This is a genomic window from Stutzerimonas azotifigens DSM 17556 (genome assembly GCF_000425625.1).
GTDB lineage: Bacteria > Pseudomonadota > Gammaproteobacteria > Pseudomonadales > Pseudomonadaceae > Stutzerimonas > Stutzerimonas azotifigens.
Map to the genome: position 1 here is coordinate 1 of NZ_AUDU01000062.1, position 57,062 is coordinate 57,062.

Consider the following 57,062-nt stretch of genomic DNA (forward strand, 5'->3'; position numbering starts at 1 on the left):
TATCAAAATTCGTTAATGGCCAGGTGCTTCGACAGGCCCATAAGATGAAACCTGCCGATGCACCCCGGTCCGGCAACGCCGGACCACAGAACGACCGACAAGAACAACAACGGTGAACCGCCATGAACATCCGCCCGACCCGTGGGTTCATCCCCCGCCCTGCCATCGCTCCGCCGGTGAAACCACCGCGCCCGCATGCGCCCTGCGCGCCCGTGCGCACCCGCCCAGCCGAACCCACCTGACTGCCGCGCCCTGCACGGTCGCCGTGTAGCGCAGCATTCCCGGCTCCGGCCCCGGTCCTCACCCGATACGGCAGACAATCATGAAAAAACTCGTCAACCCCGCCTCGTTCGTCGCGCTCTGCTGGGCGGCCTTCCAGATCTACATGGTCTACGGCGCCCCGCTGGACCTGATCGTCGCGGTGCCGATCCACATCATGTTCGGCGTCGTGCTGACCTTCATCACCCACCCGCTGCGCAAGGACGACGTCGGCCGCTTCACCGTCGCGCGCCTGTCGGACTACCTGCTCGCCGCGGTGGCGGTGGCCATCGCCCTGCACTACCTGCGCAGCGGCGAGATGCTGAGCATGCGCATCGCCATGGTCGACCCGCTCACCACCCTGGACATGGTGGTGGGCGTGGCCACCGTCGTGCTGGTGATCGAGGCCGTGCGCCGCGCGCTGGGCATGGGCCTGACGGTGGTGATCCTGGTGTTCCTGGTCTACCAGTTCATCGGCCCGCAGCTGCGCGACATCCCGATGCTGGGCATCATCGGCCACGACGGCGAGCCGAGCCGGTTGTTCTTCGAGACCTTCCTCGACATGCAGACGATGCAGAACGAGGGCGTGTTCGGCATCCCCAGCATCGTGTCCTACAACCAGGTCTTCTACTTCCTGCTGTTCGGCGCCTTCCTCCAGCTGTTCGGCGGTGGCCAGCTGTTCATGGACCTCTCGGTGCTGCTGGTGGGCCGTTTCCGCGGCGGCATGGCCAAGGTCTCGATCGTCTCCTCCACGCTGTTCGGCGCGGTGAGCGGCAGCGCCACGGCCAACGCCGCGGTGATGGGCATGTTCACCATCCCGGCGATGAAGAAGTCCGGCATGAGCGCCGAGGAAGCCGCGGCGGTGGAGGCGACCTCCTCAACCGGCGGGCAGATCATGCCGCCGGTGATGGGCGCGGCGGCCTTCCTGATCGCGCAATTCATGGGCATCCCCTATGCCGAGGTGGCGATCGCCGCGCTGATCCCGGCGCTGCTGTTCTACATCGCGCTGTACTTCGTGGTCGACCTGCTGGCGCGCCGCCGCGGCCTGGCCGGGCTGACGCGCGCGGAGATCACCACCGGCTGGGCCAGCGTGCTCAAGCGCCTGTACCTGCTGATCCCGGTGTTCGTGCTGGTCTACCAGATCATGGCCGGCCGCGCGCTGAGCTCGGCGACCCTCGAGGCGATCTGGATCACCCTGGTGTTCGGCCTCTGTACCCGCGCCTGGGAAGGCTTCCGCGCCGAAGGCGGCAACGGCGTGCTGAAGGCCGCCGGTTCGGTGGTCAGCGACTCGCTGCAGGCGCTGGATTCCGGCGCCCGCGGCGCCATCGCCGTGGCCATTCCCTGCGCCGGCGCCGGCATCGTGGTCGGCATCGCCTCGGTCACCAACCTCGGCCTGACCTTCGGCAGCTTCGTCACCGCGCTGTCCGGCGGCATGCTGATCCCGGCGCTGCTGCTGGTGATGTTCATGGTCATCGTGATGGGCATGGGCATGCCGACCACCGCGGCCTACATCATGGGCGCCATCCTGGCCATCCCGGCGCTGGACAAGCTGGGCGTGCCGGCCCTCTCGGCGCACTTCTTCGTGCTCTATTTCGCGGCCCTGTCGATGGTCACCCCGCCGGTGGCGCTGGCCGCCTTCGTCGCCGGCGGCATCGCCAAGGCCAACGTGTGGAAAACCGGCTGGGTGGCGTTCCGCTACAGCCTGGCCGGCTTCCTCGTCGCCTTCGCCTTCGTCTTCAGCCCCGCGCTGCTGCTGCAGGGCGACTGGCAGGCAATCGTCCCGGCGGTGGTCACCGCGGTGATCGGTTGCTACGCCCTGGCCGGCTGCGTGGTGGGCTACCTGCGCGCCCGCAACACGCTGCTCGAATCGGCGCTGCTGTTCGTCGCCGCGGCGCTGCTGATCGCGCCGGTGCTCAAGGCCTCGCTGGGCGGCCTGGTGCTGCTCTGCGCGATCTGGGCCTGGCAGGTTCGCAAGGCCAGGACCACGCAGGCCGACTGCGTGCTGGGGAGGTCGGGCGCCTGACGGCCCTGCCCTTCCAAACTCAACCAAGGAGAACAACAAGATGATCAAAGCACTGAAGAAACACGCGGCGGTTGCGCTGCTGGGGGCCATCGGACTGTGCGGCAGCGCGCTCGCCGCCGAGCCGGTGAATGTCAAGTTCGCCGCCGGGCCGACCGGCACCACCTGGTACGCCTACGCCGGCGCCCTGCGCGGCGAGATGCTCGAGCGCCTGCCGGCCGGCTCCACGGTGGACATCCAGGGCACGCCCATGGCCATCGCCAACACCCAGCTGCTCGCCGCCCGGCGTGCCGACATCGGCCTGATCTTCCCGCCGGTGGCCGCCTGGGCGCAGCAGCCGTTCGGCCCGTTCAAGCGCAAGATCGAAAACGTCCGCGGCCTGGTCGGCGGCCTCGACCAGTACTACCAGCGCATCACCGTGCAGAACGACAGCCCCATCCAGTCGCTCGCCGACATCCGCGAGAAGAAGATGGCGGTGCGCATCGGCACCGGCCCGCAGGGCAGCCTCAACGAATACATCGCCAAGCTGATCCTCGAGGCCAATGGCCTGAGCTACGAGGCAATCGAATCCTTCGGCGGCAGCATCAGCAAGTCCAGCCTGAGCATCCTGCAGGACCAGTTCGGCGACCGGCAGATCGACATGATCATCGGCATCACCACCGCCGGCCACCCGAACACCGCGCAGCTGTCGATCACCCCCGGGCAGCGCTTCCTCGACCTCAGCGACGAGGCCATCGCCTACCTCGAGAAGTTCGGCTTCGTCCGCGCCACCATGCCCGCCGGCATGTTCGAGAAGCAGGCCGAGCCGGTCCAGGGCGTCGGCTTCGCCACCTCGCTGTACGCCAACGACCAGCTTCCCGAAGAAGAAGCCTACGCCATCACCAAGGCGGTCATGGAAGGCCGCGAGGCGCTGCAGCGCTCGTTCGGCTCGATGAAGGGCTGGACCGCCGAGGGCTCGGTCGAACCGGCCAATCTCGCCGCTCCGCTGCACCCGGGCGCCGAGAAGTACTACCGTGAAGCAGGACTGATCAAGTAATGCCCCCTTGCTGCGCGGACCATGCCCAGCCTGGTCCGCGCGGCTTTTTTCCGGATTAGCGAGGAACAGATGACAGCCGACAATCGACCCGATGGCGGCCAGGCCATCGTCGAACTGCTCAGGCGCAACGGCGTGGACCGCGTTTTCACGGTGCCCGGCGAAAGCTTCCTGCCGGTGCTCGACGCGCTGCACGACGCCCCCGACATCGCCCTGGTGGTGTGCCGCCAGGAAGGCGGGGCGTCGATGATGGCCGAGGCCTACGCCAAGACCACCGGGCGCCCCGGCGTCTGTTTCGTCACCCGCGGCCCCGGCAGCGCCAACGCGCTGGCCGGGCTGCACGTGGCGGCGCAGGATTCCACGCCGCTGCTGGTGTTCGTCGGCCAGGTGCCTCGCGCCCTGCGCGAGCGCGAGGCCTGGCAGGAAGTCAACGTCGGTGCGCTGTTCGGCTCGGTGGCCAAGTGGGCCAGCGACATCCAGGACGCCTCACGCCTGCCCGAATACCTCTCCCGCGCCTTCACCACCGCCCGCTCCGGACGCCAGGGCCCGGTGGTGCTCGGGCTGCCGGAGGACCTGCTGTACGAGCGCGTCGAGCCGGTGGAACTGGGCCCGGCGGCGATCAACCAGGGCTACCCGGCCCCTGCCGCGCTGGAACGCCTGCAGCAACTGCTGGCCGAAGCCCGGCGGCCGCTGGCGATCTTCGGCGGCTCCGGCTGGAGCCCTGAGTCCCGGCAGAAGCTGCAGGCCTTCGCCGAAGCCCAGGGGCTGCCGGTGGCTACGTCCTTCCGCCGACAGGACCGTTTCGACAACGGCCATCCGAACTATGCCGGCGATGCCGGCCTGGGCATGAACCCCGGGCTCGCCGCGATGATCCAGGACGCCGACCTGCTGATCGCGGTCGGCACCCGCCTGGGCGACATCACCACCCGCCATTACGAACTGGTCGAGGCGCCGCAGCCGCGCCAGCGGCTGGTGCACATCCACCCGGACCCGCAGGAGCCCGGCCGCGTGCACCTGCCGGACCTGGCCCTGTGCGCCTCGGTGGCGAACTTCGCGGAGGCCGCCGCCGGGCTGCCGCCGCCATCGAACCTCTCCGGAGAGCGCCAGGAATGGCTGGCGCGGGCCCGTGAGACCCGCCAGGCCTGGCAGCAGCCAACCGAACTGCCGGGCCCGCTGCAGCTCGGCGAGATCGTCGCCTGGCTCGGCCAGCGCCTGCCGGCCGATGCGGTGATCAGCAACGGCGCCGGCAACTACACGCTCTGGGTCCACCGTTTCTACCCGTACCGCGGCTGGGGCAGCCAGCTGGCGCCGACCTCCGGCTCGATGGGCTACGGCCTGCCCGCGGCGATCGCCGCCAAGCTCGCCCAGCCCGCGCGGCCGGCGGTGTGCTTCGCCGGCGACGGCTGCTTCCAGATGACCTGCCAGGAACTGGCCACCGCCGTGCAGTACGGCGCCAACGTCATCGTGGTGGTGGTCAACAACGGCTCCTACGGCTCGATCCGCATGCACCAGGACAAGCACTACCCTGGCCGCCGCTACGGCACCGACCTGGTCAACCCGGACATGGTCGCCCTGGCCCGCGCCTACGGCGCCGGCGCCGCGCGGGTCGAGCGCACCGAGCAGTTCGCCGAAGCCTTCGAGCAGGCCTTGGCGGCCGACCGCCCGTTCCTCATCGAAGTGCTGATCGACCCGGCGATCCTGCGGCCTTGAGCCGTGGCGGTTGGCTGACGAAGCGCCGCCGGCCCACCTACGGCTTGGCTCCACGCTGGGCCAGCCTCCTGGGCCGGGGGGTGAGGGCTGGCGTGCAGGGCTTTCCCTCATCCGGCCCTGCGGGCCACCTTCTCCCGGGGGGAGAAGGGAAAAGTCCGGCGTCGGCATGATCCTGTGAGGAGTCTCGACCGCGAACGGTCAGGTGTGGAACCGAGCCCACGCCGGGCCAACCTCCTTCTTGCTCCGGGAGAGGACCGGGGTGAGGGCTTGTGTGCAGGGCTTCCCTCATCCGGCCCTGCGGGCCACCATCTCCCGGAGGGAGAAGGGAAAGTCCGGCGAGCGGCATGATCCTGTGGGGTCTCGACCGCGAACAGCCCCACGCCGGTATCAGGTCCGTTCGCGACCAAGGTCGCTCCTACGCGCCAAGCCATGCGGGTACCGCGAGCCGGAGCCCTCACCCATCCGTTGCCGCGGCGCCGGCCGGGGCCCAAGGGGGCACGTGGGTGGGCGTCATGCATGAGTTGCGGCCACCTCTACCGCAGGTGCACCGTGCGCACCTCCATGCACACGATTCCACCCTACCACGCTGCCCTCTCAATGCATCACCGACCCGCCATCGACCACCACCGTCTCGCCGGTCATGAAGGCGCTGTCGTCGGAGGCGAGGAACAGCAGCGGGCCGATCAGGTCGTCCGGCATCTGGTCGCGCTTGATCGCCCGGCTGGCGATCACCGGCGCGGTCAGGCGCTCGCGCATCTCGGCATTGGCCACCACCCCTTCGCTGAGCACCAGCCCCGGCGCCAGGGTGTTCACCGCGATGCCGTGGTCGCCCAGCTCGCGCGCCAGGGCACGGGTCAGCGCCAGCACCGCGCCCTTGGAGGTGACGTAGTGCAGCAGGCCCGGGGTGCCCTTGAACGGCGTCCCCGAGGAGATGTTGATGATTCGCCCGTAGCCCTGCGCCTTCATGTAGGGCACCACCGCCCGGGCGCAGACGAAGGGGCCGCGCACGTTGACCGCCATCACCCGGTCCCACTCGCCGAGGTCGATCTCCTCGAACCCCTTCATCTTCAGCGAGGCATAGATAGCGGCGTTGTTCACCAGCACGTCGATCCGCCCGAAGCGCTCCATGGTCGCCGCGGCCATGGTCGCCGCCGAGGTTTCGTCGGACACATCGGCCTTCAGCGCCAGGGCTTCGCTGCCCATGCCGCGCAGCTCGTCGACCAGCGCCGAGCCGTCCAGCACGTCGGCGACCACCACCCGCGCGCCCTCCGCCGCCATCGCCCGGGCGTAGGTGGCGCCGATCCCCTGGGCCGCGCCGGTGATGATCACCACCTTGTCTTTCATCCGATTCATAGAGGGTCTCCATTTCGAACCCGGCCGCAAACGGCCGGGAGTAGGCGTTGCGACCTTGCGCAGGTCAGGAAATGAACGCGATCACCAGCCATGGCTGCCAGGCGATCAGCACCATCACCAGCAGGGTGATGAACAGGAACGGCAGCAGCGGCCGCATGATGTCGCCCGGCCGGCAGCCGGTGACGCGGGAGGCGACGTAGAGCGCCGCGCCCACCGGCGGGGTGAGCAGGCCGAGCGTGAGGTTGATGCACATGATCACGCCCAGGTGGTAGGGGTTGATGCCGTAGACCGTCTGCGCCACCGGCAGCACGATGGGCACCAGCAGGATCAGCGCGGCGATGCCGTCGAGAACCATGCCGACCACCAGCAGCAGTGCGATCAGCAGCAACAGGTAGACGAAGGGGTCGGCGGTCATGCCCTGCATCAGCGCGCCGAGCTGCTGCGGAATCTGCTCGTAGACGATCACCCAGCCGAACACCGCGGCCGCGGCCACCAGCGCCAGCACCACGCCGCTGTTGATGCCCACCCGCAGCAGCATGTCGCCCATCCGCTCGAACTTCATCTCGCCGTGGGCGAAGCGCCCCACCAGCACCGCCATGGCCGCGCCCACCGCGGCGGCCTCGGTCGGGGTGGCGATGCCGCCGACGATGCTGCCGATCATCACCGCCGGCACGCTCAGCGACGGCAGGCTGCCGACCACATTGCGCAGCATCTGCGCGCGACTCAGGCGCTCGTTCGGCGGGTACTGGTAGAAGAACCCGAGCAGCGCGATGACCAGGATGAAGCCGCCGGTCATCAGCAGCCCTGGGACGATCCCGGCGATGAACAGGTCGCCGATGGAGATCTGCGCCAGCACGCCGAAGATCACGAACAGCATCGACGGCGGGATCACCGGCGCCAACAGCGCGCCGGCCGCGGTGGTGGCGGTGGCGAAGTTGCGGTCGTAGCCCTTCTGCTGCATCTCCGGGACCATCACCTGCGCCATCACCGCCACCTGGGCGTTGGCCGAGCCGACGATCGAGGCCAGCATCATGTTGGCGAGGATGTTGATGTAGGCCAGCCCGCCGCGGACCGAGCCGAGGAACACCGAGGCGAAGGCCACCAGGCGGCGGGTGATGCCGCCCTCGTTCATCAGCTCGCCGACCAGCATGAACAGCGGGATGGCCAGCAGCCCGTAGTTGTCCAGGCCGCCGAAGAACTGCTGCGGATAGGAGAGGAACAGCACGCCGTTGCCGCTGGCCTGGATGTAGACCATGGCGCTGACCGCCAGCACCAGCGCGATCGGCACGCCGATGAACAGCATGACCGCGAAGAGTCCGATGACCATGGGTTACTCCCCCGAACCGGCGGTGGCCTGCGCCGCATCGGCGGACAGCGTGCGCGGCGGCGCCCGCAGGCTGTCCAGCAGATTGGCCAGGGCGTGGATGCTGCTGGTCAGCGCCACCAGCGGCAGGATCAGCCAGAACCAGAACTTGGCGACGCCGAGCGTCGCGGTCGGCTCCTGGTAGACGTAGTTGAACGACCCGGCGGCGAAGGCCTCGACGTCGAAGCCGCTGCGCCACAGCGCCAGCGGGTCGAACCAAAGCCAGCAGAGCACCAACAGCGCCACGGCAAAGCCGAGCACCACCAGGTCGGCGGCGCACCTGAGCGCCTTGCGCGCGCCCTCCGGCACCAGGTCGGTGAGCAGGGTCACGGCCACCGCCTCGCGGGTCTGCAGGGTCACCGACAGGCCCAGCATCGCCAGCCAGACCATGGTCAGCACCGCCAGCTCGTCGAGCCAGAAGATCGGCATCTTCAGCGCCCGGCCGGCGACGTTGACCAGGATCATCAGCGGCAGGACCACCACCAGCGCGCGCAGGACGGCCCGTTCGCCGCGGCCGATGGCATCACTCAACGCCCGAATCATATGCAGGTCCCCGAAGTGAACGGATCTGGGCCCCGCCGGCCTGGCGCCGGCGGGCGCACCTCACGGCTGCAGCGCCGCCGCTTCGCGGCGCAGCTCGGCGAGCACCGGGGCCTTCTTCAGCCAGGCGTCCTCCCACTGCTGCAGCTTGTCGCCGAAGAACTCGGGGCCCACCGGCGTCACCTTGACCCCGGCCTGCTCAATGCTCGCCTGGGTCTCGGCCTCGGCCTTCTCGTAGTGGGCGGTGAGGCTGTCGAGGTGCTTGCGGCTCAGCTCGCGAATCAGCGCGCGGTCCTCCTCGCCCAGCTGGGCCCAGACCCGCCCGGACATCAGGCCGATCACCGGGAACATCATGTGGTTGCTCTGCAGCACGGTCTTGGCGCGCTCGTACAGGCGCAACTTCCAGATCAGCTCAAGATCGGCGTCGACGCCGTCGACCTGGCCGTTGGCCAGCGCGTCGTACACGTCGGTGACCGGCATCGGCGTGGAGGCGGCGCCGAGCAGGCGGTAGAAGTCCTGCACCGGCGGGAAGGGGGTAATGCGGATCTTGCGGCCGTTGATGGCCTCCACCGAGTCGGTGGGAAAGGCATTGAGCATCAGGCGCATGCCGGCCACGCCGTAGCCGAGCCCGACCACCCCGGCCTTGGCCGGCAGCTGTTCGAGCAGCCCCTGGGCCGCCGGGCCGTTGAGCAGCTGGCCGGCCTGCACCACATCACGCACCAGGTAGGGGGCGAACAGCGCGCCGAAATCCGGCACCCGGTTGGCCACCTCGGCGGTGGTCATGAAGGCCATGTCCAGCGCGCCGGTCTGCAGCTGCTGCAGCATGCGCGCCTCGCTGCCGAGCTGGCCGGCGGGGAAGACCACGACGCCATACTTGCCGCCGGAGCGCTCCTTCAGCTCCTCGCCCATGGCCTGCGCCGCCTGCGACCAGGCGTGCGTGCCGGGGACGATCAGCCCCAGCCGCAGGTCCTTAGCCGAGGCCGCGGCGCCGAACAGCAGGGCGGCGGCGGAGGCCAGCGTGCACAGCAGTCTTGTGGTTTTCTTCATGGCTCACCTTTTGTTTGTTGTTTTATCGAGCGGACGGCCGGGAACCGGGCCGCCGTTGCGGCATCCGGCGACGATCGATCCCCACGCCAGGCAGACGGGCGGTCAACGGATCGGGTCGGGAAAAACGCGGATGAAAGGTTGCGAGCATGCGCAGGCGACGCCCATGGGGGAGGACCTCTTGTTGTTCTTCTGTGCTGGCCCGGCAGCGGCTCTGGGATGCGCCCCGGGCTGTCTGATGCGTGCTCACGAACCTAGCGCAGGCGGGACGCCCCGGCCATTAGGGAATAATGATGCCGAGGATCAGGGATCGTTATGGCGCAGCGCCGGGCTGCAGGCCACGATGCCGTGCCGGCGCAGGCATCGCCGGCACTGATGGCGCGCATCAGAAAACCTTAATAGGCAGCCTTTCGCGACGCTTCTAGCATGGCCAAAACAATAATCACCAGAGAGTATTCGCCATGCTGTCCCAGCATTCGCCCTCGGCCGATTCCGCGTCCCCCGCCCTGCCGCTCGGCGCCAGCCTGCGCGGCTGGCTCGACCACCTGCAGCAAACCCAGCGGCTGAGCATCGTGCGCCCGGGGACCGACCTGCGCTTCGGCGTCGCGGCCATCGCCAACCGCCTCGACGGCCACAGCGCGTCCCTCTTCCTGAAACCGGGCGGCCACGACATCCCGGTGATCTCCGGCCTGCTCTCGGACCGCCAGTGGATGGCCGAGGCCATGGGCGTCGAGCCGAGCCAGGTGCTGGCGCGCTTCGAGCAGGCCAGCCTGAACCCGCTGCCCTGGCAGGAAACCGCCGACGCGCCCTGCCAGCAGGTGGTGCACCGCGACGTCGACCTGCTCGCCCAGCTGCCCATTCCCACGCACAACGAGCACGACAGCGGCCCCTACATCACCGCCGGCCTGCTGATCACCCGCAACCCGCGCACCGGCGTGCAGAACGTCTCCATCCACCGCCTGCAGGTCAGCGGCCGCAACCGCCTCGGCGCGCTGCTGCTGCCGCGCCACGCGCTGGCCTTCTTCCAGGAGACCGAGCGCGAGAACGAGGACCTGGAAGTCGCCGTGGTGATCGGTTGCGACCCGCTGACGCTGATGGCCTCGCAGGCCATCGTGCCGATCGACCACGACGAGCTGGAGATCGCCGGCGCGCTGCACGGCCAGCCGCTCAAGGTGGCGCAGTGCGTGACCAACCGCATCCGCGTGCCGGCTGATGCCGAAATCGTGGTCGAGGGCCGCCTGCTGGCGGGTGCGCGCGAGGAGGAAGGGCCGTTCGGCGAATTCCCGCAGTACTACGGCGAGCGCGCCGAACGCCACGTGATCGAGGTGGACGCGGTCACCCACCGCCAGGCGCCGCTGTTCCACACCATCGTCGGTGGCGGTCTCGAGCACCTGCTGCTCGGCGGCATCCCGCGCGAGGCGACCATGCTCGCGCACCTGCGCCGCAGCTTCCCCAGCGTACGCGACGTGCACCTGGCCCGCGGCGGCGTGTGCCGCTACCACCTGTACGTGCAGATCGACAAGCGCTCCGAGGGCGAGGCGAAGAACGTCATCCTCGGCGCGCTCGGCGGCCACTACGACATCAAGCATGTGGTGGTGGTGGACACCGACGTCGACATCCACAACCCCACCGAAGTGGAGTGGGCGGTGGCCACCCGTTTCCAGGCCGACCGCGACCTGGTGCTGGTCCACGAGTCCCAGGGCTCCAAGCTCGATCCTTCCACCCGCGACGGGGTCGGCTCGAAGATGGGCTTCGACGCCACGGTGCCGCTGGCGGCGCCGCCGATGCGCTTCAAGCGCATCCGCGTGCCGGGCGAGACCGAGATCGACCTGGCCGCGGTCAGCCAGCCGGCCGGCGCCGACTGGCAGCAACTGTTCGGCCAGCCGCACAACGGCTGACCGGCGGCGTGCGCGCGGTGTATCGGCACCGCGCGCACGCGAACGGGTACCGACCGGCACCCGTCTTCTCTCGACGCCCAGACGTCCAGGCGGTCCCCGAGCTGGCCGGCCCACAAGGCGCCAGACCGGTCCGCCACCCGCTCAGGTCAAGAAAGGCAAAGGGCACGGCGCCCTCGCCCATGGCTGAAAAACAAGCACAAGCAGCTTTGCCGGACAGGAGAATCAGATGCAGCAGGCACGACATTTCATCGACGGGCAGTGGTGCGACGACGGTCAGTGGGCCGACAGCCTCGACCCCGCCAATGGCGAACTCATCGGCCGCTTCGCCGACGGCGGCGAAGCCCAGGCCCGCGCCGCGGTGGAGGCCGCCGCGCGCGCCTTCGAGAACCCGCAGTGGTCGCAGAATCCGCGCCTGCGCCAGCAACTGATGCTGGACTGGGCGGCCGCGCTGAAGACCCGCCAGGAGGAACTGGCGAGCCTGCTCACCCGCGAGAACGGCAAGGCGCTGGCGCAGTCGCGCGGCGAGATCGGTGGCGCCATCTCGGAAATCCTCTATTACGCCGGCCTCGCGCGGCACAACCCCGGCCATGTGCTGGAGGTCGCGCCCGGCGAGTTCTCGACCATGTTGCGCGAACCGGCCGGCGTGGCCGCGCTGATCATTCCCTGGAACGCCCCGGCGGTGCTGCTGGTGCGCGCGCTGGCGCCGGCGCTGGCCGCCGGCTGCACCTGCGTGGTCAAGCCGGCGCCGCAGACCGCGCTGTTCAACGCCGCCTTCCTCGCCCCACTGCTGGAGCTGCCGGGCCTGGCGCCGGGCGTCGTCAACCTGTTCGCCGAGACCGGCCACGCCGGCGCCGCCTACCTGGTCGCCACGCCGAAGGTCGACGTGCTCAGCTTCACCGGCTCCACTGCCACCGGCACGCGGATCATGCAGGACGCCGCGCCGACCATGAAGAAGCTGTCGCTGGAGCTCGGCGGCAAGTCCTGCTGCCTGGTGCTGGAGGATGCCGACGTCGCCGCGGTGGCGCCGAAGCTGGCCGCCGCCGCGACCATCATTTCCGGCCAGCAGTGCACCGCCGCCCGGCGCGTGCTGGTGCACGCCAGCCGCGCGGCGGAAATGAAGCAGGCGCTGGCTGCCGCACTCGGCGAAGTGCGATTGGGTCACGGGCTGGAGGCCGCCACGCAGATGGGCCCGCTGATCGACCAACAGTCCCGCGACCGGGTCGAGCAGCGCATCCGCGAGGCGCTGGACAGCTGCGACGAGGTGCTGCTGGCCGGCGGCCGGCCGGGCGGCGCGCTGGAGCGGGGCGCCTTCCTCGCACCGACGCTGATCGCCCACCGCGACAGCGGCGCCTTCTTCTGCCAGGAGGAGATCTTCGGCCCGCTGCTGGTGCTGGAAACCTTCGAGGACGATGCCGAAGCGGTGCGCCGCGCCAACCACACCGAGTTCGGCCTCTCGGCCAGCGTCTGGACCCGCGACGGCGCCCGCGCGCTGCGTCTGGCGCGGGCCCTGCGCAACGGCACGGTGTGGATCAACGACCACAACAAGCTGTTCGCCGAGGCGGAAACCGGCGGCTACCGCAAGAGCGGGCTGGGCCGCCTGCACGGCTACGACGCGCTGCTGGATTTTACAGAGCTCAAGCACGTCTACCAGAATGTCGGTTCCTTATAGGGCGGCATCGACGAGGTCGGGATGGAACTGCGCCAGCTGAAGTACTTCACCTGTCTGTACGAGGAAGGGTCGGTGACCAAGGCGGCGCAGCGGCTGAACATCGTCCAGCCGGCCCTGTCGATGCAGATCGCCAAGCTGGAAGAGGAACTCGGCCAGCCGCTGTTCGAGCGCACGCCCAAGGGCATGACGCCGACCGAGGCCGGGGTGCAGGCCTACCGGCTGTTCATGCCGATCCTCGGCGAGCTGCTGGAGGCACGGCAGACGCTGATCGACCGCAGCGGCGAGATCGGCGGGCGGATCAACGCCGGGCTGATCGCCTCGGCAGCCAACCAGGCGCTGGCCAGCACCCTGGCCTACTTCGTCGAGCATCACCCGGACGTCGAGCTGCAGGTCAGCTACGGCTACAGCCAGGACCTGATCGACCGCGTGCTGTCCGGCGCGCTGGACTTCGCGGTCATCAACCAGAGCTTCCAGCAGGAACACCTGCACCGCATGGACATCCTCGACGAGGAACTGCTGGTGGCCACTGGCGCCACCACCCGCCTGCGCATCCCGACGCCGGTGCCGCTGGCCGCGCTGGGCGAACTCAAGCTGGTGCTGCCCTCGCGCCGCCATGGCCTGCGCATGGTCATCGACCAGGCGCTGGCCGCCCAGGGCCTGGAGCTGGCGCCGCACCTGGAGCTCGACGACCTCACGGTGATCGAGAGCTTCCTGCGCCGCAGCGACTGGATCAGCGTGCTGCCGGCCACCGTGCTGCAGCGCGGCCTCGAGGAAGGCGCGCTGCGCGCCTATCCGCTGGCCGCCCCGGGCATCACCCGGCGCATGGTCTGCGTACACGACAGCCGCCGCCCGCTGACCCCGGCGGCGACCCTGTTCATCGACATCATCAGCAAGACACTGGGCACCGCGCTCAACGCCATCCACTTCTACAAGGAAGGCGCCCTCCAGGATGCAGACCATGAACTCAGCTAGTCCCCGCCCGCAGCGGCTCGTCATCGGCATTTCCGGCGCGTCCGGCGCGATCTACGGGGTGCGCCTGCTGGAGCTGCTGCGCGACACGCCGATCGAGACCCACCTGGTGGTGTCCAAGTCGGCGCTGATCACGCTGGCCCACGAGACCGGGCTGTCCTGGTCGCAGCTCAAGCCGATGGCCACCGTGTGCTATTCCAACCAGGACGTCGGCGCGGCCATCGCCAGCGGCTCGTTCAAGACCATGGGCATGATCGTCGCGCCCTGCTCGGTGCGCTCGATGTCGGAGATCGCCAGCGGCGTGACCTCGACCCTGCTGACCCGTGCCGCCGACGTGATTCTCAAGGAGCGCCGGCGCCTGGTGCTGATGGTGCGCGAGACGCCGCTGCACCGGAACCACCTGCGCACCATGACCGAACTGGCCGAACTCGGTGCCATCATCGCTCCGCCGGTGCCGGCCTTCTACGCCAGGCCGGCGTCGCTGGCGGAGATGGTCGACCATACCCTCGGCCGCGTGCTCGACCTGTTCGACATCGAGCTCGGCGTGGTCAGGCGCTGGCGCGAGACGCCGGAAGACCTGCCAACCCTCGACGAGGTCGAGGCGACGACCCGCGAGCGCTGACCCTCATGCAACCGCCCCCCGCCCACCCTCCGTGGCCGCGCCGCCCCTCAGCGGGGCAGCGTCGCCAGGAATTCCGCGATCAGCGCCAGCACGCGCGGGCGCGCCTGGTTCTGCGGGAAGTGCCGGCAGTGCTCGAGCAGCACCGTGCGGCAGGGCCCGGTGACCTCGCGGGCAATAGTCTCGAGCTGCGCCGGGGTGGCGAACTCGTCCTCCTGGCCCTGGATCGCCAGCAGCGGCACCTGGATGCGCGGCAGTTCGGGGTACAGGTTCCAGGCGGCGAAGGCCGGATTCAGCCAGGTCTCGCTCCAGCCGCGGAAGGCGCCGTCGAGGTTGTCGCCGTGGTAGGCATGCAGGCGTTCGCGCAGGTCGCCGCGGGCGTAGGCCCTGACCGTGCGGCGCACGCCCTCGACGCTGACCGGCTCGACGTCGACGTGCGGCGCCAGCACCACCACGCCGCGCACGCGCGGGTCCTGCCGGGCCGCATAGGCGAGCGCGATGGAGGCGCCGTCGCTGTGGCCGACCAGCACCACCTGCCCGAGCCCCAGGCCATCGAGCACCCGGGCGAGCTCGTCCGGGCCGTCCACGCCGAGGTAGTCCAGCGAGCGCGGCAGCGGCACCGGGCTGGAGCGGCCGTAGCCCTGCCGGCTGTAGGCCAGCACCGGCGCGGCGCAGGCCTCGGCCAGCTGCGCCGGGAAATCCTTCCACAGCTCGAGGCTGCCGAGCCCCTCGTGCAACAGGACGAGCGTCGGGCCGGTCGAATGCATCTGGCGCAGAAGCCGATATTCGAGCCTGGCGGCATCGGTCTCGAGGTAATGTCGGTGCGTCATGAAGTACGGGCCCGTCTGACTGGGGGCTCGAAGGTTAACCGATTTGCGCGGCGCCGCCGGCGACCGCATCCGTCACGGGGATTCTGACATGCGCCAACTCGACCTTCAGGTGGTGGAAACCGCCTTGCAGTGGGTCCGCGAAGGCCACGCCGTCTGGCTGTGCACCGTGCTCTCGACCTACGGCTCGGCGCCGCGCGCGCCCGGCGCGATGCTGGTGGCGCGCGCCGACGGCCGCTACGTCGGCTCGCTCTCCGGCGGCTGCGTCGAGGAGGCCTTCCTCGACAGCCTGGCGCGCGGCGAGCTGCGCGCGCCGACCCAGATCGTCCGCTACGGCGAGAGCGACGACGAGCGCCAGCGCTTGCGCCTGCCGTGTGGCGGCATCCTCCAGGTGCTGGTCGAGTACCGCGCGCCCGACGCGGCCTGGGCCGAGCACCTGCAGGGCCTGTACGACGCCCTGCTCGGCCAGCGCCGGCGGGTGCGCGAACTGGACCTGAGTTCCGGCGCCTTCGCCCTGGCCGCCGACGACCGCGGCGGCGCGGTGGCCCAGATGGAGAACGAGCACGTGCGCCTGCGCATCGGCCCGGCGCTGCGGTTGATCCTCGCCGGGCTGTCGCCGGTGGCCGAATACTGCGCCAGCTTCGCCCGCGCCATCGGCTGCGAGGTGATCGCCTGCGACCCGCGCGAGGAGATGCGCCAGCGCCCGCTCGAAGGCGTGCGCCTGCACCCGGTGCTGCCGTCGGAATTCATCGCCGCCGGCAACTGCCACGCGGCCACCGCGGTGGTCGCCCTCACCCACGACCCGCGCATCGACGACCTGGCGCTGATGGAGGCGGTGCGCACGCCGGCCTTCTACATCGGCGCCATGGGCTCGCGGCAGACCTCGGCGCGGCGGGCCGAACGCCTGGCGCGGGTCGGCGGCCTGTCGGCCGAGCAGATCGCCCGCATCCACATGCCCATCGGCCTCGACCTCGGCAGCAAGACGCCCGCCGAGATCGCCCTGTCGGTGGTCGCCGACGTGCTGCGCGTCTACCACGGCAAGGCCCGCGATGAACTCTGAAACGAAGGTGGTGGGCCTGATGCTGGCCGCCGGACGCGCCAGCCGCTTCGGCGCCGACAAGCGCCGCGCGCGCCTGGCCGACGGCCGCACGCTGCTGGAGGCGAGCCTTGAAAATGCCGCGGCCGTCTTCGACGACCTGTTGCTGGTACTGCGCGACGGCGACCGGATCGACGACCTGCGCCTGCCGCCGCAGGTCCGGGTGCTGCACACGCCGCTGGCCGAGCGCGGCCTCGGCGCCAGCCTGGCGGCCGGCGTCGCGGCGCTCTCCACGCACCCGGCGGAGGCCTTGGCGGTGCTGCTCGGCGACATGCCCTGGGTCCGCCCCGACACCTGCGCCCGGCTGATCGCCGAGGCCGACGCCGCACGCATCGTGCAACCGTGCCATGATGGCCGCCCCGGGCACCCGGTGCTGTTCGGCCGCGCCTTCTGGCCGGCCCTGTGCGAACTCGACGGCGACGAGGGCGCGCGCGGTCTGATTCGCAGCTATACCGATTGCTACCGACCGGTAGTGGTCGACGATCCGGGCATCCTGCTGGACGTCGACCGCCCCGCCGACCTCGACGGGCGCCCGGCGCCCGCCGTTCCTTCCACCCACCGACCCGCAAGGAGCTAGCGATGTCCACGGCACAACGCGTCTTTCACGGCAAATTCGGGCGGGTCGCCCTGCTCGACATGGACCGACCCCTGGTCACCCACTCGCACCATGAGTGCCACGTGCTGGTGAAGGCCTCCGGGGCGGACACCTTCTTCAACGTCAACGGCCGCCAGGTGCCGCTGACCGATCGCTGCGCGGTGCTGGTCAACGCCTGGCAGCCGCACTACTACGACTTCCAGCCCGGCGCCGAGCAGACCCAGATCCTCGCGCTCTACATCGAGCCGGCCTGGCTGGCCGAGGCGCAGCAGTCGCTGGCGCTGAGCGCGCACCCGGGGTTCTTCTCGCAGCCGTGCATCGAGCTCAACAGCAAGAACCGGGCGATGGCCGACCAGCTGATCGCCGAGGCCTGCAGCGTCGGCCTGGTGCCACGCGAACGCATCGAGTTCCTGCTGTTCGACTTCCTCATCGAGCTGATCGAGGACTACTCGCAGTGGAAGCAGCTGCGCCGCCTCGGCGCGCAGGTCCGCCAGGGCTTCCGCGACGCCCGCATCCGCCGCGCCTGCGACTACCTGCAGAATCACCTCGACGACCCGGACTGCCTCACCAATGCCGCGCAGGCCGCCGGCCTGTCGCGCGCGCACTTCTTCACCCTGTTTCGCCAGGACACCGGCATGACGCCGACACTCATGGTCAACGACGCGCGCATGCGCCGCGCCTTCCTCTGGCTGGAACGCGAACGAAGCGGCACGCTCGGCCAGCTCGCCGAGAACCTCGGTTTCTCCGAGCAGGGCCACTTCACCCGCTTCTTCCGTCAGCACATCGGCGCCTCGCCGAGCCAGTACCGCCGGGTGGTCGACAGCTACACTGCCTGAGCCGGTTGCGGCTTTGCTGCGTTCGGCCCAATTCCAGGCGCCCCGGGTATGCCGTAATGCTGTTCACCTAGGCAAGCTCGCCCCGAGGTCGGGCCTCCCACAAAAGCGACGTTGTCCACCGAACCCCGTGGGAGGCGCGCCTTCGCGGCGAGTTCAGGCTTGCACCCGCAAAAAGCCAAAGGGTTCCTGGGCCGTCCTCAGCAAAGTGAACGACTTTACGGCATATGCCGTAGGGTTAGGTTGAGGCGCCTGGCGGCGAAACCCAACGCCGGCGGCGGCAGGCCGGCTGGCTACCGGCTAGCGTCCGGCTTCCGCCGGACGGTTGCATTTCGCTAAGCAACCGGCGATTCCACATGGTCGTACCGGAAGCGACGCCTTGCGCGCCGCGCCTATCTGCACGGCCGGACGAACTCCGACGGTTTCATAAACGGACCGGTGTATCGGAAAAAGGTCGGCAAGCCGTTGCAAGCTTGGCAGACTGAGAGGGTCGCACCCCGGCACGGGTGCTGGCGTCAGTCCTTTTCCTACAGAGTGCCCCATGCCCACGACGTACAACCTCGCCCTGGTCTGCCTTTCGGTTCTGATCGCCATCACCGCCTCGTTCACCGCGCTGGACCTCGCCAGTCGCGCGCGGGCCTCGGTGGGCTGGGTCCGGCACGCCTGGCTCGGCACCGCGGCGCTGTGCATGGGTGGCGGCATCTGGTCGATGCACTTCGTCGGCATGCTGGCGTTCGGCATGCCTGGCATGGAGATCAACTACGACCTGGCGCTGACGCTCTGGTCGCTGGTGGTGCCGATCGTGGTGACCGCCGTTGCCTTCTTCGCCGTCAGCACCCAGGGGCTCAACCCGCGGACGCTCGCCGTCGGCGGGCTGTTCATGGGCCTGGGCATCGGCGCCATGCACTACATCGGCATGGCCGCCATGACAATGAACGCCGAGCTCTCCTACGACCCGCTGTGGGTCGCCTTCTCCTTCGTCATCGCGCTGGTGGCGGCGACCGTGGCGCTCTGGCTCTCCGGCCAGGGCCGTCGCCTGTCGCTGCAGTCGGTGGCCGCCGTGGTGCTCGGCTTCGCGGTGTCCGGCATGCACTACGCGGCCATGGCCGGCGCCCGCTTCACCCCGCTGGATGACGCCATGCTGGCGCCGCCGGGCAACGGCCTGGACCTGCTCACCCTGGCGCTGGCGGTGGCCGGCTCGACCTTCCTGGTGCTGTTCCTCGGCCTGACCGCCTCGATGTACGACCGCCGCCTGGCGATCATCGGCGAACGCGAGGCCGCCGCGCTGCGGCAGAGCGAGGAACGCTTCCGCGCGCTCTACAGCAAGACCCCGCTGCCGCTGCATTCGCTCGATCAGGACGGGCATCTGGAATATGTCAGCGACGCCTGGCTGGAGCTGCTCGGCTACGGCCGCGACGAGGTGATCGGCCGGCCGCTGGTAAACTTCATGACCGAGACCTCCGCGCGCCAGCTGCTCACCCAGGACTGGCCACACCTGATGCAGGCCGGCGAGCTGCACGAAGCCGAGTACCGCCTGGTGACCAAGGCCGGCGAGTTCGTCGACGTGCTGGCCTCGGCGCGCCTGGAGCAGAGCGCGCGCGGCCGCTTCGTGCTCGGCGGCCTGGCCAACGTCACCGAGCGGCGCCGCGCCGAGGCGGCGCTGCGGCAGGCGCAGAAGATGGAGGCCATCGGCAAACTCACCGGCGGCATCGCCCACGATTTCAACAACCTGCTGGCGGTGATCGTCGGCAACCTGGAGCTGATGCGCAAACGCCTGTCGGCACCCGAGCCGCGCATCGCCTCGCTGATCGAGAATGCGCTGCAGGGCGCCCAGCGCGGCGCCAGCCTCACCCAGCGCATGCTGGCCTTCGCCCGCAAGCAGGAGCTGCGCCCCGAGTCAGTGTCGCTGCCGGACGTGGTGATGAACATGAGCCAGCTGCTGCAGCGCTCGGTCGGCTCGCACATCCACATCGAAACGCGCTTCCCGCTCGGGCTGCCGCCGGCCTACGTGGACGCCAACCAGCTCGAGCTGGTGCTCATCAACCTGGTGGTCAACGCCCGCGACGCCATGCCCAACGGCGGCACCATCTGCGTCAAGGGCGAGATGCGCTCGGCCAGCCAGGGTCGCGGGCAGCCGACCCGCGACTACGTAGCGCTGGTCGTGCACGACGACGGCTGCGGCATGAGCCCGGAAACACTGGCGCGCGCCACCGAGCCCTTCTTCACCACCAAGGGGACCGGCAAGGGCACTGGCCTCGGCCTGTCCATGGCCCAGGGCCTGGCCGAGCAGTCCGGCGGCCGCCTGACCCTGGAGAGCAGCCTCGGGCAGGGCACCACCATCGAACTGTGGCTGCCGCTTGGCACCCCCGAGCCGGCCGCCGAGGAACCGCCGAAGGCAGCCACCGAGCCGGGCGAAACGGCATCGGCCCAGGGCAGCGCAGCGCTGCGGATCCTGCTGGTGGACGACGACCCGCTGGTGCTCGACAACACCGTCGCGCTGCTCGAGGACGTCGGCCACCAGGTCACCTCGGCGGCCGACGGCCAGGCCGCGCTGGCCGCGCTGCACGCCGGCAACGAGTTCGACATCCTGGTGACCGACCAGATGATGCCCGGCCTGACCGGCACCCAGCTGGCCGACATCGTCGCCAAGGAGCGCCCCGAACTGCCGGTGCTGCTGGTCAGCGGCTTCGCCGAGTTGCCCGAGGGCAGCGGCCGGCTGCAGATCCTCGCCAAGCCCTTCACCCAGGCCTCGCTGATGCAGGCGATCGCCGAGGCCGTCGGCCGTCCCGGCGCTGGGGTGGTGGTGGCGCTGCGCCCGCGGCGCTGAGTCGCACGGCCTACCGTTGCGCGGATAGCCGCGGTATCGTGGCCCGATTGTGGAACGCCGGCGGGCAATCAGCGGTCCCCACACGCATGAGAAGGTGATCCTGCCGCCCCCGGCGCCCTGAATGGGCCTCGCCGAATTCCAAGCATTCGCCACGACCGGGCAACCGGATCCTCCTTCTCACACACGCGAGACAGGTGTTCATGGCCAAGCAGGCGAAAACCAGAACCACCCCTCACCGGGCGATTCCCGCCGGGCTGATCGCGCCGGCCGGCGCCGCCGTGGCTGCGCTGATCGCGATCGGCGCCCTGGCCAACCGCTGGCGTGGCGAAACGCCGGTCGCTGGCGTCGGGCCGCCGGTCATGGTGCCGCTGGTGGCCATCGGCATCCTGCTGGCGGCGGCGGCCCTGCTGCTGGTCCGTCCGCCGCGTGGCGCCGGCGCCCGCCGCCTGGGCTGCCTGGCCGCGGCGGGGGCCATGGCGGCGGGCATCTTCACCCTCGGCGAATACCTCGCCGGCTGGGGCGACATACTGGAGAACGACCACTGGCTGCGCATGCGGCCCGGCCCGGCCAGCGGCCTGGGCCTGCTGCTCGCCGGCGCCGCGCTGATCGCACTCGGCAGCCGCTGCGAATGGGCGCGACGCTGGGCCGGCGCCGGCGCCGCGGCCACCCTGGTGGTCGCCTTCGCCGGCCTGGTCGGCCACGCCTACGGCGCCAGCGTGCTCTACGGGCTCAACCACTGGGGCGGTACCGCCGTGTCGACCGGCATCGCGCTCAGCGCGCTGGCGCTGGGCCTGCTGTTCGTCGACCCCACGCGCGGCAGCGCCGGGCTGTTCGTCAGCGACAGCGCCTCCGGGTACCTGATGCGCCGGCTGATACCGGCCGCCTTCGCCGCGCCGCTGCTGCTCGGCTGGCTGCTGCTGGCGGCGCTGGGGGCCGAGCGCATCGACCTCGAGTTCGGCACGGCGCTGCTGGTCGTCTCGCTGATCGTCCTGCTGGTCTGGCTGATCATCCACCAGGCCAGCGTGCTGCATTCCACCGAGGCCGAGCGCGAGCGGCTGCTGACCAGCGAACGGCAGGCCCGCGAACGGCTCGCCGACGTCCTGGAAAGCATTCACGACGCCTTCGCCGCGGTGGACCGGGACTGGCGCTTCACCTACGTCAACCGCGAGGCCGAGCGTCTGCTGCGGCGATCGCGCGGCGAGCTGCTCGGGCGCAACCTGTGGCAGGAGTTTCCCGATGCGGTCGGCGCGGTGTTCGACCGCGAGTACCACCGCGCCATGGAGACGAAGCAGGCGGTGCAGTTCGAGGAGTACTACGCGCCGCTGCAGACCTGGGTCGACGTGCGCGCCTTCCCGACCGCCGACGGCCTGTCCATTTACCTGCGCGACGTCACCGCGCGCAAGCTGACGGAGGAGCAGATCCGCGAAAGCGAGGCGCTCAACCGCCTGCTGGTGGAGATGATCCCGCAGCACATCTGGGCCACCGACCCGGACGGCTACCACACCTACTTCAGCCGCCGCTGGTACGAATACACCGGCACCCGGCTGCAGCAGACGCAGGGGCAAGGGTGGCTGGAATACCTGCATCCCGACGACAGGAAGCGCACCGCGACGCGCTGGCAACATTCGCTGCGAACCGGCGAGCCCTACGCCATCGAGTACCGCTTCTGCGGCCTCGACGGGCAATACCGTTGGTTCCTCGGGCAGGCCATGGCGCAGCGCAACGATGATGGCGAGATCATCCGCTGGATCGGCACGCTGACCGACATTTCCGAGCGCAAGGCGCTGGAAGAGGAGCGCGAGCGGCTGCTGGCGCGCGAGCAGGAGGCGCGCGCCGAGGCCGAGCGCCGGCGTACCGAGCTGGAACGCGTGACCGAGAGCCGCGCCCGGCTCATGCGCGGCTTCAGCCACGACATGCGCAACCCGCTGAGCGCCGCCGACGGCCACGCCTGGCTGCTGGAAAGCGGGCGCATCGGCGCGCTCACGCCGCGGCAGGCCGACAGCGTGCAGGGCATCCGCCGGGCGATCCGCACCGCCGTGCGCCTGATCGACGACCTGCTGGAGCTGGCCCGGGCCGAATCCGGGCAGTTGAACATCCGCTGCGAGATGACCGACGTCAGCCAGGCCGCGGAAGAGGTGGTGCAGGACTTCCACGCGCAGGCCACCTCCGCCGGCCTCGCCCTGCAGGTGACGGCTCCGCCCGGCCTGCTGGCCGACACCGACCCGGCGCGGCTGCGCCAGATCCTCGCCAACCTGCTGTCCAACAGCGTCAAGTACGCACCGAACAGCCAGGTGACGGTGGATGCGCAGCGGGTGCAGACCGGCGGCCCGCGGCCCGGCGCGTGGATCGCCGTCAGCGTCAGCGATACCGGGCCGGGCATCCCGGCGGACAAGCAGGAGCTGATCTTCCAGGAATACACCCGGCTGGAGCCGGAGGCGCAGCACGGCGCCGGCATCGGCCTGGCCATCAGCCGGCGGATCGCCCAGCTGCTGGGCGGCGACCTCACCGTCGAAAGCGAGGTCGGCCAGGGTTCCCGCTTCACCCTCTGGCTGCCGCCGCCGGCCGAGGAACGGGCGCTGGCCACGCGCTAGCCGCCCCCGCGCGGTCGGCCCGGCGGCGATCGGCTACAATCCCCGGCTTTTCCGCCCCAAGCAAAGGAACCGCCCATGTCCGCCCTGCCACCCTGCCCGCAATGCAGCTCCGAGTACACCTACCAGGACGGGGCCCTGCTGGTCTGCCCGGAATGCGCCCACGAATGGTCCGCTGGCGAGACCGCCGAGAGCGCCGAGACCGACAAGGTCATCCGCGATTCGGTGGGCAACCCCCTGCAGGACGGCGACACCGTCACGGTGATCAAGGACCTCAAGGTCAAGGGCTCCTCGCTGGTGGTGAAGGTCGGCACCAAGGTCAAGAACATCCGCCTGGTCGACGGCGACCATGACATCGACTGCAAGATCGACGGCATCGGCGCGATGAAGCTCAAGTCGGAGTTCGTCAAGAAGGCCTGAGCGCATGCCGCAGGCCGTCATCCCGCAGCTGCGGATCACCGGTGCCGGCGCAGCCTGCGCCTTCTACATCGGGCAGCTGGGTTTTGCGCAACCGCCTCAGATTCGCCTCGAGTCATTGCGCGCTCCGGCCTCGCCTGCCGGATTTCGCAGAAGCTGTGAACGGCGTTGAGCATCGCCCGCTGGCCGTGGTCTGCCTTAGACCGCAACCCACCAGGAGCACCCGCATGAGCAAAGTCTACACCGTCGCCGTTCTGGCCGGCAGCCTGCGCAAGGCGTCGATCAACCGCAAACTGGCCCTCGCCCTGGCCGATCTCGCGCCCGAATCGCTGAAGCTCGAGATCGTCGAGATCGGCGACCTGCCGCTCTACGACGAGGACATCGACGGCCCCTCGGCGCCGAGCCAGTACGTGCGCTTCCGCGACCAGCTCAAGGCCGCCGACGCGCTGCTGTTCGTCAGCCCCGAGTACAACCGCTCGATCCCCGCGCCGCTGAAGAACGCCATCGACGTCGGCTCGCGCCCCTATGGCCAGAGCGCCTTCAGCGGCAAGCCCGGCGCGGTGATCACCGCCTCCCCCGGCGCCATGGGCGGCTTCGGCTCCAACCACCACATCCGCCAGTGCATGGTGTTCCTCGACGTGCCGCTGATGCAGCAGCCGGAAGCCTACCTCGGCGGCGCCGCCACCCTGTTCGACGAACAGGGCAAGCCCAGCGAAGGCGTACGCCCGTTTCTGCAGAAATTCATCGACACCTACGCCGGCTGGGTCGAGCGGCACGCGGGCGGGCGCTGACCGTCCGGCCTCTGGAAACGCGGGTGGCGCACAGCCCCTCACCCCAGCCCTCTCCCGGTGGGAGAGGGGGATGGCTCTGCGCCGACATCGCATCGGTGCTGGCCCGGTCGCAGGCAGAGCCTGCTTCTACAGGTGATGCCGGGGTGGCAGGCAACGCCGTGCCTTTCCCTTCTCCCCTGGGGGGAGAGCTCTGTGCTGGCATCCGGCATGGCGCTGGGCGGTCGCAGGCAGAGCCTGCTCCTACAGGTGCTCGCCGAAGCGGCAGGCAACGCCGTGCCTTTCCCTTCTCCCCTGGGGGGAGAGCTCTGTGCTGGCATCCGGCATGGCGCTGGGCGGTCGCAGGCAGAGCCTGCTCCTACAGGTGCTCGCCGAAGCGGCAGGCAACGCCCCGCGCCTTTCCCTTCTCCCCTCGGGAGAAGGTGGCCCGCAGGGCTGGATGAGGGAATGCCATTCGCGGCCGAGGCCGCTCCCACTGAGCACCGTCTTCCTGCGCGCACCTTGTGGGAGCGGTCTCGACCACGAACGATCGCCGCGAGGGCGCGACTCCCACAGGCGCAGCCCTGGGGTCTAAGTCCCCGCTCGGCGCTTTTCAATCCATCGGTCGATGGCACAGGCGCGGCCGCTTGCCTTAACTCCGGATTCCACCACCTGGAAGGGAGCCGCAGGCATGTACGACAAGCTCACCACCGCACTGGCGCTGGCCTGTATCTGCCAGGGCGCCATCGCCGCCGAGAACAGCGCCGGGCAGGTCCAGACCGGCGAGAACCACATCTCCGAGATTTACCAGACCGGCACGGGGCTGTCGGCGAACTCGGGCCAGAGCGGAACCGGCCACTACGTGCAGGTCTACCAGACCGGCATTGACAGCGACGCCGCGATCACCCAGACGGGGCAGGACAACTGGGCCAGGGTCTATCAGGCGAGCAGCTGGGGCAATAGCCACACCAATGTCGAACAGGACGGCACCGGAAATCTGGCGAGCATCGATCAACGGGGCGACGTGCTATGGGTGGACGCCTCGCAATTGGGCGAGGCCAATACCCTGTACGTTCAGCAGTCCGGCTATCTCAATTCCCTGCATGCGGTCCAGGAGGGCGACGGCAACTTCGCCGACGTCACCCAGCTCTGGGCCAGCACCGCGTTGGTGTTGCAGCGCGGCACCGACAACTTCGCGCTCATCCATCAGCTCTCGCCGAGCGGCACCCTGTCAGGCCTGTCGGTGACTCAGGACGGCGTCGACAACCAGGCAACGATCAACCAGGGCGGCGACGACATGGGCGCTTCCATTTACCTGGACCAGATCGGTGTCAGCAACAACGCGCTTATCGAGCAGGGTGGACACAGCTTAATAACCTTCGCGCAAGTCGGGAATTCCAACCATGTGGACATAGGCCAGTCCGGCATCAGCATGGGCATAGGGGGAACGACGAAGGGGAATCTCAACGAAGTGACCGTGACCCAGGAAGGCTGGGACTCCGGGATCAGCATCGACCAGACCGGCGACGGCAACATCATCACGGCCACACAGAACGGCGGATTCGGCGCGCCGCTCAGCGCAGAGATCAACCAGTCCGGCAACCTGAACGAGGCGGCTCTTCTACAGGTATCGGCCCCTATGTCTGGAGGCCAGATGGCCTCCCTCCTCCAGTCAGGCACAGGCAACCTCGCCACGGTCACCCAGCAGTAGCCGCACGGGGCCCGGCGCGGTCAATCGCAGGCAGAGCCTGCTCCTACAGGTGCTCGCCGAAATCGCAGGCAACGCCGTGCCTTTCCCTTCTCCCCGCGGGAGAAGGTGGCCCGCAGGGCCGGATGAGGGAATGCCATTCGCGGCCGAGGGCGCTCCCACAAGAGCGCCTCGTGGGGTCTCGACCGCGAACGCCCCCTAGTCAAGCCCGGGCAAGTCGAACGACAGCTGCCCGGCCGCCGCATGGCGCCTTTCGCAGTCGAGCAGCCAGCGTTTGCGCTCGATTCCGCCGCCATAGCCGGTGAGCGAGCCATCGGCGCCGAGTACGCGGTGGCACGGCACGATGATGCCGATGGGGTTGTGGCCATTGGCGAGGCCAACCGCGCGTGACGCGCCCTGCCGGCCGATGCGCGCGGCCAGGGCACCATAGGACTCGGTCGCGCCGTAGGGGATGTCGCACAGCGCCTGCCAGACGGCCTGCTGGAACGGGGTGCCCCGCGGTGACAGCCGCACATCGAAGCGGCGCCGCTCGCCGGCGAAGTAGGCCTCCAGCTGTGCCCGCACCGGCGCGAACAGCCGGTCGTCGCGCCGGCAGCCAGCGGGCAGCGGCGGGCGGTATTTCTGATCGTGCATGTAGAGCCCGGTCAGGGCGGTGCCGTCGCCCAGCAGAAGCAGGTTGCCGACCGGCGAATTCATCTCGCTGTAGTACATGGCCCCCGCCCCCTTTGGCTCAACCTCAGCTCACCGACAGCTCGCGCGCCGGGCCGCTCACCCGCTCGCGGGCGACCCTGATCTCGCGGACCGGGGGCAGGCCGAACAGGCGGCCGTATTCGCGGGTGAACTGGGAGACGCTCTCGTAGCCCACTTCGAAGGCCGCGCGGCTGGCGCTCACGCCTTCGGACAGCATCAGCCGCCGCGCCTCGATCAGGCGCAGCCGTTTCTGGAACTGCAGCGGCGACAGCGAGGTCGCCGCCCGGAAGTGCTGGTGGAAAGCCGACGGACTCATGCCCACCACCGCCGCCAGGCGCTCGACCGGCAGCGGCCGGGCGAATTCGGCACGCAGCACGGCGACCGCGCGGGCCACCCGTTGCGCCTGAGCGTCCGGCCAGCCGAGCCGCCGCAGGGCGGCACCGTGCCGCCCGGCCAGCAGCCAGTAGTGCAGCTCGCGCATCAGTTGCGCCCGCAGCACCGGAATCGATGCCGGACGGTCGAGCATGCGCAGCAGGCGCAGCGCCGCATCCGCCACCTCGGCGTCGGTGGGTTCCACCCGCACCGGCGAGCCGTCGGCGTCGGATTGCGCGCTCATCTCCATCGCCAGGTCGGCGATCAGCGCCTGGTCCAGTTCCAGTACCAGCGACAGATAGGGCGCGCCGAGGCTGGCGCGGGTGATCTGGCTGACGATGGGCACGTCGGCGCTGATCAGCAGGGAGTCGCCGGCGCCAAAGGTGAACACCTGCGCGCCCATGGCGACCTGCTTGCTGCCCTGCAGTACCAGGCAAACGAGCGGCCGGGAAATCGTGTGCAGCAGGCCGCTGGGGGCGGTCGCGCGCACCACCGCGAGGCCGGGCAGGGGCGTGCGCGCCAGGCCTTCCTGATCGGCACAGGTGTCTGCATGGCGTCGGGCGGCGTCGAGGAGTGTGGTCATGGGGCAAGCCTAGGCGGGTGCGCGTGACGTTGCACGTACTTCTGGAGGATCAGGCAAAGGTCTTCGAGGTTCCGGCAACCCGGTCCTGCACTCCGGCGGCACCATGAAGCCGTCACCCACTCGCAGAGGAACAGCAGCATGACCAAGATCACCCTCGTCACCGGCGGCAGCCGCGGCCTCGGCCGCAACACCGCGCTCAGCATTGCGCGTCATGGCGGCGACGTCGTGCTCACCTACCATAGCCGCCGCGAGGAAGCCGAGGCGGTGGTCGCCGAGATCGCCACGCTGGGTCGCAAGGCCGTCGCCCTCAGGCTGGACACCGGCGACGTCGCCGCCTTCGCGCCCTTCGCCGAGGCGTTGCGCGGCGCACTGCGCCAGCACTGGCAGCGCGAGACCTTCGACCACCTGGTGAACAACGCCGGCCATGGCGAATACGCCGCGCTCGAACAGACGAGCGAAGCGCAGTTCGACGGGCTGGTCAACGTGCATTTCAAGGGCGTGTTCTTCCTCACCCAGACCTTGCTGCCGCTGCTCGCCGACGGCGGCCGGATCGTCAACCTGTCGTCCGGGCTGACCCACATTTGCGCACCCGGCTACTCGGTATACGCCGCGGTCAAGGGCGCGGTCGAGGTGCTGACCCGCTACATGGCCAGGGAGCTCGGCGAGCGCGGCATCGCCGTCAACACGGTCGCGCCCGGTGCCATCGAGACCGACTTCGGCGGTGGCGTGGTGCGCGACGACCCGGCGCTGAACAGGCAGTTCGCGCAGATGACCGCACTTGGCCGGGTCGGCGTGCCGGACGACATCGGGCCGATGATCGCCAGCCTGCTGTCCGAGGCCAATCGCTGGGTCAACGCCCAGCGCATCGAGGTGTCCGGCGGCCAGGGCCTCTGAGTGGCGGGTGGCGGCGCCGGTCAGGTTTTCGCGCCGGCCAGCGCCGCCACCCGCAGCGGCCGCAGCAGGTCGCGCTTCTTGCTGCGGTGCCCGCGCATGCGCCGCAGCACGTCGTCCAGGGTCGTCAGCGCCTTGAGGATGTACGGCCCCTTGTTCAGCATCACGCACTCGGCGCGCACGCCCATCGCCGCATCGGTGATCTCCGAGCGCGAGGGCGCGCCCTTCTTGGCCAGGCTCTCGAGCACCTGGGTGGCCCAGATCACCGGCACGTGTGCCGCCTCGCACAGGCACAGCATCTCTTCCTGGACCTCGGCCAAGCGCTCGAAGCCGCTCTCCACCGCCAGGTCGCCACGCGCGATCATCACCCCGAAGCGCGCCAGGCGCATGCCGGCCAGCAGCATGGCGGGCAGGTTCTCGAAGCCGGCGCGGGTCTCGATCTTCAGCACCACGCCCAGATGGTCGGCCCTGAGGTTCGCCAGGTGATCGAGCAGGACGACCACATCCTCGGCGCGGTTGGCGAAGGACATCTCGACGATGTCGGCATGCTCGGCGGCGAAGGCCAGCGTTTCCAGGTCCTCCTCGGTAGGCGCGCGCACCGGCAGGTCGCTGTCGGGGAAGTTGATGCCCTTGTCGCGAGCGAGCCTGGCGCAGCCGCTGGCGTGCGCGACCTGGGTGATACGCAGGGTCAGCGCCTCGGTGGAGGCCGCCTCCACCCGGGCGCCGATCTTGCCGTCATCGAACCACACCGGATCGCCCTCGGCGACGGCCGCCAACACCTGCGGCGGCGTGCAGCCGATGCGCGCGGCTTCGCCTTCGGACGGCGGCTCGACCGCACGGGTGTCGGCGGTCAGCACCAGCGTGTCGCCGACGCGGAGCCGCAGGTGCTGCTCGCGCGGGGGCAGCTCGCCGACGCGCAGGCGGCCGAGCGTCTTGCCCGCCCGCAGGTGCCTGAGCCGCAGGCCGCTGATGAAATAGGCGGTCTTGCACAGCTCCACCAGGCAGCCGCCCGGCTCCGCGGCGACCACCGTCATGCTCCGCTTCGAGCACCGCGCATCGCGGAATTTCAAGGTATCGCCGGGGCGGAACTTCACCGCCTCGTCGCCGGCGATGGGCAACCGCGCGTCGGCGCCGGCATCCTCTGCATCCGCCGCCTCCCAGGCCAGGCGCACCCGCGCCGGGCTGGCCACCTGCCCGTAGGCATCGCGCCGGGGCCGCACCTTGCACACGCCCGGCGCGGTGGCGATGGGACCGGTGCGCAGCTTGGGCCCGGCGAGGTCGAGGGTGACCTTGCAGGCACGCCCCACGCGTTTTTCCGCCGCGCGCACGTGCTCGATCATCGCGCGCCAGCTGGCCGGCTCGTCGTGCGCGCAGTTGATGCGCGCGCAATCCATGCCTTGCCGCACCAGCGCCTCGATCAGCCGGCCGTCGCGCGCCGCCTCGGAAGGCAGCGTCACCATGATCCGCACCGGCCGCTCGGACTGGGGCTGCCCGAACAGCGCCCGGGTGTGCGCCTCCAGCAGCCGCTCGCCCTCGCTCAAGCCCAGCGCCGGCATGACGGGGGTCTCGGCATCCGGGTGCTCGAGCCGCCGCAGGATGCCGATCACCGCCGTCACCGCGGCGAGCGTCGCCGCCTCCGAGCGCCCGAGCGACGACAGCCCCAGCTGCGCCAGTTGCGCCTGCAGGTCGCGCACCTCGTGGCGACGCAGACAGAGGTACTGCAGCAGGTTCTCGGCGCTCTGCCGGTAGGTCGGATCGAGCGGCATCCTCTCCAGCGGCGCCAGACAGGCGGTGCTGGTCATTTCCTCACGCAGCCGTTCGAGCGGCGCAAGCAGCTGTTCGGAACGCGAGCCCGCGGATGAACGGACCGGTGTCTGTTTCGGCATCGGGAATCTCCGGAGCATGCGGCCCTGGGCCGCCTACGGCTATCGACAGACTCGCCGCGCGAAGGGGCAGTTTCATGACAGGCGATGGACGGCTGCCGGAGAAAAGGCAGCCGGGACTCAGCGAGGCAACGATCGCCTGGGAGGAGAGACGCTCGCCCCATTCCCGATTACCCTGCCAGGCGCAGGCCATGATCGGTCGCTCTGCCGCGACAGCCGGATCTGCGCCGGCCCGCTGGCTGGCACAAAGGTCCGCAAGGCACGACACCACAGCGAATAAGAGAGGTCACCATGACAAACGAAACGTTCGACAAGGGTTTCGCCAACCGCAAGGCCGTGCTCGGCGCCGAGCACGTCGAACGATCCTGGGCGGCCGCGGATGAGTTCAACAGACCCATGCAGGAACTGGTCACCCAGTATTGCTGGGGAGAGATCTGGGGCGACGAGACGCTGCCGTTCAAGACCCGCAGCATGCTCAACCTCGCCATGCTCACCGCCATGAGCCAGCACCATGAACTGGGCGTTCACGTGAAGGGCGCGCTGACCAACGGGGTGACCAAGGAAGAGATACGCGCCGTGCTCATGCAGGCGGCGATCTACTGCGGCGTGCCGCTCGCGCTGGCCGGGTTCCGCGTCGCCAGCGAGGCGATCAAGGCCTGGGAAGCCGAGCGGGCCTGAGGCCTCGAACGGCCAGCCCCACACCTGAGGAAGTGCCCATGCACACGTCCGTCTCGCGTGTCCTGGGCCGCGCGCCGGGAAACGCGGCTATCCCGGCAATGACGGAGCGGCCGTCTAGTCTTGGGTGCTGACCTCGCCCGGGCGGTCCTTGAAGGTGAACAGGCGGTACAGATAGACGACGCCGATGACCGCCAGCACGATCTTCGAGCCGGGGTCGAGGTAGTCGGCGACGCGGTGATACTCGGCGTGCAGCAGGTAACCGAGCAGAGCCAGCAGGAAGGTCCACACCAGCGAACCCAGCACCGTATAGAACACGAAGGCGCCCAGGCGCATGCGCGCGATCCCGGCAGGCACGGAAATGAGGGTGCGTATGGCGGGCACCAGCCGGCCGAAGAACACCGCCTTGCGGCCGTGCGCCTGGAACCAGAGGCACGCCTCGCTGACGTCGTCCGGGGCCAGCGTCAACCAGCGCCCGAAGCGTTGCGCTAGGCGGCGCATGCGCTGTTCACCGAGCAGCGCGCCGGCGAAATACCAAGGCAGCGCACCCAGGAAAGAGCCCAGCGTGCCAGCGAGCACCACGCCGACGAGGTTGAGCTCGCCGCGCGCGGCGAGAAACCCGGCCAGCGGCATGATGACTTCCGAGGGGATGGGCGGAAACAGGTTCTCGGCGAACATCAGCAGCACGATGCCGATGTAGCCGCCCTGCTCTATCAGGCCGGTAAGCGATTCGAACACGGAAATAGTCCTGGCAAGGATTGATCGGATTTGGCGGGCACGGATCAGCTTGGTCCGCCAGGGTGCCCGGAAGGTTCACGAGGGGTGGCATGCGCCTCCGTTTCACCTGGCGATGACGCGTTGACGATCGGCCGATTGCGCGTCTTGTAGAGGGAAACGACCACCCCGCCCAGCAGCAGGGCGAGCGTGACGGTCAGCGACACCGCTGGCGGAATCTTGCCGATGATGCCGACAAGGAAGATCTTGCCGCCGATGAACACGAGCACCAGCGCCAGCGCGTATTTCAGGTAGGCGAAGCGGTGCAGCAGTGCGGCCAGCGCGAAGTAGAGCGCGCGCAGCCCTAGCACGGCGAAGATGTTGGAGGTGTAGACGATGAAGGGGTCCTGGGTGATGGCGAAGATGGCGGGCACGCTGTCCACCGCGAAGACCAGGTCCGCGCACTCGATCAGTATCAGCGCCAGGACGAGCGGCGTGCCCCAGAGGACGCGGCGCCCGCTGGCGTCGGCGAGGCGCACGAAGAACCGGTTGCCATGCAGCTGGTCGGTGATGCGCAGGTGACCGCGCACGAAGCGAATGAAGCGGTTGCTCGCCAGGTCGGGCTGCTCGTCAAGGCGGGAGAACAGCATCTTCAGCCCGGTCAGCAGCAGGAAGGCGCCGAAGACGTAGAGTATCCAGTCGAACTCGTGGACCAGCGCCGCCCCGATACCGATCAGCAGCGCCCTGAGGACGATGACCCCGAGGATGCCCCAGAACAGCACGCGATGCTGGTAACGCCGGGGCACACCGAGAAAGCCGAAGATGAGCGCGATGACGAAGACGTTGTCCATCGACAGCGACTTCTCCACGAGAAACCCCGTGAGGTACATGAGACTGGCGTCGCCGCCCTTCTGGACCCACACCCAGATGGCGAACAGCAGCGCGATGGTGATGTAGCCGGCGGACAGCAACAGGCTTTCCTTGACGTCGATCTCCCGTTCGCGACGGTGCAGGACGCCAAGATCGAAAGCCAGCAGGACGGCGACGATCGCCAGAAAGGAAAACCACAGCCAGGCGGCGGTGCCGAGGAAATCGGCGAACAGAACGTGGGCCATGCGAGCCCCTCCTACAGTCGAATTGATCAACTGTGACTCCGACATGGCGGTTCACCACCGTCAGAGGGGCCCGGCGTCACGCCAGACAAGCTATTGCACTGCGGGCGGCGTCTCAACAGCCGCTTATTACAGATTATTGCCGAGAGGCCGGCGTCTGGCGGCGCAGCTCAAGGGTGCGGGTCCCGCTGGCTCCCGGTCTGGAGGTCTGCGCCAAGGGCCATGCCGCCGCCACCGCCGGCTCCGCCCCCTCCCCCGCCTTTGCCTGTACCTTGTCTCGCCTCGTCCTTTCCGCCCTTTGCGCGCGACGAGGAGGCGGGGCGGACCGGGCCCTGTTTCGGGATCGAAACCTGGGTGGGTATCGGGTCCAGGTCGAGCACGCTGCGGATGAAGTCACGCAGGTGGATGACCAGTTCGGCGGTATGTATCGGGCGTCCGGCGGCCAGTTCGGACGCGGCCCTGGCCGCCAGCCGTACCTGTTCCTCGGTGCCCAGCAGGATGATGTCCGACAAGGCGGCTTCGACGGAGTCGCGCACCCGCCGAGATCGATCGCCGCCGGTCCATTCGCTGCCCGGCTCGGCCACTATCGCCGGGTCCAGCATGACATCGGCATTGACCATCACCGTTTCGGTAACCGTCGCGTCATCCTTCCTGCGGCGAAGATCGCGCAGGTGTGTGGGATCCACCTCGAGGTTGCCGGTAAAGGAGCCGCCCAGCGTCTTGTAGGCCGCTATGAGCGTGCGCAGACGCTCGTTGATCTGGCGGTTTTCGCGCTCGCGTCGCTGTTGCACCGTCTGCATGACGAGCAAGCGGATACCCACCCCGATCACCGTGATCACGGCCAGCCCCAACAGCGTTGTCAGCAGTCCCTCCCAGGAACTGAAATCCAGATTGCGCATCTGCAGGCTCCAACGCGGCCGGGACAGGCTTGCGGCCTGCTACCGGACCGCCCGTCCAAGGGATTCCTGTACGCGAGCAGGCACCGGCCTGTCGCGGAAGGCTGGCCGCCGGCGACCAGCCCGCGCGTATCCAGCGCGCTGCCGCCATGGCACGCGCAGGGCGGCACCTGCCTCAGCGCAATGGCGAAGGCGGCGACTGGCGCTCTATGCCCATGGTAGTGGTGTCGGGCAGCTCGACCTCGGCGCGCTCGAAGTCCGGGCTGTGCACCTCCGAATCCAGCGGCATGTGGCTGTAGCGCTGGTCCAGCGCAGCCTGCCGCGACGGTTGTGGGTGGCTTTCGCTGAGGATGCGCTTGGCCTCGCAGCGGCCGGTCATGCCGCGCACCAGCGCCATGCCGCCGAGCGCCAGCTGCAGCATGCCGCCCAGCCCGCCGCGGCGCAGGCCGCGGCCGAGCAGCATCAGGCCGCCGGCCACCGAGGCGGTGCGCTCCCAGCCGTGGACGTTCTGCGGTGTGGTCTTGTCGAACAGTCGGTTCATGAAAGGTCTCCGCTGGGGTGATCCAAGCAGATGACTGCCGCCACGGACAGCCGTTCCGGGCCGGCCGGCGACCGCTCATCGGCTGCCGCCGGGCAAGCCGAACAGCCGGCAGGTGTTCGGCTCTCAATCTTGGGCCCGGGTAGTCATCGGTCCGAGCGCCTGGCTGTGGCTTCTCGCCACCCGATCACAACAACAAGAAGGAAAGGCCATCATGAACTGCCGTGACCCCCGCTCACGCGGCGCCGCGTTCGTGCGCCCGTGGTTGCTCGTTCCGCTCGCCCTGGCCGTCGCCGAGCCAGCCCTCGCCGCATCCTGCGCAAGCCTCGCCGGCCTGTCGATTCCGGCAGACGCCATCGGCCTGCCCACCCGCGGCGCCCGCGTCACCGCGGCCGTCCCGATGCCGGCCGGCGGCACCGCGCCGCAGACCTACGGCGCCTACTGCGAGCTGTCGGCGGACATTCTGCCGGTCGATACCGCCGCGCCGCCCATCCGCATGCGCCTGGCGCTGCCCGAGGACTGGAACCGCCGGGCGTTGATGCTCGGCGGGGGCGGCTACAACGGCACCATTCCCAACGTGGCCGGCAATATCCCGGCCGGCCCGGTGGATCGGCCGGTGCCGCTCGGGCGCGGCTATGCGGTGTTCGGCAGCGATTCGGGGCACACCGCCAACCCGCTGAGCCCCGGCGACTTCGCCTGGAACGAGGAGGCGCTGGCCAACTACGCCCACGATGCGCTGAAGAAGACCCGCGACACCGCCATGTTCCTGATCGAACGGCGTTACGGCCGCGCCCCGGAGCGCAGCTACTTCGCCGGCGGCTCCACCGGCGGGCGCGAGGCCTTCGCCGTGGTGCAGAAGTGGCCGACCGACTTCCAGGGCGCGATCGCCCTCTACCCGGCCTACAACGCCGCCGCGCTGGACCTGCAGATCGGCCGCATCACCCGCGCGCTGGCCCGGCCGGATGCCTATCCGAGCCTCACGCAGCGCGCCGCCCTGCTGGAAGCGGCGATGCAGGCCTGCGACGGCCTGGACGGCGTGCAGGACCGCATCATCAGCCACCAGGCCGCCTGCAACGCACGCTTCGATCCGGCCAGGGCCACCCTCAACGGCCGCCCGCTGCGCTGCCCGGGCGGCGCCAACAGCGGCAGCGACTGCCTGTCCGATGCGCAGATCGAGTCCTTCCGGGTGCTCGACACGCCGATCCGCTTCAACTTCCGGATGGCCAGCGGCGAGCGCGGCTATCCGGGCTTCAACACCTGGGGCACCGACTGGGGCCGGCCGGGCGAGGGCGTGCAGGCGCTGGTCAACCGCCTGGGCCTGAACACCCTGCAGCCGACCTACCCGATGCCGGTGCACGGCACCGGCTTCGCCGAGGGCGCGCCCTACCATTCGGGCTTCTGGGACGAGTGGGTGCGCCACTTCGTGACACGCAACCCGACCTTCAACTCGCTGACGCTGGACCCGGCCAACCCTGGGCCCTGGGCCGCGCGGATCAGCGAGCTGTCGCTGCGGCAGGACGTGGTCGAAACCGACCTGAGCGCCTTCGCCCGCAACGGCGGCAAGCTGCTGCTGGCGCACGGTACCTCCGACCAGCTGGTGAGCACCCGCGCCTCCGCCGACTACTACGAGCGGCTGCAGCGCGACATGGGCCGCGGGCGCACCTGGCAGTTCGTCCGCTATTACGAGATCCCCGGCTACGCGCACGCGGCGAGCACCGTGTTCAACGCCGCCTGGGACTCGCTCGGCGCGCTGGAGGCCTGGGTCGAACAGGGCCGCCCGCCGCGCCGCCAGGTGGTCACCGACACCTTCGCCGTCCCCGGCCGCACCCGCCCGCTGTGCGACTACCCGGCCTGGCCGAAGTACCGCGGCAAGGGCGACGTGAACGCGGCGGAGAGCTTCGTCTGCGTCAAGGCCGGCGTGGGCGGGCGCTGATCACCCGACCTGTAGGAGCGGGCGACTGGCTTGTAGGGTGGGCTTCAGCCCACCCTCGACCACGCCGTGGGTGGCCGCTTTGCCCTGTGGACTGAAGCGGAGCGCCGCCCCGCCCACCCGACGATTGCCGAGTTCCCCCATTCGCGAGTCCGGGTCGCTTGGCCCGCAGTCGCCGCGAGGGCGCGGCCTCCCACAGGATTCGGTAGGTGCCACCCGCTTTTTATGGCCACGAACAAGCCCCCCCAAAACGCCGAGCCGGCGCGCGACCAGATTGCCTGCCTCGGCCACAACGGGCGTCACAGACATGCGCCGGCAGCGAACACAATCGTCAAACGGTGCTCTATCTTGTGCGACGAGGCGCCAGCATCCTGGCGCCCATGACAGGACGAAAGCGATGAGCGAAGACATCGGAAAACTCGTTTTGCGGGTCGGCACCGGCGTGCTGATTCTGCTGCACGGCATCTTCAAGCTGCAGAACGGCGTCGACGGGGTGGCTGGCATGCTCACGGCCCATGGGCTGCCGTCGGTGCTGGCCTATGGGGTCTACCTCGGCGAGGTGGTGGCGCCGGTGCTGGTGATCATCGGCCTGTACACCCGCATCGCCGCCGTGGTCATGGCCGGCAACATGGTGGTGGCCTTCGCCCTGGCGCACATGGCGCAGCTTTTCTCGATCGGGCCGATGGGGGGCTGGGCGCTGGAGCTGCAGGGCATGTACCTGTTCGCCTCGATCGCCATCGCGCTGCTCGGCGCCGGCCGGCTCAGCGTCGGCGGCACCGCCGGGCGTTACAACTGACGCCGGCGCGCGTCTGACCGCCCGGCATGCGCCGGGCCATCCGCTCCCCCAAGGACCGACCATGGCCGCAAAGCCCAACCCTTCCACGCAACAGAAGCACCTCGCGGTACTGATCGACGCGGACAACGCGCCCGCGGCGATCGTCGACGGGCTCTTCGAAGAAATCGCCAAGTACGGCATCGCCAGCGTCAAGCGCATCTATGGCGACTGGACCAAGCCGAACCTCGGCGGCTGGAAGAAGGTCCTGCTGGACTATTCGATCCAGCCCATGCAGCAGTTCGCCTACACCAGCGGCAAGAACGCGACCGACAGCGCGCTGATCATCGACGCGATGGACCTGCTCTACACGGGGCGCTTCGATGGCTTCTGCCTGGTCTCCAGCGACAGCGACTTCACCCGCCTGGCCAGCCGCCTGCGCGAGGCCGGCCTGGAGGTGATCGGCTTCGGCGAACAGAAGACCCCCGAACCCTTCAGGCGGGCGTGCGACCGCTTCGTCTACACCGAGATCCTGCGCGCGGACGCCGAGCCGGCCGAGGCTGAAGCGGCGCAGGCGCCTGCGGAGACACCGGCACCGACCGCACCAGCCAGGCCGGAGGCGGCCTCGCCAGCGAAACCGGTGAGGCCGCAGAAGGCACCCGTCGCCTTCCTCGCCAAGGTGATCGACGACATCTCCGACGAGGACGGCTGGAGCCAGCTGGGCACGCTCGGTCAGAGCATCAGCAAGCTGCGCTCGGACTTCGATGCCCGCCTGTACGGCTACAAGAAGCTCAGTGACCTGATCCGCGCCCACGCCGGCCAGTTCGAACTGGAGGAACGCGGCGCCACGGCATCGGGTGGCAAGTCGCTCTACGTGCGCAACCGCCGAGGCGCCCGGTAGAGAAAGGCTTCGTGGTCAAGACCGCTCCCACGGCGGGCAGCGCTTTTCCCTTCTCCCCCCGGGAGAAGGTGGCCCACAGGGCCGGATGAGGGAAGCCTGGCCAGCTCTTCCCGCCAGCCCCGGTGCGCATGGCCCTTTCTGCGAGCCGGGCGATTTCCTGTGGGAGACCCGACCTCGGGGTGAATGCTTCTGCCCTGTCGCCGCGAGGGCGCGCCTCCCACAGGAGCAGGAGGCGCCGTGCAGGCTTTTCTCCCCCCGGGAGAAGGTGGCCCGCAGGCCGGATGAGGGAAGCCTGGCCAGGTTCTTCCCGCCAGCCCCGGTGCGCATGGCGCCTTCTGCGAGCCGGGCGATTTCCTGTGGGAGGCCCGACCTCGGGGCGAATGCTTCTGCCCTGTCGCCGCGAGGGCGCGCCTCCCACAGGGAACAGGACGCGCCGTGCAGGCTTTTCTCCCCCCGGGAGAAGGTGGCCCACAGGGCCGGATGAGGGAAGCCTGGCCAAGCTCTTCCCGCCGGCCCCGGTGCGCATGGCCCTTTCTGCGAGCCGGGCGATTTCCTGTGGGAGACCCGACCTCGGGGCGAGCTCTTCTGCCCTGTCGCCGCGAGGGCGCGCCTCCCACAGGGAACAGGACGCGCCGTGCAGGCTTTTCCCTTCTCCCCCGGGAGAAGGTGGCCCGCAGGGCCGGATGAGGGCTGGACCGAATGGGCAACGGTGGAGGGCGACCTCGGGCGAGCTCAGACCCTCGCCCGCACCTGCCGCGGGCTGATGCCGAACTGGCGCTTGAAGGCCGTGGCGAAGTTGGCGGCGCTGGTGTAGCCGGCGCGCCAGGCGGCCTCGGCGACGCTGGCGCCTTCGCGCTCCAGCGCCTCGCGCGCCTGCAGCAGCTTGCGCCGGCGCTGGTACTCGAACAGCGTCATGCCCTTGAGCGCGCGGAACTGCCGCTGCAGGGTGTTGGCGTTGCTGCCAACCTCCCGGGCGATGCGGTCGAGCGCCCAGTCGTCCGCCTCACCGCTGTCGAGCAGCGCCAGCAGCCGCTGCATGCGCCGATGCTCGTGGGGGCGCAGGCCCTGCGGGCTCGGCTGGGTGCCGGCCAGCGCCGCCAGCGCCTCGCCGGCAATGTCCAGGGCCCGGCTTTCCAGATACAGGCGCTGCAGCAGCGGGTCGTAGCCCGGCGGATGGAGCAGCTGTTCGGCCAGGGTCAGCAGGCGCGCCGAGGGCGCCCAGCGGCGTGGCTGCAGGTGGCTGCGGGAGAAAGCCTGGATGACTCCGCGGTCCTGTTGGTCGTCCAGCCCGCCGGCGTCGAACCAGTCCGGCGTCAGGCTCACCACCAGCTTGCGGATATGGCTGCCGCGGCGCGCCTGGCGGCGGAACAGCACCGGCTCGGTCATCGCCACCGCCATGCCCTGCGGCATCTGCTGCGGCCCTTCCGCGCCCAGGCTTAATGAGCGCTCGCCATAGCAGACGCTGCTGCGCCCCTCGAGGAAGAGCGCGAAGCTCATCCGCGGGCCGACCTCGTTCTCGGTGACGAAATCCTGCAATTCGTTGCAATCCGAGCAGTGCAGCGACAGTCCGTCGCGCAGCCGCAGCCATTGCAGCCGGCCCTCAAACAGCCGGTCGTCGCAGCAGTTGCCTTGCGTGAGCAGCCGCAGCCCGGGCGGGCTCAGCTCGGGCAGGTCGTCGCGGTGAATGACGTGATCCGGCTCGCACATGTCCTTTCCCCCGTCTCGCACTCGAGAAGCGGCTGGCGCAAAGCAATTGTTCGCTCGGGCAAAGGTTTCGCCGCAGCCGCAGTGGCAGACTACGCGCCGACCGGAATTGTTGCAAATCATTATCATTTTGATAGGCCGCTGGCACCGGCCCGCCACAGCCTGCCGCACAGGAGCTCACGCATGGACAGAACGCACCGCACCCGCCCCCTGAGCATCGGCCGCCTCATGCTGCTCGGCCTGCTGGCGCCCTTCCCGCTGAGCGCGCTGGCGCAGAGCGTCGCCCCGCAGGACGAACCGCTCGAACTGGAGGCCATCACCGTCGAGGGCAACCGCCTGTACGACATGCCGCCTTCGGAGCAGACCGGCGGCTACACCGTGGACGCCGCGACGGTCGGCACCAAGACACCCGCCGCGCTGCGCGACATCCCGCAGTCGATCACCGTGTACACCGACAACTACATCAAGGATCGCAACTTCGTGAACCTCGATGACCTGGCCAAGTACACCGCCGGGTTGCGCACCCTGACCAACGACAGCGGGCGCTCGTCCATCTATGCGCGCGGCTACGAGTACGACGAATTCAACATCGATGGGCTACCCGGCCCGATGGCCAGCATCCACGGCACCGTGCCGTCGCTTTCGCCTTTCGACCGGGTCGAAATCATGCGTGGCCCGTCCGGGCTGTTCAACAGCACCAGCGAGATGGGCGGTATCGTCAATATGGTGCGCAAGCGCCCCACCGATGAGTTCCAAGGCAGTCTGACCGGCCGCTACGGCACCTGGGACCAGAGCTATCTTGAAGCCGATCTTAGCGGCCCTCTGGACGAAGCTGGGCGGGTCCGAGGCCGCATGGTTGCGTCACGTGCCGACACCAATGGCGAGGTGGACTACAACGAAAACACCGGCGAGAGCTTTTACGGTGCGCTGGACATGGACTTGACCGACGCCACCACACTGTCGTTCGGGCTGATCCACCAGACCAAGGACATCGCCCCGCACAACGGCTACCCCACCGACGCCGCGGGCAACCTGCTGGAATGGAGCCACTCGACCTTCCTCGGCGCCGACTGGAACGACTTCGATGGCCGCACCACCGACGCCATCGCCGAGCTGACCCATCGCTTCGATACCGGTGGCTACGGCCGCGTTGCGGTACGCGGCTCCAAGCGCGACACCAACTACCTGTACGCGTACACCGGCGGAGCGGTCAGCCCCAACGGCGACGCCCGTCTGGTCGCCACCGGGCGAGACTTCCAGCAAGACACCCTGTCCGTCGACGCCAGCTACAGTCAGCCCTTCGAACTGCTGGGGCAGGTCAGCGAATTCGTCGTCGGCAGCGATTTCAAGCGCTACGACACGGACTACCGCAACGGCACGGCCAACCTGGGTACGATCAACATCCACGACTACCGCCCGACCGATCCCAGCAAGCCGGCCCTCGTCTACTCCAGCCGGTTCGAGTCCGAAGAACAGGAAGCCGGCCTCTACGCCAAGCTGACTTTCCGCCCGATCGAGCGCTTGGCGCTGATCGGCGGTGCGCGAACCAGTTGGTACGACGGTGAGGTCACCAATACCACCTACACCAGCGGCAACGTCACGCGCCAGGACATCAAGGAAAGCGGCCATGTCACGCCTTACGGCGGCCTGGTGTTCGACCTGGACGAGCAGCATTCGCTCTATGCCAGCTACTCGCAGGTGTTCAAGCCGCAGACCGAGACCGGCGCCGACGGCCGTGTCATCGATCCGCGCGAGGGCGAGCAGTACGAGGTCGGAATCAAGGGCAGCTACTTTGGGGGCGACCTGAATGCGCGGCTGTCGGCCTTCCAGTTGACCGACGAGAACCGCGCCGCCGATGCCGACGGCCTGCCGGGTACCACTGACTACGCTGCTGCCGGTAAGGCGCGCATCCGTGGCGGCGAGGTGGAGGTCAGCGGCTACCTTACCCAGAACTGGGAAGTGCTGGCCGGCTACACCTACATGAAGACCGAGAACCTCTCCGGGGACGAGAACACCCTGTTCCAGCTGATGCCGCGCCACCAGGCCTCGCTGTGGAGCAAGTACACCCTGCCCGCCGGGCCGCTGCGCGGGCTCGGCATAGGTGCCGGAGTGACCGCCATGAGCGACTTCTACATGGAACGCGCCGGCGTGCGCATTAGTGCACCCGGCTACGCGGTGGTCGATGCCAAGCTGTCCTACCCAGTGACGGAGCAACTGACCGCGACGCTGGACGTGAACAACCTGTTCGATCGCGATTACGTATCGCGGGTCGGCAGCGTCGGCACCTTTAACTTCTACGGCCCATCACGCAACCTGATGGTCGGCGCCCGCTACGAATTCTGACCCCAGACGTCGCCGGGCCCGGAACCCGGCGGCCGCTTCGAGAGAGACACCCGATGCCCCAATTCCACGCCCAGGTTTCCACGCCGCGCGCCTCGCGCAACATGACCCGGCTGTGCAAGCACTTCCGCCACAAGGTCGCGGTCGAGGCCGATGAGCGCCAGGCGCACATCGACTTCCCCTTCGGCCTGTGCCGGATGCATGCCGAGCCCGAGCGGCTGCTGATCGACTGCCAGGCCGAGCCCGGCGAGGCGACCGAACGCCTGCGCTTCGTGATCGCCGACCACCTCCAGCGCTTCTCCGGCGAGGAGGCCCTGACGGTCGACTGGCAGGAGGGCCCGCTGCCGGGCGCCCCGGCATGAAGCGCGCGCTGCTCGCCCTGCTGGCCACGCTGCCGGCCTGCCTGGCGGCGGCCCTTGCCGCCGAGCCCGCTTGGCGTCCGGTGACCCTGCCGCAGGCCGAGCAGCGCGACATCCACTCGCGCCAGACCGGCCGCGACTACCGAATCTTCCTCTCGCAGCCCCGCGGCGAGGCACCGCCCGGCGGCTATCCGGTGCTCTATGTGCTCGACGGCAATGCGCTGTTCCCCGGGCTCGCGGTGCAGGCCGATGCGCTGGCCAGCCGCCCCGACGCCGGCCTGCGCGATTCGGTGCTGGTGGTCGGCATCGGCTACCCGGGCGACGCCCTCTACGACCTGGACGCCCGCGCCTACGACTACACCCCGGCGCTGCCGGAGGCGCAGGACGAGCGCCACGGCGGCGCCGAACGCTTCCTGGCCTTCCTCGAGACCGAGCTCAAGCCGCTGGTGGCCGCGCGCTACCCGGTCGATCCCCAGCGGCAGACGCTGTTCGGCCATTCCTACGGCGGGCTGTTCACCCTCTACACGCTGTTCCGCCACCCCGACGCCTTCCAGGGCTACGTCTCGGCCAGCCCGTCGATCTGGTGGGGCGGCGGCTATCTCCTCGGCGCGCGCGACCGCTTTCTCGCCACAGGCGGCGAACGCCCGCCTGCGGCCCGGCTGCTGCTCACCGTCGGCGGCGCCGAGGAGCCGGCTACCGTCGCGCCCGATGACCCGCGCCAGCGCCGCCTGGCCGAGCGCCGGATGGTCGGCAATGTCCGCGAACTGGCGCAGAGCCTGGCGCCGCTGCAGGCGCACGGCCTGGCCAGCGAGCTGCGCGTGCATCCGGAGGCGGACCACGGCACCAACGGCTGGCTGACCGCCATCGAGGCGCTGACCTTCGCCGCCCGGCCCTGACAGCGCGACGGACTGCGGGCACAACCGGGCGCTTTCCGCGGTCAGATGGGCAACTGCCTGCGAGCCCAAGCCCATGGATCCACAAGACAGCGCCACCTTCCCCAACGCCCCCTGGCACCTCACCGGCTCCGCCTGCCTGTCCGCCTGGCGCGTGCCGGCGCGGGTGCTGCCGCCGGTCCCGCAGGGGCTCGACTACCTGAGGCTCGGCGACACCGCCCTGCTGATCACCGCCTGGGCCCGCTACCAGCCGGGCGGCACGCTGGCCTACAACGAGCTGGCCGTGGCGGTGCCGGTGCGCGGCGGCGGCCTGCTGCTGCCGGCCTGCACGGTCACCCAGATCTGGGTCGACGACGAGCGCGCCGCGCAGGGCGGCAAGAAACTCTGGTGCCTTCCCAAGCAGCGGGGCGCGTTCGAGATCGAGAGCCTGGAGGACGAGCGAACGTTTGCCGCCCGGGCCGCGTTCGACGGCCAGGCACTGGCGTCGCTGCGCTTCGAGCCCGCCATCGCCGTGCCCGGCCGCCCGAGCGCCAGCGGCTTCGTGGTGCAGTGCAACGAGGCCGGGCCGGTGCGCACGCGCTGCCGCGGCCGTGCGCGGCTGGTCCAGGGCCGCGCGCTGTGGGACTTCGCGCCGGCCGGGCCGCTGGGTTTCCTGCACGGCCGCCAGCCGCTTTTCAGCGTCCGGCTGCGCGATCTGGAAGCCTCCTTCGGCGTCTGAACCCAGGCACCTCGGGCGGCTACAGCCGCTCGATCGGCAGCAGGCGCACCACCAGCTCGTCCTGGGCGAAGCGTTTCTCCAGCATGGCGCGGTATTGCTGCCACCAGTCGCGATCGAGCTGCCAGGCCATCACCTCATAGATCACCAGCTCGTCGTGCACCGCCTGCTCGCCCTCTTCCTTCCACAGCCCGGTCGCCGGCGCCTGGGTGAAGGCGGTCAGCCCCTCGAAGCGGGCCAGCAGCTCGTTGCGCACGTCGCGGTACAGGCGCCGCGGAAACGGCCGGCCGTGGTTGTCGTAGAGCGGCAGCAGGATCTGGATCAGGTGCATTCGAAGCGCTCTCCAGGCGGGCCCCGATTTCCCTCAGACAGGCCGCCGGCGCTGGGGTTTTGCCGGGGCCTGGCCCTATACTGCGCGCATGCCCCGCAGGACTCCGGCCATGACCGCTTCCCTCCCCGTTTCGCGCTTCTGGCGCGACGACGCCCTGCCCCACCTGGAGCTGCGCAGCGTGCGCGACGGGCGCCAGGTCTGCCATGCCCGGCATGCGCACGAAACCTTCTCCGTCGGCCTGGTCACCGGCGGCCGCAGCAGCTACCTCAACGGCACGAGCCGCCAGCACATCGGCGCCGGCACCCTGGTGCTGATGAATCCCGGCGACGTGCATGCCTGCAATCCGCTCGGCGACCGCCCCTGGGCCTACCACATGCTGTACGTGGACGCCGGCTGGCTGGGCGAGCTGCAGCAGGAACTGGACGGAGGCACGGGCTTCCGGCCATTCCGAGCCATCCGCAGCGACGATGCCGAACTGCGCACGGGCCTTTCACGGCTGGTGGCGACGCTGACCTCGGAGGACCGCGAGCCACTTGCTCGCCAGGGCGCGGCGGTGGAGTTCTTCTCGCAACTGCACCAACGCCTGCAACCGGGCCCGGCGTTCGAGAGGCCGGACAACCGGCGGCTGGCCAGGGCGGCCGAATACATCGCCGAGCAGCATGCCCGGCCGCTCCGGCTCGAGGACATCTGCCGCGAGGTCGGGCTGTCGCCGGCCTACCTCGTCCGCGCCTTCAAGGCCCGCTACGGCATGACCCCGCACGCCTACCTGATCAACCGCCGCGTGCAGGTCGCGCGGGCGCGACTGCGCCAGGGCCGGCCCATCGCCGATGCGGCGCTGGAGGCGGGCTTCGCCGACCAGGCCCACCTGCAGCGGGCCTTCAAGCAGCTGCTGGCGGCCACGCCCGGGCATTACCGCCGGGCTCAGCCCAGCAGCAGGTAGAGCGCACTGGCCGCCAGCAGCGCAGCCAGCACCCGGTTGAAGCGGCGCAGACGCGCCGGCACCCGCAGATAGCCTTGCAGAAAACTGCCGGCCCAGGCCCAGCAGGCGATCGAGGCGTAGCAGACCACGAAATACACCACGGCGAACTGGCCGATCCGGCCAATCTCGCCGTCGGCGGCATAGGCGCCCATGCCCGCCACCGAGGCCAGCCAGGCCTTGGGGTTGAGCCACTGCATCAACGCGCCGCAGGCCAGCGAAGGACGGCTCGCCGGCTTGCCATTCCCCAGCTCGCCGCGGTCGCTCGCCAGGCGCCAGGCCATGTACAGCAGGAAGGCCACGCCGGCCAGGCGGATGCCTTCGGTCAGCCCCGGCCACAAGGCCAGCAGCTCGTGCAGGCCGAGCCCGATCAGCACCAGCAGCAGGGTGAAGCCGAGCGTGGCGCCGGTGACGTGGCGCATCGCCGCCCGGGCCCCGTAATGCGCCCCGGCGCTCAGCGCCACCAGGTTCACCGGCCCGGGCGAGATGGAAGAAGCCAGCGCGAACGCGGCCATGGAAAGCGTCAGACTCATCGGTTGCCACCGTCTTGCGAATGTCGGCGGGACTCTAGGCGGCGGGATGGAAGGCGTATTGAAGGAAATTGACCTGCATGGAGAGGGCTCGCGCATGCGCCCTCATCCGGCCCTGCGGGCCACCTTCTCCCGGAGGGAGAAGGGAAAAGCACTGACCTCGACGCCGAACGCGCCTGCACGGCTCCTCCTCCTGTGGGAGGCGTGCCCTCGCGGCGACAGCAAGAGCTCGCCCCGAGGTCGGGCCTCCCACAGGTGTCCATCCGGCCCTGCGGGCCACCTTCTCCGCCAGGGAGAAGGAAAAAGCGCATGATGAGGCCTCGACTGCAAATATTTCAGAACAACCCCAGCTGATCGTCGATCAGCCGCGAAAAGTCATCCTCGACGAAGGGCAGGATGCCATCGGCCACCGGCTGCAGCTGGCGCGTCACGTAGTGCTCGTAGTCGATCGCCGCCTGGCGCGCCTCCAGCGGCTCGGGGCCGGCAGTGGTGATCAGGTAGCTGATCCAGCCGCCGCTCTGGTAGCGCCGCGGGCGGCCGAGGCGGGCGTTGTGTTCGTCGGCCAGGCGCGCGGCGCGGACCTGCGGCGGCACGTTGCGTTCGTAGTCCGAGAGCTTGCGGCGCAGGCGCTTGCGGATCACCAGTAACTCGTCCAGCTCGCCGGCGCGGGTCGCGCGCACCGTCTCGCGCACGTAGTCGCGGTATGGCTGGCCGGTGAACACCCGCCGGTAGAGCTCCTGCTGGAACTGCTGGGCCAGCGGCGACCAGTCCGAGCGCACCGTCTCCAGGCCCTTGAAGATCATCCCGTCGCTGCCGTCCGGGCGCGTGACCAGCCCGGCGTAGCGCTTCTTGCTGCCCTCCTCGGCGCCGCGGATGGTGGGCATGAGAAAGCGCCGGAAGTGCGTCTCGAACTGCAGCTCCAGCGCGCTGGCCAGGCCGAACTCGGCCTGCAACTGCCCGCGCCACCAGGCATTGATGTGCGCCACCAGCTCGCGACCGATACGCGCGGCCGTCTCGTCGTCGTGAGGGTGGCCGAGCCAGACGAAGGTGGAATCGGTGTCGCCGTAGATCACCCGGTGGCCCTGCGCCTCGATCAGCTCGCGGGTGCGGCGCATGATCTCGTGCCCGCGCAGGGTGATGGACGAGGCCAGGCGCGGGTCGAAGAAGCGGCAGCCGCTGGAGCCGAGCACGCCGTAGAAGGCATTCATGATGATCTTCAGCGCTTGCGAGAGCGGCTTGTTGCCCTCGCGCTTGGCCGCCTCGCGCCCCTCCCAGACGCGCTCGACGATCGCCGGCAGGCAGTGCCGGGTGCGCGAGAAGCGGGCGCCGCGAAAGCCCGGCACCGAGGCCTCGTCGCCGGGCTCGCGCAACCCCTCGACCAGCCCCACCGGGTCGATCAGAAAGGTGCGGATGATCGAGGGGTACAGGCTCTTGTAGTCCAGCACCAGCACCGAGTCGTAGAGGCCCGGGCGCGAGTCCATGACGAAGCCGCCGGGGCTGGCCTCGGGCATGCGCTCGCCGAGGTTCGGCGCGACGAAGCCCTGGCGGTGCATCGCCGGCAGGTAGAGGTGCTCGAAGGCGGCCACCGAACCGCCGCTGCGGTCGGCGGCCAGCCCGGTGACGGTGGCGCGCTCGAGCAGGAAGTCGAGCACGCCGGTGTGCTCGAAGATGCGCGTCACCAGCTCGCAGTCCTTGAGGTTGTAGCGGGCCAGCGCCGGCTTGTCCTCGGCGAACATGCGGTTGATCTCGTCCATGCGCTGGTAGGGGTTGTCGATCGCCTTGCCCTCGCCGAGCAGGCTCCGGGCGACGTTCTCCAGGCTGAAAGAGGGAAAGCTCCAGAACGCCGAGCGCAGCGCCTCGATGCCATCGATGATCAGCCGCCCGGCCGCCGCGGCGAAGAAATGGTTGTTGCGGCTGCCGTGCTCGCGCCAGCCCATTTCGTCGCCGCCGCGGCCCATGCGCAGCGGTACCTGCAGCCGCTGCGCATGGTCACGCAGGATGCGCAGGTCGAACTGCACCAGGTTCCAGCCGATGATGGCGTCGGGGTCGTGTTCGGCCAGCCAGGCGTTCAGCCGCTCCAGCAGCTCGCCGCGCGTGGCGCAGTAGTCGAGGGCGAAGTCCACCTCCGCCGAATCGCCGTTCGGCGGGCCGAGCATGTACACCTGGCGCTGCCCGCAGCCCTGGATGGCGATCGAGTAGAGCTCGCCGCGGGCGGTGGTCTCGATGTCCAGCGAGGCCAGCTTCAGGCGCGGGCGGTAGCCGGTCGCCGGCCGGAGGTAGCCGTCGCGCAGCCCGCCGCGGCCGTCGGGCGTGCCGCGGAACAGCACCGGTGCGGTGATGAAGCGCTCCATCAGGTAGCGCTCGGGCGGACGCACGTCGACTTCGTAGAGGTCGACGCCGGCGGCGCGCAGGGGCTTTTCCAGGTTCAGCAGCTGGCGGTACTGCGGGCAGTACAGGCCGAGCACCGGGCGATGGCGGAAATCGGCAAGCGCCAGCGGGCGCAGCTCGGCGCCGCGCTCGCGGGCGAGCACCGCCTCGGCGCGCGTGCGCTGCTCGGCCGGCACGAAGGCCACCGCCGGTTGCGGCGGCAGGCTCAGGTATTGCGGGCCATCGTCGGTGGCGAGCCAGAAGGCGACCTCGATGCCCTCGGGCATGTCGCGCCAGTGCCGGGTGAGGACGAAACCCTGCCGTAGATCCACCGTGATTGCCTTTCCAAACCGCCGAGCCGCGATTCTACCGGCGCCGGGCCGCGCCGGCTGCCTGCGGCGACCGCCGTCCATGCGCCCTCCGCCGGACGAAGCCGGTGAACCCGGGCGGCGCCGCCGACTCGTAATCCTGCATGCTACGCGAACCTGCCCGGAGGAAAGCCCCATGCCCGACACCCCGGTGAGCGTCAGACACGAACCGGCCGCCGAGCGCTACCTGCTGCTGGTCTCCGGCCAGCCGTGCGGCGAGGCGCGCTACCTCGAGCACGGCGAGCAGGTGGTCTTCACCCACACCGAGGTCGATCCGAGCCTGTCCGGCCAGGGCCTCGGCAGCGCGCTGGCGCGCGGCGCCCTGGAGGACGTGCGCCGGCGCGGCAGGCGCATCGTCGCCCGCTGCGCCTTCATCGCCGATTACCTGCAGCGCCACGACGACTGGGACGACCTGGTCGACCCGCCGTGACGGCCATCCGCAGTGCGGCATGGCGCCCCGGCGCTTACTTTTCCTTTACATCCGCTTCACCCGCAACTGACGTTATCCGCCGTAATGTCGTATACAGGCTGCGACCGTGGCCCGTGACACCGCTCGGCAACCCACCTGGCGGGCAGCGACCCGCCGCCCGGTGGCGGGCCCGTGCCGCGTCGTGCTTCGCGAAACGCAAGCCGGCGCGTTAGATTTCCAACACGACCGATTCACCTGGGGAGAGACCTGACATGCAAGTTCGCAAACCCCTTCTGGCCTTCGCCGCTGGCGTCGCGCTGCTCGGCCAGGCGCTCGTCGCCCACGCCCAGCTGCCCGACTTCACGCCGCTGGTGAAGGAAGCTTCGCCCGCCGTGGTCAACATCAGTACCCGGCAGAGCGTGCCGGCGCGCGGCCCGAGCGCCCAGATGCCGGACCTGGAGGGCCTGCCGCCGGGCTTTCGCGAGTTCTTCGAGCGCGGCTTCCCGAACATGCCGAACCGCCCGCGTCCGCAGCGCGAGGCGCAGTCGCTGGGCTCGGGCTTCATCATTTCCAAGGACGGCTACATCCTGACCAACAACCACGTGGTCGCCGACGCCGACGAGATCATGGTGCGCCTGCCCGACCGCAGCGAGCTGGAAGCCAAGCTGGTCGGCGCCGACCCGCGCACCGACGTGGCCCTGCTGAAGGTCGAGGGCGACGACCTGCCGACCGTCAAGCTCGGCAAGTCCAAGGAGCTCGACGCCGGCGAATGGGTGGTGGCGATCGGCTCGCCGTTCGGCTTCGACCACACGGTGACCGCCGGCATCGTCAGCGCCACCGGGCGCAGCCTGCCGAACGAGAGCTACGTGCCCTTCATCCAGACCGACGTGGCGATCAACCCGGGCAACTCCGGCGGCCCGCTGTTCAACCTCGACGGCGAGGTGGTGGGCATCAACTCGCAGATCTTCACCCGCTCGGGCGGCTTCATGGGCCTGTCGTTCGCCATCCCGATCGACGTGGCGATGGACGTGGCCGATCAGCTGCGCGAAACCGGCAAGGTCAGCCGCGGCTGGCTCGGCGTGGTGATCCAGGAAGTCAACCGCGACCTGGCCGAATCCTTCGGTCTCGACCGCCCGGCCGGCGCCCTGGTGGCGCAGGTGATGGACGGCAGCCCGGCGGCCAAGGGCGGCCTGCGCGTCGGCGACGTGATCCTCAGCGTCAACGGTGAGACCATCAACATGTCCGGCGACCTGCCGCACCTGGTCGGCGCGATGAAGCCGGGCAGCCAGGCGAAGATGGAGATCGTCCGCGACGGCAATCGCCAGACCCTGAACGTCGACATCGGCGCCCTGCCGGAAGACGGCCAGGCGGTGGCCGACGCCGGCGGCGCCGGTGGCGGCCAGAGCAGCACCCGCCTCGGCGTGGCGGTGGCCGAACTGAGCGATGCCCAGCGCAAGGCGCTCGACGTGCAGGGCGGCGTGGTGATCAGCGAAGTGCGCGGCGGCCCGGCGGCGGCCATCGGCCTGCGCCCCGGCGACGTCATCACCCACCTGAACAACCGCGCCATCGACTCGGTGCGCACCTTCCGCCAGGTCGCCGACAACCTGCCGAAGAACCGCTCGGTGTCGATGCGCGTGCTGCGCGACGGCCGCGCCAGCTACATCACCCTCCGGCTCGCGGACTGAACATCCCGAGCGCAGCAAAAGCAGAGGCCCGCATCATGCGGGCCTCTGTGTTCTTGCAGGCGGATTGCCGGGCAGCGAAGCAATCGTCAGCGCGGGGCCTGCGCCTTCAGCTGAACATTCGCCGGCCATAGCGCGGCCGCGAGAAACGCCGCAGGCCGATCAGCACGCCGAGGGTGATGGCGACGAAGGCCAGCAGCCCCCAGTACGCCAGCGACAGCCCGGCGATCGGCTCGTAGGCGTCGCCGCACATGCCGGTGGCCTGGAACAGCTTCGGCGCCCACTGCGCCAGCGGGATCGCATCGGTCCACATCTGCATCACGTCGATGCCGCAGCTGATCGACGGATTGGCCTGCACGTAGACCAGCCGGCCGGCGACGCCGATGCCGACCAGCCCGACCAGCACGATCAGCCAGGCCGCCAGGCGGTTGCCGCCGCGGCTGTCGAAGGCCGCGGCGAGGAACGCCAGCAGCCCGATCAGCAGGAACAGGTAACGCTGCACGATGCACAGTGGGCAGGGGTACTGCCCGAACGCTTCCTGGATGTACACCGCGCCCGCGACCAGGCCCACGCAGATCACGCCCAGTAGAACGAGCAGCGGGCGTTGCCCCGTGCCTGTCTGTCGATTCAGCTGCAGCATCCTTTCGTGTCGCCCCATGTCATGTCTCCGGTCCTCAGGCCGGCAAGCTTGCACGGTCGCGTGCGCTTTGCAACGGTCTGAGCCCGAGTAGCGTATGACATCAGCGGTTTTTGAGGATTCGCGCAAAGGCGGACCGTCCACCCCGGCACCCTCCTCGCCGGGAGGGCGCGCGGTCAGCCGTTGCCGAACTGGGGCTGGCCGACCGCCCGGGCCGAACGCCAGCGGCGCTCGCCGGCGAGGATGAACAGGCTGAGCAGCGCCTCGGCGGCGACGATCACCACCGCCGCCGCCAGCAGCCCGTACAGCGGCAGGAACAGCAGGTTCATGACCACCGCGAACAGACCGCAGGCCACGCGCATCTTCACGAACGCCGCGTAGCGCTCCTGCGCCACCCAGTACATCTCGAACACCACGTTGACCAGGCGGAAGATGAAGAAGCCGCTGAGCACCGCGAGGATGGTCACCGCGCCGGCATAGCCCTCGGGGTAGAACCAGGTGAAGAAGTTGAAGGCGAACACCTGGTAGGCGACGAACATCACCAGCGACAGTCCGGCGGCCAGGGCCAGGAAGCGGCGCTGGCCGAACACGTCCTCGCCGCGGGAGATCTTCGGCATGTACAGCGACCAGAAGGCGGTCACCGCGATCTGCCCCACGGCGATGAAGGAGTAGGCGGCGGCGTACAGCGCCAGCGGCTCGGCGCCGAGCAGCGCCTCGATCAGCACGCGATCGGCGCCGAAATAGAGGAAGAACGACAGGAACGACACGGTGAACGGCAGCCACAGCCGCCAGGCGGCGAACACCCGGCCGAGGCCGGCGAACAGCCCGCGGTCGCGGGCGAAGAAGCCGGGTACGCGAATGCACTCGCGGTAGAACCAGAAGGCGTAGGCCAGCATCGCCACCAGCGAGCCGAGCGCCACCGACAGCAGCAGGTCCCCGGTCGCCCAGAACAGCGCGATCTTCACCGCGAAGGGCGAGGACTTGTAGAAGGCGTCGCGCGAGGAGAAGCGCACCAGTTCGTTGCGCTTCTGGTAGTGGAAGAACAGGCAGCGGTTCAGCACGCCCAGGGCGAACGCCTCGGGCAGCAGCGCGACGAACAGCCAGAGCGCCTGCGGCGTGCCGGCGACGAACCCGAGGTAGGCCAGCAGCGCGCCGCACAGCAGCAGGTAGCCGAGGCAGGCCGGCAGGAACAGGTTCTCGCCGCTGGACAGCCCGCGGTCGATGCCGGTCTTGCCGAGCAGGAAGTCGCGCAGGCCGAGGTCGGAGAAGCCCACCACCATGGTCAGCATCACCATGGCCAGGGCCAGCGCGCCGTAGTCGGCGAGCGGCGCCAGCCGGGCCACCAGGATCAGGAAGCCGAAGTTGAGCAGCGGCTGCAGCACCATGGGCACGGCGACGACCGCCATCTTCCCGAGTTCACGATTGAGCTTGTTCATCGAGCGTAATCTTTCGCAGCGAGCGACGGCGACGCGCGGCCGCCGTCGCCGTCAGGGTTGGGGCACCGTCTCGGCTTCCTCTTCCAGCGGCTCGGCCGGCGGGCGGCTGGCCAAGGCCGGAAGCGGCTCGTGGACATAGGTCCCGCGGCTGGCGTTCGGATGCATGCCCAGCGCGTTGGTCGAGGCATAGAAGAAGAAAATCGGGATGCCCATGACGTAGCGGGCGAACAGCCGGCGCGGCTCCATCAGCAGGCGGAACGCCCACTCCAGCCCGGCCTTCTGCATCAGCCGCGGCGCCCGCGGGAAGCGCCCGGCGGCGAAATCGAGGATGGCGCCGCCGCAGATCAGCAGGGCCGGCGTCTCCAGCGTCTGGCGCAGGCGGATGGCCACCTCTTCCTGCTTTGGCATGCCCATGGCCAGCACCACCACGGCGGTCTTGCCGGGGATCTGGTGCTCCTTCACGAAGCGCACGTAGTCGTCGATCTCCTGGAAGCCGTCGATCCGGTGGCAGTCCTGCCCCTTGAACAGCGCCCGCGCGCCGACGCTCAGCCAGGGATCGCGGGTGCCCATGGCGAAGAACTGGTAGCGCTCGCGGTCGTTCTCCAGCAGCCAGCCGGTCAGCCGCGGGATGAAGTCCGAACCGTTGAGGTTCGCCCGCGGCGCGATGCCATTCATCCGGCACGCCATCTTCATGCCGATGCCGTCGCGCAGCAGGTAGTCGAGCTGGGCGAAATGGCGATAGGTCTGCGGCTGCCGCTGGGCAATGTTGTAGCCGTGCTGATTGAGAAACCCCAGGATGGTGGGCCGTTCCACCTGCGCGAGTTCGTGAAGCAAGGCCTCCACTTCGTCGCGTTCGAGCAACTTCATCTTTTCGACAAGCGGATCAACACCTCTAGACTTCTTCTTCATTGCTACGTCCTGGTCTGATTGGGCATACGGGTTCCCGCACTCCAACTTCGAGCGAGCGTTAACAGGGCCTAGGCAGAAAAAATGCTTCTACGTTTTCAGCTCGCAGGTGCCGCACGAGCGGACGCTAGCAAGCTTTCGTGTCCCTATTGTTAAGGCTCGGGGCTACCGCCGCTCCGTATTCATGTCCGTGGGTGGTCCGGCGGCTACTTGCCGAGAGCCGCCTTCAGTTGCTTCGTGTGCGTGTGTACGTAATGCAGGCAGTACAGCGTGACCGCGTTGACCCACGGCAGCTGCAGGAAACGCATGCGGATCTGCATGTCCTCCTTCAGCGCCTCGAAACGGCGCTTGTGCGAGATGCCGGTAGTGTCGAAGACGCACAGCGGGAAGGGCAGCTGCAGGACAGCGGTGCTGCGATCCATCCCGGTGAGAAACTCGATCAGCATGCAGTAGTCGGCCGAGAGCCTGTAGTTCTCGCGGAAATGCATCTCGCGCAGGCGCTCGTTCTCGAAGTACATGGTCTGGTGGCTGGCCGGCAGGCCCAGCGGCAGGCGCTCGATCGGCTTGGCGGCGATGCGGGTGAGCGAGCCGTTGGCGGCCTTGCGGTAGAAGTCGCCGTAGATGAACCTGGGCGGCACCGCCGCGGCCTCGATCGCCGCGACGATCCTCTCCAGCACCTGGGGGTCGGCGAAGGCGTCGCCGCTGTTGAGGAACAGCGTGTAGCCGGGGGTCTCCACGGCCTTGCGCAGGCCCTTGTTCATGGCGTCGTAGATGCCCTTGTCGCGCTCGCTGGCGATCTCCGCACGCGGCTCGTCGAGCCCCGCCAGCCACTCCTGGCTGCCGTCACTGGAGGCACCGTCGACCACGATCCAGCGGAAGTTCCGGTAGGTCTGGGCGACAACGCTCTCGTAGGTGGTCTTCAGCCCCTCGAGGTTGTTCCAGTTAATAGTGACGATACTGAAGCCTGTCATAGTGCACCCGTCCCAGAGTTCCCAAAGAATCGCTTTGCGCGGTGTCGTACCCTAGCCTGTGCTGACGCGCCAGGTACACCGAGAACGCCGCCGCCATGCCCAGTACGTCGCCCATGAAAGTGAGCCCGTTGGACAAGACAAAGTTCAAACAAATTGTTACAAACGTCAGCCGCATGGCCTGCAGCAGCGGCCCCTTGGCCGGGCAGTGGTTCAGCAGGCGGAAGAAGCCGACGTAGAAGAACAGCAGGACGAACGCGGTCAGCAGTCCGTAGCGGTAATACACGCCGAACATGCCGACGTCGGACAGGTAGAAGTGCCGGTTGTAGACGCTGGCAAAGCCGCCGTTCCACTGCAGCGACAGTGCCCCCATGCCGAGGAAGTCGTTGTGGCGGATCGCCTGGACGATGGTCTCGATGGTTTCGTCGCGCGGATTGTCGGCCATCTGCGCGTCGTTGAGCAGCATGCTCAGCCGCTCGAGCTGGTCGGTGTAGAAGTTCGGCAGCAGCAGGTAGGACACGGCGAACAGCGTGCAGCCGAGGAAGGCCATGGTCAGCACCGAGTCGATCCGGGTGCGGAAGATCCACAGCGCGGCGATGGCCCAGACCAGCATGGTCTGGCGGGTCTGGATCACCAGCCAGAGGTAGGCGGCGAAGAACAGCAGCAGGCCGATCTTGGCCAGCGAGAAGCGCTGGCGGATGCTGTACATCAGCATGAAGGCGCAGACCGAGGTATAGGCCTCGCCGATACGGAAACGGTCCGGCCGCAGTTCGTCGACGCCGATGAAGTCGTCGACCTGGAACTCGATCTCGGCGTTCGGTGGAATGACGCCGAAGTAATAGAGGAAGCCTACCACCGCGCAGAGCAGACCGGCATAGAGCACGTAGCGCGCCAGGTCGTGCTCGCCCACCTGCGCCTTGTGCAGCAGGTAGAGCGTGGGGAAGAACACCAGGTAAAGGAAGAAGCGCCGCTCCTCCAGCAGACCGTAGGTGATCGGCTGGCCGAAGTTGAGCTTGGCGAACAGCGCCGAGAGCAGCGGCAGCGCCAGCGCCATGAACAGGATCAGCAGCAGGCCGCGGGTCTCGTAGACGCGCTTCCAGGCGATGAACAGCCACAGGGTCGCGCCCATGATGATGGCCGTGTACAGCTCGCGGACGAAGGGCACCCCGGCGCGCTTGTCGTCGGAGAGCACGATGAACCCCGAGTTCATCACGACCAGCGCCAGCAGCGCGCAACGGTAGAGCGTGATCCTGCTCAGCATGCCCCTGCCCTCCCGAGGTCCTTGTCCGGTACCGCTCCGTTCATGCCAGCGCCTCCAGGTAGGCGAGCGAGTGCGGATGCACCTGCTCGTCGGCGCGCATCTGCTGCGGCGTGCTCCAGCGATAGCGGCCATGCTGCTCGTGCGGCGGCTCGAGGTCCTCGCCCCCGCCCAGTTCGATCAGGTAGCCGAGCACCACGTAGTGGGTGTCCGGCTGCTCGCCGAACACGCTGTCGCGGTAGAAATGCTCGTAGACGCCCAGCAGGCGGGCCCGGTCGCGACTGAACACACGCCCCAGTTCGCCCTCGCTGAGGCGGGCGAAGGCCAGGTCCAGCGATTCGTTCTTGCGGATGCGTCCGCCCGGCACGAACCAGTAGCCCTGCGCCGGCCGGTTGAGCCGTTCGCCGAGCAGGATCGCGCCGTCGGCGCGGCGCACGATCAGGTCGATCGACACCAACGGCGTCGCCGCCACGACCGTGCGGAAACGGTCGGCGTCAAGCAGCATGGTTCACCCCCGTGCCTCGTCGCGATGCTCGACGAACCAGCGGTAGGCATCACGCAGCCCGTCCTCCAGGCCGATGCTGGCGCGCCAGCCGAGCGCCTTCAGGCGCGAGACGTCCATCAGCTTGCGCGGCGTGCCGTCGGGCTTGCTGGCGTCGAACGTCAGCAAGCCGCGGAACTCGGTGACCCGCGCGATGGTTTCGGCCAGCTCGCGGATGCTGCAGTCCACCCCGCTGCCGACGTTGATGTGCGAGAGCATCGGCAGGGTGTGGGCCTGGTAGATCTGCGCGTTCAGTTCCATGACGTGGACGCTGGCGGCGGCCATGTCGTCGACGTGCAGGAACTCGCGCTTCGGCGTGCCGCTGCCCCAGATCACCACCTCTTCGTCGCCGTTGAGCGCCGCCTCGTGGAAGCGCCGCAGCAGCGCCGGGATGACGTGGCTGTTCTCGGGATGGAAGTTGTCGTTCGGGCCGTACAGGTTGGTCGGCATCACGCTGCGGTAGTCACGCCCGTACTGGCGGTTGTAGCTCTCGCAGAGCTTGATGCCGGCGATCTTGGCGATCGCGTAGGGCTCGTTGGTCGGCTCCAGCA

At 69.2% G+C, this 57,062-nt stretch carries 50 protein-coding genes; 27 read left to right on the top strand and 23 right to left on the bottom strand.

Annotation, left to right across the window (positions count from 1 at the left end):
- Positions 1 to 322 precede the first annotated feature (322 nt).
- From H610_RS0106480 to H610_RS0106490, 3 genes are all read left to right on the top strand, one after another.
- Entirely contained in the window at positions 323 to 2,281 is a 1,959-nt protein-coding gene (locus tag H610_RS0106480) for a TRAP transporter permease (protein WP_028238930.1), read from the top strand.
- 40 nt (positions 2,282 to 2,321) lie between these two features.
- A complete protein-coding gene (locus H610_RS0106485) occupies positions 2,322 to 3,314 on the top strand; it encodes a TAXI family TRAP transporter solute-binding subunit (RefSeq protein ID WP_028238931.1) in 993 nt (330 codons plus the stop codon).
- Between the two features lie 69 nt (positions 3,315 to 3,383).
- The gene (locus tag H610_RS0106490; RefSeq protein ID WP_028238932.1) at positions 3,384 to 5,021 is read left to right on the top strand and encodes a thiamine pyrophosphate-binding protein; all 1,638 of its coding nucleotides are present in this window, start codon (positions 3,384 to 3,386) and stop codon (positions 5,019 to 5,021) included.
- Positions 5,022 to 5,615: 594 nt separating this feature from the next.
- Here the strand turns inward: H610_RS0106490 and H610_RS0106495 are convergent.
- The 4 genes from H610_RS0106495 to H610_RS0106510 form a co-directional block, all read right to left on the bottom strand.
- Entirely contained in the window at positions 5,616 to 6,374 is a 759-nt protein-coding gene (locus tag H610_RS0106495; RefSeq protein WP_028238933.1) for an SDR family NAD(P)-dependent oxidoreductase, read from the bottom strand.
- Positions 6,375 to 6,438: 64 nt separating this feature from the next.
- Complete coding sequence (locus H610_RS0106500; protein WP_028238934.1) at positions 6,439 to 7,701, bottom strand: TRAP transporter large permease; 1,263 nt, start codon at positions 7,699 to 7,701, stop codon at positions 6,439 to 6,441.
- 3 nt (positions 7,702 to 7,704) lie between these two features.
- Entirely contained in the window at positions 7,705 to 8,268 is a 564-nt protein-coding gene (locus tag H610_RS0106505; protein WP_236614274.1) for a TRAP transporter small permease, read from the bottom strand.
- Between the two features lie 72 nt (positions 8,269 to 8,340).
- Positions 8,341 to 9,324, bottom strand: coding sequence for a TRAP transporter substrate-binding protein (locus H610_RS0106510; protein WP_028238936.1), 984 nt, complete (start codon positions 9,322 to 9,324; stop codon positions 8,341 to 8,343).
- 458 nt (positions 9,325 to 9,782) lie between these two features.
- On the opposite strand from H610_RS0106510, the gene H610_RS0106515 reads away from it, so the two are divergent.
- From H610_RS0106515 to H610_RS23350, 4 genes are all read left to right on the top strand, one after another.
- Complete coding sequence (locus H610_RS0106515) at positions 9,783 to 11,219, top strand: UbiD family decarboxylase (protein ID WP_028238937.1); 1,437 nt, start codon at positions 9,783 to 9,785, stop codon at positions 11,217 to 11,219.
- A 226-nt stretch (positions 11,220 to 11,445) separates the two neighbouring features.
- A complete protein-coding gene (locus H610_RS0106520; RefSeq protein WP_028238938.1) occupies positions 11,446 to 12,888 on the top strand; it encodes an aldehyde dehydrogenase family protein in 1,443 nt (480 codons plus the stop codon).
- 21 nt (positions 12,889 to 12,909) lie between these two features.
- Positions 12,910 to 13,860: a LysR family transcriptional regulator gene (locus H610_RS0106525; RefSeq protein WP_028238939.1), complete on the top strand. Its 951-nt coding sequence runs from the start codon at positions 12,910 to 12,912 to the stop codon at positions 13,858 to 13,860.
- On the top strand, positions 13,847 to 14,479 hold the full coding sequence (locus H610_RS23350) for a UbiX family flavin prenyltransferase (RefSeq protein WP_043237824.1): 633 nt from the start codon (positions 13,847 to 13,849) through the stop codon (positions 14,477 to 14,479). Before H610_RS0106525 ends, H610_RS23350 begins: the two co-directional genes overlap by 14 nt.
- Before the next feature lie 47 nt (positions 14,480 to 14,526).
- On the opposite strand, the gene H610_RS0106535 is transcribed toward H610_RS23350, so the two are convergent.
- Positions 14,527 to 15,306: an alpha/beta fold hydrolase gene (locus H610_RS0106535; RefSeq protein WP_028238940.1), complete on the bottom strand. Its 780-nt coding sequence runs from the start codon at positions 15,304 to 15,306 to the stop codon at positions 14,527 to 14,529.
- 88 nt (positions 15,307 to 15,394) lie between these two features.
- Between H610_RS0106535 and H610_RS0106540 the strand changes: the two genes are divergently transcribed.
- From H610_RS0106540 to H610_RS0106575, 8 genes are all read left to right on the top strand, one after another.
- Positions 15,395 to 16,363 carry an XdhC family protein gene (locus H610_RS0106540; RefSeq protein ID WP_028238941.1) on the top strand — a complete coding sequence of 323 codons (969 nt, stop codon included), beginning with the start codon at positions 15,395 to 15,397 and terminating at the stop codon, positions 16,361 to 16,363.
- The gene (locus H610_RS0106545) at positions 16,353 to 16,976 is read left to right on the top strand and encodes a nucleotidyltransferase family protein (RefSeq protein WP_051231544.1); all 624 of its coding nucleotides are present in this window, start codon (positions 16,353 to 16,355) and stop codon (positions 16,974 to 16,976) included. Before H610_RS0106540 ends, H610_RS0106545 begins: the two co-directional genes overlap by 11 nt.
- Before the next feature lie 2 nt (positions 16,977 to 16,978).
- Positions 16,979 to 17,830 (top strand): helix-turn-helix transcriptional regulator, encoded by an 852-nt coding sequence (locus H610_RS0106550; protein ID WP_028238943.1) that lies wholly within the window; start codon positions 16,979 to 16,981, stop codon positions 17,828 to 17,830.
- A 538-nt stretch (positions 17,831 to 18,368) separates the two neighbouring features.
- Positions 18,369 to 20,654 carry an MHYT domain-containing protein gene (locus H610_RS0106555; RefSeq protein WP_028238944.1) on the top strand — a complete coding sequence of 762 codons (2,286 nt, stop codon included), beginning with the start codon at positions 18,369 to 18,371 and terminating at the stop codon, positions 20,652 to 20,654.
- A gap of 200 nt (positions 20,655 to 20,854) precedes the next feature.
- A complete protein-coding gene (locus H610_RS23355) occupies positions 20,855 to 23,245 on the top strand; it encodes a sensor histidine kinase (protein ID WP_152529051.1) in 2,391 nt (796 codons plus the stop codon).
- A 75-nt stretch (positions 23,246 to 23,320) separates the two neighbouring features.
- Entirely contained in the window at positions 23,321 to 23,662 is a 342-nt protein-coding gene (locus H610_RS0106565) for a zinc ribbon domain-containing protein YjdM (RefSeq protein ID WP_028238945.1), read from the top strand.
- Between the two features lie 224 nt (positions 23,663 to 23,886).
- Positions 23,887 to 24,450, top strand: a complete 564-nt coding sequence (locus tag H610_RS0106570) for an NADPH-dependent FMN reductase (RefSeq protein WP_028238946.1) — start codon at positions 23,887 to 23,889, stop codon at positions 24,448 to 24,450.
- Between the two features lie 667 nt (positions 24,451 to 25,117).
- Entirely contained in the window at positions 25,118 to 26,137 is a 1,020-nt protein-coding gene (locus tag H610_RS0106575) for a hypothetical protein (RefSeq protein ID WP_028238947.1), read from the top strand.
- Positions 26,138 to 26,332: 195 nt separating this feature from the next.
- On the opposite strand, the gene H610_RS0106580 is transcribed toward H610_RS0106575, so the two are convergent.
- Positions 26,333 to 26,845, bottom strand: coding sequence for a methylated-DNA--[protein]-cysteine S-methyltransferase (locus tag H610_RS0106580; protein WP_028238948.1), 513 nt, complete (start codon positions 26,843 to 26,845; stop codon positions 26,333 to 26,335).
- A gap of 25 nt (positions 26,846 to 26,870) precedes the next feature.
- Positions 26,871 to 27,779, bottom strand: coding sequence for an AraC family transcriptional regulator (locus H610_RS0106585; protein ID WP_028238949.1), 909 nt, complete (start codon positions 27,777 to 27,779; stop codon positions 26,871 to 26,873).
- Positions 27,780 to 27,917: 138 nt separating this feature from the next.
- Between H610_RS0106585 and H610_RS0106590 the strand changes: the two genes are divergently transcribed.
- Positions 27,918 to 28,673 (top strand): SDR family NAD(P)-dependent oxidoreductase, encoded by a 756-nt coding sequence (locus H610_RS0106590; RefSeq protein WP_028238950.1) that lies wholly within the window; start codon positions 27,918 to 27,920, stop codon positions 28,671 to 28,673.
- Positions 28,674 to 28,693: 20 nt separating this feature from the next.
- On the opposite strand, the gene H610_RS0106595 is transcribed toward H610_RS0106590, so the two are convergent.
- Entirely contained in the window at positions 28,694 to 30,556 is a 1,863-nt protein-coding gene (locus H610_RS0106595; RefSeq protein WP_028238951.1) for a pyruvate kinase, read from the bottom strand.
- Between the two features lie 288 nt (positions 30,557 to 30,844).
- On the opposite strand from H610_RS0106595, the gene H610_RS0106600 reads away from it, so the two are divergent.
- Complete coding sequence (locus H610_RS0106600; RefSeq protein WP_028238952.1) at positions 30,845 to 31,231, top strand: carboxymuconolactone decarboxylase family protein; 387 nt, start codon at positions 30,845 to 30,847, stop codon at positions 31,229 to 31,231.
- A gap of 114 nt (positions 31,232 to 31,345) precedes the next feature.
- Here the strand turns inward: H610_RS0106600 and H610_RS0106605 are convergent, their stop codons facing one another.
- From H610_RS0106605 to H610_RS0106620, 4 genes are all read right to left on the bottom strand, one after another.
- On the bottom strand, positions 31,346 to 31,966 hold the full coding sequence (locus H610_RS0106605) for a DedA family protein (RefSeq protein WP_028238953.1): 621 nt from the start codon (positions 31,964 to 31,966) through the stop codon (positions 31,346 to 31,348).
- Positions 31,967 to 32,010: 44 nt separating this feature from the next.
- Positions 32,011 to 33,057 carry a TerC family protein gene (locus tag H610_RS23360; protein ID WP_084166383.1) on the bottom strand — a complete coding sequence of 349 codons (1,047 nt, stop codon included), beginning with the start codon at positions 33,055 to 33,057 and terminating at the stop codon, positions 32,011 to 32,013.
- A gap of 167 nt (positions 33,058 to 33,224) precedes the next feature.
- Positions 33,225 to 33,953, bottom strand: coding sequence for a hypothetical protein (locus tag H610_RS0106615; RefSeq protein ID WP_028238954.1), 729 nt, complete (start codon positions 33,951 to 33,953; stop codon positions 33,225 to 33,227).
- A gap of 172 nt (positions 33,954 to 34,125) precedes the next feature.
- Positions 34,126 to 34,491, bottom strand: a complete 366-nt coding sequence (locus H610_RS0106620) for a YgaP-like transmembrane domain (protein ID WP_028238955.1) — start codon at positions 34,489 to 34,491, stop codon at positions 34,126 to 34,128.
- Between the two features lie 211 nt (positions 34,492 to 34,702).
- On the opposite strand from H610_RS0106620, the gene H610_RS0106625 reads away from it, so the two are divergent.
- From H610_RS0106625 to H610_RS0106635, 3 genes are all read left to right on the top strand, one after another.
- On the top strand, positions 34,703 to 36,421 hold the full coding sequence (locus tag H610_RS0106625; protein ID WP_051231546.1) for a tannase/feruloyl esterase family alpha/beta hydrolase: 1,719 nt from the start codon (positions 34,703 to 34,705) through the stop codon (positions 36,419 to 36,421).
- 394 nt (positions 36,422 to 36,815) lie between these two features.
- The gene (locus H610_RS0106630; protein ID WP_028238957.1) at positions 36,816 to 37,214 is read left to right on the top strand and encodes a DoxX family protein; all 399 of its coding nucleotides are present in this window, start codon (positions 36,816 to 36,818) and stop codon (positions 37,212 to 37,214) included.
- Positions 37,215 to 37,275: 61 nt separating this feature from the next.
- Positions 37,276 to 38,091, top strand: coding sequence for an NYN domain-containing protein (locus H610_RS0106635; protein ID WP_028238958.1), 816 nt, complete (start codon positions 37,276 to 37,278; stop codon positions 38,089 to 38,091).
- Positions 38,092 to 38,823: 732 nt separating this feature from the next.
- Here H610_RS0106635 and H610_RS0106640 read toward each other — a convergent pair.
- Positions 38,824 to 39,798 carry a helix-turn-helix transcriptional regulator gene (locus H610_RS0106640; protein WP_028238959.1) on the bottom strand — a complete coding sequence of 325 codons (975 nt, stop codon included), beginning with the start codon at positions 39,796 to 39,798 and terminating at the stop codon, positions 38,824 to 38,826.
- A 180-nt stretch (positions 39,799 to 39,978) separates the two neighbouring features.
- Here H610_RS0106640 and H610_RS0106645 point away from each other — a divergent pair, with 180 nt between their 5' ends.
- From H610_RS0106645 to H610_RS0106660, 4 genes are all read left to right on the top strand, one after another.
- Entirely contained in the window at positions 39,979 to 42,138 is a 2,160-nt protein-coding gene (locus H610_RS0106645) for a TonB-dependent siderophore receptor (protein WP_043237833.1), read from the top strand.
- A 53-nt stretch (positions 42,139 to 42,191) separates the two neighbouring features.
- Positions 42,192 to 42,497, top strand: coding sequence for a DUF2218 domain-containing protein (locus tag H610_RS0106650; protein ID WP_028238961.1), 306 nt, complete (start codon positions 42,192 to 42,194; stop codon positions 42,495 to 42,497).
- A complete protein-coding gene (locus H610_RS0106655) occupies positions 42,494 to 43,390 on the top strand; it encodes an alpha/beta hydrolase (RefSeq protein WP_028238962.1) in 897 nt (298 codons plus the stop codon). The genes H610_RS0106650 and H610_RS0106655 overlap by 4 nt, the downstream gene beginning before the upstream one ends.
- 73 nt (positions 43,391 to 43,463) lie before the next feature.
- Positions 43,464 to 44,105, top strand: coding sequence for an acetoacetate decarboxylase family protein (locus H610_RS0106660; protein ID WP_028238963.1), 642 nt, complete (start codon positions 43,464 to 43,466; stop codon positions 44,103 to 44,105).
- A gap of 19 nt (positions 44,106 to 44,124) precedes the next feature.
- On the opposite strand, the gene H610_RS0106665 is transcribed toward H610_RS0106660, so the two are convergent.
- On the bottom strand, positions 44,125 to 44,433 hold the full coding sequence (locus tag H610_RS0106665; RefSeq protein WP_028238964.1) for a hypothetical protein: 309 nt from the start codon (positions 44,431 to 44,433) through the stop codon (positions 44,125 to 44,127).
- Positions 44,434 to 44,542: 109 nt separating this feature from the next.
- On the opposite strand from H610_RS0106665, the gene H610_RS0106670 reads away from it, so the two are divergent.
- A complete protein-coding gene (locus H610_RS0106670; RefSeq protein WP_028238965.1) occupies positions 44,543 to 45,373 on the top strand; it encodes an AraC family transcriptional regulator in 831 nt (276 codons plus the stop codon).
- On the opposite strand, the gene H610_RS0106675 is transcribed toward H610_RS0106670, so the two are convergent.
- Together H610_RS0106675 and H610_RS0106680 are read right to left on the bottom strand one after the other, a co-directional pair.
- The gene (locus H610_RS0106675; protein WP_028238966.1) at positions 45,355 to 45,942 is read right to left on the bottom strand and encodes a LysE family translocator; all 588 of its coding nucleotides are present in this window, start codon (positions 45,940 to 45,942) and stop codon (positions 45,355 to 45,357) included. The genes H610_RS0106670 and H610_RS0106675 overlap by 19 nt on opposite strands.
- A 332-nt stretch (positions 45,943 to 46,274) precedes the next feature.
- A complete protein-coding gene (locus H610_RS0106680) occupies positions 46,275 to 48,638 on the bottom strand; it encodes a DNA polymerase II (RefSeq protein ID WP_028238967.1) in 2,364 nt (787 codons plus the stop codon).
- A 172-nt stretch (positions 48,639 to 48,810) separates the two neighbouring features.
- On the opposite strand from H610_RS0106680, the gene H610_RS0106685 reads away from it, so the two are divergent.
- Entirely contained in the window at positions 48,811 to 49,104 is a 294-nt protein-coding gene (locus H610_RS0106685) for a GNAT family N-acetyltransferase (RefSeq protein ID WP_028238968.1), read from the top strand.
- 251 nt (positions 49,105 to 49,355) lie between these two features.
- Positions 49,356 to 50,768 carry a DegQ family serine endoprotease gene (locus H610_RS0106690; protein ID WP_028238969.1) on the top strand — a complete coding sequence of 471 codons (1,413 nt, stop codon included), beginning with the start codon at positions 49,356 to 49,358 and terminating at the stop codon, positions 50,766 to 50,768.
- Positions 50,769 to 50,874: 106 nt separating this feature from the next.
- On the opposite strand, the gene H610_RS0106695 is transcribed toward H610_RS0106690, so the two are convergent.
- The 7 genes from H610_RS0106695 to H610_RS0106725 all read right to left on the bottom strand — a co-directional run.
- Complete coding sequence (locus H610_RS0106695) at positions 50,875 to 51,423, bottom strand: disulfide bond formation protein B (protein ID WP_236614275.1); 549 nt, start codon at positions 51,421 to 51,423, stop codon at positions 50,875 to 50,877.
- Positions 51,424 to 51,578: 155 nt separating this feature from the next.
- Entirely contained in the window at positions 51,579 to 52,838 is a 1,260-nt protein-coding gene (locus H610_RS0106700; protein ID WP_028238971.1) for an oligosaccharide flippase family protein, read from the bottom strand.
- Between the two features lie 51 nt (positions 52,839 to 52,889).
- The gene (locus H610_RS23365) at positions 52,890 to 53,747 is read right to left on the bottom strand and encodes a WecB/TagA/CpsF family glycosyltransferase (protein WP_084166385.1); all 858 of its coding nucleotides are present in this window, start codon (positions 53,745 to 53,747) and stop codon (positions 52,890 to 52,892) included.
- A gap of 203 nt (positions 53,748 to 53,950) precedes the next feature.
- The gene (locus H610_RS0106710; protein WP_028238972.1) at positions 53,951 to 54,715 is read right to left on the bottom strand and encodes a glycosyltransferase; all 765 of its coding nucleotides are present in this window, start codon (positions 54,713 to 54,715) and stop codon (positions 53,951 to 53,953) included.
- Positions 54,687 to 55,973: a hypothetical protein gene (locus H610_RS0106715; protein ID WP_028238973.1), complete on the bottom strand. Its 1,287-nt coding sequence runs from the start codon at positions 55,971 to 55,973 to the stop codon at positions 54,687 to 54,689. Before H610_RS0106715 ends, H610_RS0106710 begins: the two co-directional genes overlap by 29 nt.
- Before the next feature lie 40 nt (positions 55,974 to 56,013).
- Positions 56,014 to 56,475 carry a GDP-mannose mannosyl hydrolase gene (locus H610_RS0106720; protein WP_028238974.1) on the bottom strand — a complete coding sequence of 154 codons (462 nt, stop codon included), beginning with the start codon at positions 56,473 to 56,475 and terminating at the stop codon, positions 56,014 to 56,016.
- Positions 56,476 to 56,478: 3 nt separating this feature from the next.
- The coding region (locus tag H610_RS0106725; RefSeq protein ID WP_028238975.1) for an NAD-dependent epimerase/dehydratase family protein at positions 56,479 to 57,062 on the bottom strand (584 nt) is incomplete at its 5' end.

Coding starts and splice junctions, on each gene's coding strand:
- H610_RS0106480 (WP_028238930.1), top strand. CDS start 323: ATGAAAAAACTCGTCAACCCCGCCTCGTTCGTCGCGCTCTGCTGGGCG.
- H610_RS0106485 (WP_028238931.1), top strand. CDS start 2,322: ATGATCAAAGCACTGAAGAAACACGCGGCGGTTGCGCTGCTGGGGGCC.
- H610_RS0106490 (WP_028238932.1), top strand. CDS start 3,384: ATGACAGCCGACAATCGACCCGATGGCGGCCAGGCCATCGTCGAACTG.
- H610_RS0106495 (WP_028238933.1), bottom strand. CDS start 6,374: ATGAATCGGATGAAAGACAAGGTGGTGATCATCACCGGCGCGGCCCAG.
- H610_RS0106500 (WP_028238934.1), bottom strand. CDS start 7,701: ATGGTCATCGGACTCTTCGCGGTCATGCTGTTCATCGGCGTGCCGATC.
- H610_RS0106510 (WP_028238936.1), bottom strand. CDS start 9,324: ATGAAGAAAACCACAAGACTGCTGTGCACGCTGGCCTCCGCCGCCGCC.
- H610_RS0106515 (WP_028238937.1), top strand. CDS start 9,783: ATGCTGTCCCAGCATTCGCCCTCGGCCGATTCCGCGTCCCCCGCCCTG.
- H610_RS0106520 (WP_028238938.1), top strand. CDS start 11,446: ATGCAGCAGGCACGACATTTCATCGACGGGCAGTGGTGCGACGACGGT.
- H610_RS0106525 (WP_028238939.1), top strand. CDS start 12,910: ATGGAACTGCGCCAGCTGAAGTACTTCACCTGTCTGTACGAGGAAGGG.
- H610_RS23350 (WP_043237824.1), top strand. CDS start 13,847: ATGAACTCAGCTAGTCCCCGCCCGCAGCGGCTCGTCATCGGCATTTCC.
- H610_RS0106535 (WP_028238940.1), bottom strand. CDS start 15,306: ATGACGCACCGACATTACCTCGAGACCGATGCCGCCAGGCTCGAATAT.
- H610_RS0106540 (WP_028238941.1), top strand. CDS start 15,395: ATGCGCCAACTCGACCTTCAGGTGGTGGAAACCGCCTTGCAGTGGGTC.
- H610_RS0106545 (WP_051231544.1), top strand. CDS start 16,353: ATGAACTCTGAAACGAAGGTGGTGGGCCTGATGCTGGCCGCCGGACGC.
- H610_RS0106550 (WP_028238943.1), top strand. CDS start 16,979: ATGTCCACGGCACAACGCGTCTTTCACGGCAAATTCGGGCGGGTCGCC.
- H610_RS0106555 (WP_028238944.1), top strand. CDS start 18,369: ATGCCCACGACGTACAACCTCGCCCTGGTCTGCCTTTCGGTTCTGATC.
- H610_RS23355 (WP_152529051.1), top strand. CDS start 20,855: ATGGCCAAGCAGGCGAAAACCAGAACCACCCCTCACCGGGCGATTCCC.
- H610_RS0106565 (WP_028238945.1), top strand. CDS start 23,321: ATGTCCGCCCTGCCACCCTGCCCGCAATGCAGCTCCGAGTACACCTAC.
- H610_RS0106570 (WP_028238946.1), top strand. CDS start 23,887: ATGAGCAAAGTCTACACCGTCGCCGTTCTGGCCGGCAGCCTGCGCAAG.
- H610_RS0106575 (WP_028238947.1), top strand. CDS start 25,118: ATGTACGACAAGCTCACCACCGCACTGGCGCTGGCCTGTATCTGCCAG.
- H610_RS0106580 (WP_028238948.1), bottom strand. CDS start 26,845: ATGTACTACAGCGAGATGAATTCGCCGGTCGGCAACCTGCTTCTGCTG.
- H610_RS0106585 (WP_028238949.1), bottom strand. CDS start 27,779: ATGACCACACTCCTCGACGCCGCCCGACGCCATGCAGACACCTGTGCC.
- H610_RS0106590 (WP_028238950.1), top strand. CDS start 27,918: ATGACCAAGATCACCCTCGTCACCGGCGGCAGCCGCGGCCTCGGCCGC.
- H610_RS0106595 (WP_028238951.1), bottom strand. CDS start 30,556: ATGCCGAAACAGACACCGGTCCGTTCATCCGCGGGCTCGCGTTCCGAA.
- H610_RS0106600 (WP_028238952.1), top strand. CDS start 30,845: ATGACAAACGAAACGTTCGACAAGGGTTTCGCCAACCGCAAGGCCGTG.
- H610_RS23360 (WP_084166383.1), bottom strand. CDS start 33,057: ATGGCCCACGTTCTGTTCGCCGATTTCCTCGGCACCGCCGCCTGGCTG.
- H610_RS0106615 (WP_028238954.1), bottom strand. CDS start 33,953: ATGCGCAATCTGGATTTCAGTTCCTGGGAGGGACTGCTGACAACGCTG.
- H610_RS0106620 (WP_028238955.1), bottom strand. CDS start 34,491: ATGAACCGACTGTTCGACAAGACCACACCGCAGAACGTCCACGGCTGG.
- H610_RS0106625 (WP_051231546.1), top strand. CDS start 34,703: ATGAACTGCCGTGACCCCCGCTCACGCGGCGCCGCGTTCGTGCGCCCG.
- H610_RS0106630 (WP_028238957.1), top strand. CDS start 36,816: ATGAGCGAAGACATCGGAAAACTCGTTTTGCGGGTCGGCACCGGCGTG.
- H610_RS0106635 (WP_028238958.1), top strand. CDS start 37,276: ATGGCCGCAAAGCCCAACCCTTCCACGCAACAGAAGCACCTCGCGGTA.
- H610_RS0106640 (WP_028238959.1), bottom strand. CDS start 39,798: ATGTGCGAGCCGGATCACGTCATTCACCGCGACGACCTGCCCGAGCTG.
- H610_RS0106645 (WP_043237833.1), top strand. CDS start 39,979: ATGGACAGAACGCACCGCACCCGCCCCCTGAGCATCGGCCGCCTCATG.
- H610_RS0106650 (WP_028238961.1), top strand. CDS start 42,192: ATGCCCCAATTCCACGCCCAGGTTTCCACGCCGCGCGCCTCGCGCAAC.
- H610_RS0106655 (WP_028238962.1), top strand. CDS start 42,494: ATGAAGCGCGCGCTGCTCGCCCTGCTGGCCACGCTGCCGGCCTGCCTG.
- H610_RS0106660 (WP_028238963.1), top strand. CDS start 43,464: ATGGATCCACAAGACAGCGCCACCTTCCCCAACGCCCCCTGGCACCTC.
- H610_RS0106665 (WP_028238964.1), bottom strand. CDS start 44,433: ATGCACCTGATCCAGATCCTGCTGCCGCTCTACGACAACCACGGCCGG.
- H610_RS0106670 (WP_028238965.1), top strand. CDS start 44,543: ATGACCGCTTCCCTCCCCGTTTCGCGCTTCTGGCGCGACGACGCCCTG.
- H610_RS0106675 (WP_028238966.1), bottom strand. CDS start 45,942: ATGAGTCTGACGCTTTCCATGGCCGCGTTCGCGCTGGCTTCTTCCATC.
- H610_RS0106685 (WP_028238968.1), top strand. CDS start 48,811: ATGCCCGACACCCCGGTGAGCGTCAGACACGAACCGGCCGCCGAGCGC.
- H610_RS0106690 (WP_028238969.1), top strand. CDS start 49,356: ATGCAAGTTCGCAAACCCCTTCTGGCCTTCGCCGCTGGCGTCGCGCTG.
- H610_RS0106695 (WP_236614275.1), bottom strand. CDS start 51,423: ATGGGGCGACACGAAAGGATGCTGCAGCTGAATCGACAGACAGGCACG.
- H610_RS0106700 (WP_028238971.1), bottom strand. CDS start 52,838: ATGAACAAGCTCAATCGTGAACTCGGGAAGATGGCGGTCGTCGCCGTG.
- H610_RS23365 (WP_084166385.1), bottom strand. CDS start 53,747: ATGAAGAAGAAGTCTAGAGGTGTTGATCCGCTTGTCGAAAAGATGAAG.
- H610_RS0106710 (WP_028238972.1), bottom strand. CDS start 54,715: ATGACAGGCTTCAGTATCGTCACTATTAACTGGAACAACCTCGAGGGG.
- H610_RS0106715 (WP_028238973.1), bottom strand. CDS start 55,973: ATGCTGAGCAGGATCACGCTCTACCGTTGCGCGCTGCTGGCGCTGGTC.
- H610_RS0106720 (WP_028238974.1), bottom strand. CDS start 56,475: ATGCTGCTTGACGCCGACCGTTTCCGCACGGTCGTGGCGGCGACGCCG.